The 55,253-nt window shown below is 69.9% G+C and carries 58 protein-coding genes and 4 pseudogenes (1 of these 62 running past the window's edge); 28 read left to right on the plus strand and 34 right to left on the minus strand.

What is annotated here, in order from left to right:
- Positions 1-421 (plus strand): TetR family transcriptional regulator (locus IE318_RS31395; RefSeq protein WP_229903853.1); only part of this gene is annotated, 421 nt, incomplete at its 5' end.
- Between the two features lie 226 nt (positions 422-647).
- On the plus strand, positions 648-1,277 hold the full coding sequence (locus tag IE318_RS31400; RefSeq protein WP_229903854.1) for a maleylpyruvate isomerase N-terminal domain-containing protein: 630 nt from the start codon (positions 648-650) through the stop codon (positions 1,275-1,277).
- Between the two features lie 65 nt (positions 1,278-1,342).
- Here IE318_RS31400 and IE318_RS31405 read toward each other — a convergent pair whose 3' ends face one another.
- On the minus strand, positions 1,343-1,609 hold the full coding sequence (locus IE318_RS31405) for a hypothetical protein (protein WP_189905792.1): 267 nt from the start codon (positions 1,607-1,609) through the stop codon (positions 1,343-1,345).
- Positions 1,610-1,808: 199 nt separating this feature from the next.
- Here IE318_RS31405 and IE318_RS31410 point away from each other — a divergent pair, with 199 nt between their 5' ends.
- The 4 genes from IE318_RS31410 (at position 1,809) to IE318_RS31425 (ending at position 5,450) form a co-directional block, all read left to right on the plus strand.
- Positions 1,809-2,348 carry a hypothetical protein gene (locus tag IE318_RS31410; RefSeq protein WP_189905794.1) on the plus strand — a complete coding sequence of 180 codons (540 nt, stop codon included), beginning with the start codon at positions 1,809-1,811 and terminating at the stop codon, positions 2,346-2,348.
- Positions 2,345-3,886 (plus strand): multicopper oxidase family protein, encoded by a 1,542-nt coding sequence (locus IE318_RS31415; protein WP_189905801.1) that lies wholly within the window; start codon positions 2,345-2,347, stop codon positions 3,884-3,886. Before IE318_RS31410 ends, IE318_RS31415 begins: the two co-directional genes overlap by 4 nt.
- A gap of 294 nt (positions 3,887-4,180) precedes the next feature.
- Positions 4,181-4,729: a DUF2071 domain-containing protein gene (locus IE318_RS31420; protein WP_229903855.1), complete on the plus strand. Its 549-nt coding sequence runs from the start codon at positions 4,181-4,183 to the stop codon at positions 4,727-4,729.
- Between the two features lie 43 nt (positions 4,730-4,772).
- Complete coding sequence (locus IE318_RS31425) at positions 4,773-5,450, plus strand: hypothetical protein (protein ID WP_189905803.1); 678 nt, start codon at positions 4,773-4,775, stop codon at positions 5,448-5,450.
- Positions 5,451-5,465: 15 nt separating this feature from the next.
- On the opposite strand, the pseudogene IE318_RS45400 reads toward IE318_RS31425, so the two are convergent.
- The 3 genes and pseudogenes from IE318_RS45400 to IE318_RS31435 all read right to left on the minus strand — a co-directional run.
- Positions 5,466-5,615: pseudogene (locus tag IE318_RS45400) on the minus strand (IS256 family transposase); the annotation flags it as partial.
- 260 nt (positions 5,616-5,875) lie between these two features.
- Positions 5,876-6,889, minus strand: coding sequence for an N-acetylglucosamine kinase (locus IE318_RS31430; RefSeq protein ID WP_189905805.1), 1,014 nt, complete (start codon positions 6,887-6,889; stop codon positions 5,876-5,878).
- A gap of 98 nt (positions 6,890-6,987) precedes the next feature.
- On the minus strand, positions 6,988-7,872 hold the full coding sequence (locus tag IE318_RS31435; protein ID WP_189905807.1) for a MurR/RpiR family transcriptional regulator: 885 nt from the start codon (positions 7,870-7,872) through the stop codon (positions 6,988-6,990).
- Between the two features lie 163 nt (positions 7,873-8,035).
- Here IE318_RS31435 and IE318_RS31440 point away from each other — a divergent pair, with 163 nt between their 5' ends.
- From IE318_RS31440 to IE318_RS31455, 4 genes are all read left to right on the plus strand, one after another.
- Complete coding sequence (locus tag IE318_RS31440) at positions 8,036-8,785, plus strand: sugar isomerase domain-containing protein (protein ID WP_189905809.1); 750 nt, start codon at positions 8,036-8,038, stop codon at positions 8,783-8,785.
- Positions 8,786-8,858: 73 nt separating this feature from the next.
- On the plus strand, positions 8,859-10,892 hold the full coding sequence (locus IE318_RS31445; protein WP_189905811.1) for a glycoside hydrolase family 20 protein: 2,034 nt from the start codon (positions 8,859-8,861) through the stop codon (positions 10,890-10,892).
- Positions 10,889-12,796, plus strand: coding sequence for an alpha-L-fucosidase (locus IE318_RS31450; protein WP_189905813.1), 1,908 nt, complete (start codon positions 10,889-10,891; stop codon positions 12,794-12,796). Before IE318_RS31445 ends, IE318_RS31450 begins: the two co-directional genes overlap by 4 nt.
- 334 nt (positions 12,797-13,130) lie before the next feature.
- Entirely contained in the window at positions 13,131-13,568 is a 438-nt protein-coding gene (locus IE318_RS31455) for a cupin domain-containing protein (protein ID WP_189905815.1), read from the plus strand.
- Positions 13,569-13,625: 57 nt separating this feature from the next.
- Here the strand turns inward: IE318_RS31455 and IE318_RS31460 are convergent.
- Positions 13,626-14,115, minus strand: a pseudogene (locus IE318_RS31460) (ATP-binding protein); the annotation flags it as partial.
- 311 nt (positions 14,116-14,426) lie between these two features.
- Between IE318_RS31460 and IE318_RS31465 the strand changes: the two are divergent.
- Entirely contained in the window at positions 14,427-15,344 is a 918-nt protein-coding gene (locus IE318_RS31465) for an NADP-dependent oxidoreductase (RefSeq protein WP_189905817.1), read from the plus strand.
- Here IE318_RS31465 and IE318_RS31470 read toward each other — a convergent pair.
- From IE318_RS31470 to IE318_RS31485, 4 genes are all read right to left on the minus strand, one after another.
- Complete coding sequence (locus tag IE318_RS31470) at positions 15,341-15,529, minus strand: hypothetical protein (protein ID WP_189905818.1); 189 nt, start codon at positions 15,527-15,529, stop codon at positions 15,341-15,343. The two genes, IE318_RS31465 and IE318_RS31470, sit on opposite strands and share 4 nt — an antisense overlap.
- A 312-nt stretch (positions 15,530-15,841) precedes the next feature.
- Positions 15,842-16,033, minus strand: a complete 192-nt coding sequence (locus IE318_RS31475; RefSeq protein WP_189905820.1) for a hypothetical protein — start codon at positions 16,031-16,033, stop codon at positions 15,842-15,844.
- Between the two features lie 54 nt (positions 16,034-16,087).
- On the minus strand, positions 16,088-16,543 hold the full coding sequence (locus IE318_RS31480; RefSeq protein ID WP_189905822.1) for a DUF6233 domain-containing protein: 456 nt from the start codon (positions 16,541-16,543) through the stop codon (positions 16,088-16,090).
- Positions 16,524-16,730, minus strand: a complete 207-nt coding sequence (locus IE318_RS31485; protein WP_037869176.1) for a DUF8825 domain-containing protein — start codon at positions 16,728-16,730, stop codon at positions 16,524-16,526. The genes IE318_RS31480 and IE318_RS31485 overlap by 20 nt, the downstream gene beginning before the upstream one ends.
- Positions 16,731-17,008: 278 nt before the next feature.
- Here IE318_RS31485 and IE318_RS31490 point away from each other — a divergent pair, with 278 nt between their 5' ends.
- The 3 genes from IE318_RS31490 to IE318_RS31500 all read left to right on the plus strand — a co-directional run bounded on the left by IE318_RS31490 (position 17,009) and on the right by IE318_RS31500 (position 18,991).
- Positions 17,009-17,632, plus strand: coding sequence for a pyridoxal-dependent decarboxylase (locus IE318_RS31490; RefSeq protein WP_268256761.1), 624 nt, complete (start codon positions 17,009-17,011; stop codon positions 17,630-17,632).
- The gene (locus IE318_RS31495) at positions 17,613-18,098 is read left to right on the plus strand and encodes a MarR family winged helix-turn-helix transcriptional regulator (RefSeq protein ID WP_229903856.1); all 486 of its coding nucleotides are present in this window, start codon (positions 17,613-17,615) and stop codon (positions 18,096-18,098) included. Before IE318_RS31490 ends, IE318_RS31495 begins: the two co-directional genes overlap by 20 nt.
- Before the next feature lie 146 nt (positions 18,099-18,244).
- Positions 18,245-18,991 (plus strand): phosphotransferase family protein, encoded by a 747-nt coding sequence (locus tag IE318_RS31500; RefSeq protein ID WP_189905825.1) that lies wholly within the window; start codon positions 18,245-18,247, stop codon positions 18,989-18,991.
- A gap of 142 nt (positions 18,992-19,133) precedes the next feature.
- On the opposite strand, the gene IE318_RS31505 is transcribed toward IE318_RS31500, so the two are convergent.
- Positions 19,134-19,487, minus strand: coding sequence for an antibiotic biosynthesis monooxygenase family protein (locus IE318_RS31505; protein ID WP_189905827.1), 354 nt, complete (start codon positions 19,485-19,487; stop codon positions 19,134-19,136).
- A gap of 210 nt (positions 19,488-19,697) precedes the next feature.
- On the opposite strand from IE318_RS31505, the gene IE318_RS31510 reads away from it, so the two are divergent.
- Positions 19,698-22,196, plus strand: a complete 2,499-nt coding sequence (locus tag IE318_RS31510; RefSeq protein ID WP_229903857.1) for a SpoIIE family protein phosphatase — start codon at positions 19,698-19,700, stop codon at positions 22,194-22,196.
- Between the two features lie 399 nt (positions 22,197-22,595).
- Here the strand turns inward: IE318_RS31510 and IE318_RS31515 are convergent, their stop codons facing one another.
- Together IE318_RS31515 and IE318_RS31520 are read right to left on the minus strand one after the other, a co-directional pair.
- Positions 22,596-23,069 (minus strand): GNAT family N-acetyltransferase, encoded by a 474-nt coding sequence (locus IE318_RS31515; RefSeq protein WP_189905829.1) that lies wholly within the window; start codon positions 23,067-23,069, stop codon positions 22,596-22,598.
- A gap of 48 nt (positions 23,070-23,117) precedes the next feature.
- Complete coding sequence (locus IE318_RS31520; protein WP_189905831.1) at positions 23,118-23,330, minus strand: ricin-type beta-trefoil lectin domain protein; 213 nt, start codon at positions 23,328-23,330, stop codon at positions 23,118-23,120.
- 94 nt (positions 23,331-23,424) lie between these two features.
- Here IE318_RS31520 and IE318_RS31525 point away from each other — a divergent pair, with 94 nt between their 5' ends.
- From IE318_RS31525 to IE318_RS31535, 3 genes are all read left to right on the plus strand, one after another.
- Positions 23,425-23,685 carry a restriction endonuclease gene (locus IE318_RS31525; protein WP_189905833.1) on the plus strand — a complete coding sequence of 87 codons (261 nt, stop codon included), beginning with the start codon at positions 23,425-23,427 and terminating at the stop codon, positions 23,683-23,685.
- 197 nt (positions 23,686-23,882) lie between these two features.
- Entirely contained in the window at positions 23,883-24,623 is a 741-nt protein-coding gene (locus IE318_RS31530; RefSeq protein WP_189905835.1) for an SDR family oxidoreductase, read from the plus strand.
- Between the two features lie 42 nt (positions 24,624-24,665).
- Positions 24,666-25,631 (plus strand): sigma-70 family RNA polymerase sigma factor, encoded by a 966-nt coding sequence (locus IE318_RS31535; RefSeq protein ID WP_189905837.1) that lies wholly within the window; start codon positions 24,666-24,668, stop codon positions 25,629-25,631.
- A gap of 221 nt (positions 25,632-25,852) precedes the next feature.
- Here the strand turns inward: IE318_RS31535 and IE318_RS31540 are convergent, their stop codons facing one another.
- From IE318_RS31540 to IE318_RS31560, 5 genes are read right to left on the minus strand one after another with little or no spacing between them, the layout of a single operon-like run.
- The gene (locus IE318_RS31540) at positions 25,853-26,281 is read right to left on the minus strand and encodes a hypothetical protein (protein ID WP_189905840.1); all 429 of its coding nucleotides are present in this window, start codon (positions 26,279-26,281) and stop codon (positions 25,853-25,855) included.
- A complete protein-coding gene (locus tag IE318_RS31545) occupies positions 26,278-27,024 on the minus strand; it encodes a class I SAM-dependent methyltransferase (RefSeq protein WP_229903859.1) in 747 nt (248 codons plus the stop codon). The genes IE318_RS31540 and IE318_RS31545 overlap by 4 nt, the downstream gene beginning before the upstream one ends.
- Positions 27,021-27,785, minus strand: coding sequence for a DUF2071 domain-containing protein (locus IE318_RS31550; protein WP_229903860.1), 765 nt, complete (start codon positions 27,783-27,785; stop codon positions 27,021-27,023). The genes IE318_RS31545 and IE318_RS31550 overlap by 4 nt, the downstream gene beginning before the upstream one ends.
- The gene (locus IE318_RS31555) at positions 27,782-28,705 is read right to left on the minus strand and encodes a BtaA family protein (RefSeq protein WP_189905842.1); all 924 of its coding nucleotides are present in this window, start codon (positions 28,703-28,705) and stop codon (positions 27,782-27,784) included. Before IE318_RS31555 ends, IE318_RS31550 begins: the two co-directional genes overlap by 4 nt.
- Complete coding sequence (locus IE318_RS31560; RefSeq protein ID WP_229903861.1) at positions 28,702-29,076, minus strand: DoxX-like family protein; 375 nt, start codon at positions 29,074-29,076, stop codon at positions 28,702-28,704. The genes IE318_RS31555 and IE318_RS31560 overlap by 4 nt, the downstream gene beginning before the upstream one ends.
- 511 nt (positions 29,077-29,587) lie before the next feature.
- Here IE318_RS31560 and IE318_RS31565 point away from each other — a divergent pair.
- A pseudogene (locus IE318_RS31565) lies at positions 29,588-30,429 on the plus strand (phosphotransferase).
- A gap of 71 nt (positions 30,430-30,500) precedes the next feature.
- Here IE318_RS31565 and IE318_RS45405 read toward each other — a convergent pair.
- Positions 30,501-30,641, minus strand: a pseudogene (locus tag IE318_RS45405) (integrase core domain-containing protein); the annotation flags it as partial.
- A gap of 255 nt (positions 30,642-30,896) precedes the next feature.
- Entirely contained in the window at positions 30,897-31,652 is a 756-nt protein-coding gene (locus tag IE318_RS31575; protein WP_189905844.1) for an SDR family NAD(P)-dependent oxidoreductase, read from the minus strand.
- Between the two features lie 129 nt (positions 31,653-31,781).
- Here IE318_RS31575 and IE318_RS31580 point away from each other — a divergent pair, with 129 nt between their 5' ends.
- A complete protein-coding gene (locus tag IE318_RS31580; RefSeq protein WP_030172042.1) occupies positions 31,782-32,216 on the plus strand; it encodes an Rrf2 family transcriptional regulator in 435 nt (144 codons plus the stop codon).
- A gap of 530 nt (positions 32,217-32,746) precedes the next feature.
- Here the strand turns inward: IE318_RS31580 and IE318_RS31585 are convergent.
- The 7 genes from IE318_RS31585 to IE318_RS31615 all read right to left on the minus strand — a co-directional run bounded on the left by IE318_RS31585 (position 32,747) and on the right by IE318_RS31615 (position 38,361).
- Positions 32,747-33,010: a GyrI-like domain-containing protein gene (locus IE318_RS31585; protein WP_229903862.1), complete on the minus strand. Its 264-nt coding sequence runs from the start codon at positions 33,008-33,010 to the stop codon at positions 32,747-32,749.
- A gap of 343 nt (positions 33,011-33,353) precedes the next feature.
- Positions 33,354-34,241, minus strand: coding sequence for an SDR family oxidoreductase (locus IE318_RS31590; protein WP_189905847.1), 888 nt, complete (start codon positions 34,239-34,241; stop codon positions 33,354-33,356).
- A gap of 471 nt (positions 34,242-34,712) precedes the next feature.
- Positions 34,713-35,096, minus strand: a complete 384-nt coding sequence (locus IE318_RS31595; protein ID WP_189905848.1) for an MmcQ/YjbR family DNA-binding protein — start codon at positions 35,094-35,096, stop codon at positions 34,713-34,715.
- 130 nt (positions 35,097-35,226) lie between these two features.
- Positions 35,227-36,144: an NADP-dependent oxidoreductase gene (locus IE318_RS31600; RefSeq protein ID WP_189905895.1), complete on the minus strand. Its 918-nt coding sequence runs from the start codon at positions 36,142-36,144 to the stop codon at positions 35,227-35,229.
- A 52-nt stretch (positions 36,145-36,196) separates the two neighbouring features.
- The gene (locus IE318_RS31605) at positions 36,197-36,844 is read right to left on the minus strand and encodes a nitroreductase family protein (protein ID WP_189905849.1); all 648 of its coding nucleotides are present in this window, start codon (positions 36,842-36,844) and stop codon (positions 36,197-36,199) included.
- A 62-nt stretch (positions 36,845-36,906) separates the two neighbouring features.
- A complete protein-coding gene (locus IE318_RS31610) occupies positions 36,907-37,701 on the minus strand; it encodes an isocitrate lyase/PEP mutase family protein (RefSeq protein ID WP_229903863.1) in 795 nt (264 codons plus the stop codon).
- 111 nt (positions 37,702-37,812) lie between these two features.
- Complete coding sequence (locus IE318_RS31615) at positions 37,813-38,361, minus strand: carboxymuconolactone decarboxylase family protein (protein WP_189905851.1); 549 nt, start codon at positions 38,359-38,361, stop codon at positions 37,813-37,815.
- 190 nt (positions 38,362-38,551) lie between these two features.
- Between IE318_RS31615 and IE318_RS31620 the strand changes: the two genes are divergently transcribed.
- Positions 38,552-39,205: a TetR/AcrR family transcriptional regulator gene (locus IE318_RS31620; RefSeq protein WP_189905852.1), complete on the plus strand. Its 654-nt coding sequence runs from the start codon at positions 38,552-38,554 to the stop codon at positions 39,203-39,205.
- A gap of 620 nt (positions 39,206-39,825) precedes the next feature.
- On the opposite strand, the gene IE318_RS31625 is transcribed toward IE318_RS31620, so the two are convergent.
- The 4 genes from IE318_RS31625 to IE318_RS31640 form a co-directional block, all read right to left on the minus strand.
- Positions 39,826-40,536 (minus strand): type 1 glutamine amidotransferase domain-containing protein, encoded by a 711-nt coding sequence (locus IE318_RS31625; protein ID WP_189905853.1) that lies wholly within the window; start codon positions 40,534-40,536, stop codon positions 39,826-39,828.
- Positions 40,537-40,599: 63 nt separating this feature from the next.
- Positions 40,600-42,186 carry a succinic semialdehyde dehydrogenase gene (locus IE318_RS31630; protein WP_189905855.1) on the minus strand — a complete coding sequence of 529 codons (1,587 nt, stop codon included), beginning with the start codon at positions 42,184-42,186 and terminating at the stop codon, positions 40,600-40,602.
- Between the two features lie 7 nt (positions 42,187-42,193).
- Complete coding sequence (locus IE318_RS31635; protein WP_189905857.1) at positions 42,194-43,120, minus strand: acetoacetate decarboxylase family protein; 927 nt, start codon at positions 43,118-43,120, stop codon at positions 42,194-42,196.
- A gap of 107 nt (positions 43,121-43,227) precedes the next feature.
- Positions 43,228-43,803, minus strand: a complete 576-nt coding sequence (locus tag IE318_RS31640) for a TetR/AcrR family transcriptional regulator (RefSeq protein ID WP_189905859.1) — start codon at positions 43,801-43,803, stop codon at positions 43,228-43,230.
- A 70-nt stretch (positions 43,804-43,873) separates the two neighbouring features.
- Here IE318_RS31640 and IE318_RS31645 point away from each other — a divergent pair, with 70 nt between their 5' ends.
- The 3 genes from IE318_RS31645 to IE318_RS31655 are packed head-to-tail and all read left to right on the plus strand — an operon-like array spanning position 43,874 to position 46,441.
- Positions 43,874-45,082, plus strand: a complete 1,209-nt coding sequence (locus tag IE318_RS31645) for a saccharopine dehydrogenase family protein (RefSeq protein ID WP_189905861.1) — start codon at positions 43,874-43,876, stop codon at positions 45,080-45,082.
- Positions 45,069-45,479 carry a hypothetical protein gene (locus tag IE318_RS31650; RefSeq protein WP_189905863.1) on the plus strand — a complete coding sequence of 137 codons (411 nt, stop codon included), beginning with the start codon at positions 45,069-45,071 and terminating at the stop codon, positions 45,477-45,479. Before IE318_RS31645 ends, IE318_RS31650 begins: the two co-directional genes overlap by 14 nt.
- A 41-nt stretch (positions 45,480-45,520) precedes the next feature.
- Positions 45,521-46,441 carry an NAD-dependent epimerase/dehydratase family protein gene (locus IE318_RS31655; protein WP_189905865.1) on the plus strand — a complete coding sequence of 307 codons (921 nt, stop codon included), beginning with the start codon at positions 45,521-45,523 and terminating at the stop codon, positions 46,439-46,441.
- Here the strand turns inward: IE318_RS31655 and IE318_RS45415 are convergent.
- From IE318_RS45415 to IE318_RS31670, 4 genes are all read right to left on the minus strand, one after another.
- Positions 46,405-46,986 (minus strand): GlxA family transcriptional regulator, encoded by a 582-nt coding sequence (locus IE318_RS45415; RefSeq protein ID WP_229903864.1) that lies wholly within the window; start codon positions 46,984-46,986, stop codon positions 46,405-46,407. The genes IE318_RS31655 and IE318_RS45415 overlap by 37 nt on opposite strands.
- Positions 46,973-47,485: a type 1 glutamine amidotransferase family protein gene (locus tag IE318_RS45420; RefSeq protein WP_229903865.1), complete on the minus strand. Its 513-nt coding sequence runs from the start codon at positions 47,483-47,485 to the stop codon at positions 46,973-46,975. Before IE318_RS45420 ends, IE318_RS45415 begins: the two co-directional genes overlap by 14 nt.
- 80 nt (positions 47,486-47,565) lie before the next feature.
- Positions 47,566-48,540, minus strand: coding sequence for an alpha/beta hydrolase (locus IE318_RS31665; RefSeq protein ID WP_189905867.1), 975 nt, complete (start codon positions 48,538-48,540; stop codon positions 47,566-47,568).
- 953 nt (positions 48,541-49,493) lie between these two features.
- Positions 49,494-51,557, minus strand: coding sequence for an alpha-galactosidase (locus IE318_RS31670; protein ID WP_189905869.1), 2,064 nt, complete (start codon positions 51,555-51,557; stop codon positions 49,494-49,496).
- 74 nt (positions 51,558-51,631) lie between these two features.
- Between IE318_RS31670 and IE318_RS31675 the strand changes: the two genes are divergently transcribed.
- The 4 genes in view from IE318_RS31675 to IE318_RS31690 are tightly spaced (at most 43 nt apart) and all read left to right on the plus strand, a layout consistent with a single transcriptional unit that may run on beyond the window.
- Positions 51,632-52,786 (plus strand): ROK family transcriptional regulator, encoded by a 1,155-nt coding sequence (locus IE318_RS31675; protein ID WP_189905871.1) that lies wholly within the window; start codon positions 51,632-51,634, stop codon positions 52,784-52,786.
- Positions 52,787-52,829: 43 nt separating this feature from the next.
- Complete coding sequence (locus tag IE318_RS31680; RefSeq protein WP_229903866.1) at positions 52,830-54,098, plus strand: ABC transporter substrate-binding protein; 1,269 nt, start codon at positions 52,830-52,832, stop codon at positions 54,096-54,098.
- Between the two features lie 4 nt (positions 54,099-54,102).
- Positions 54,103-55,080 (plus strand): carbohydrate ABC transporter permease, encoded by a 978-nt coding sequence (locus IE318_RS31685; RefSeq protein WP_189905873.1) that lies wholly within the window; start codon positions 54,103-54,105, stop codon positions 55,078-55,080.
- A 3-nt stretch (positions 55,081-55,083) separates the two neighbouring features.
- On the plus strand, positions 55,084-55,253 hold the 5' end (the start) of the coding sequence (locus IE318_RS31690; RefSeq protein WP_189905875.1) for a carbohydrate ABC transporter permease. The gene runs 670 nt beyond the window's last position; 170 of the gene's 840 nt are visible here — the first part of the coding sequence; the start codon lies at positions 55,084-55,086; its stop codon lies beyond the right edge, outside the window.

Raw genomic sequence — 55,253 nt, forward strand, 5'->3', positions numbered from 1 at the left:
ACTACTGGTCGCCGGTCAGGAGACGCTCAGCAGGCTGCTCGCCGACGGCATCACCGACGCGCCTGCGAGCGCCAGCCCGCTCCAGGCGGTGGCGGCCGGTCTCGAGCGCGCATCGAGCGCCATGGGTCCGGCGAACCGCGAACTCGGCCCCCGCCTCAAAGCGGCCGTGGCGGCCAGCACCGAACTTCAAGAGCGCGACGCCCTCAAGAGCGTCGGGCTCGCGGCCGCCATGACAGGCGCGCTCATCGCCCGCGGTGTCCCCGAGCCGACTGCGCATCTCGCGGGCGAGCTGGGAGTCCTCGCGTTCAAACGGGGCTACGCCCGGTGGTGCGAAAGCGATCGTGACGACGAGGAAGGGCTCGCGCCACATGCACTGGCAGCCTTGGAGGACCTACGCGCGGCAACTGCGTCACTGGGCTGATCGATCGCTCGGCCGTTGCCGGCCGGGCCCTGTCGGCGCCGTGACTGCAGCGCCCCGTGCCGCGTCACATGGCTCGACCTGCCGCACAGGCTCGGAAACACGGTGATGTCCGCCGCCGCGAACCGCCGACTCGGTCCGGTCACGTCCGGGAATTCATCGCCTCTGCCGCGAGGTTGACCGGGCAGACACCCACCGACGGCGACAGGGGAACCGCAAGGTGACGCAGGTGAGGGAGCTTTACCTGAGTGTGGCGGACACAGCGGCGCAGCTGTTGGCAGCGCCGGAGGTGGCAGACGGCTGGCGCCGGCCCTCCGCGCTGGCGAGGCTCAGCGTCCAGGGACTGGCGGGTCACCTGGCCGGGCAGGTCTTCTTCATCCCCACGGTGCTGGCAGAGCCGGTGCCTTCCGAGCCCGCCGTCTCGATCCACGAGTACTACGCGCGCGTCAGCTGGATCGGCTCAGACCTCGACACGCCGTTCAACCAGGCCATCCGATCCGGCGGCGAGGAAGAGGCTGCTGGCGGTCCGGCCGCGCTGGCCGCGCGGGTCGCCGCATGCGTCGAGGAACTGCGCGGCATCCTGCCCACCACGCCGGATCGCCTGGTACGCCGCCCGAGCTGGGGGCCGTGGTCGATCAGTCTCGATGACTTCATCACCAGCCGAATGCTGGAGCTCGTTGTCCACTCCGACGACCTTGCGCACAGCGTCGGGTTGCCGACGCCCGAATTCCCGCCCCCTGCCGTCGAGACGGTCGTGGACCTGCTGTCGCGGATCGCCTTGCGGCGGCACGGCGCGACCAATGTCCTGCGCGCACTGAGCCGCAGCGAACGCGCACCGGCTTCCATCTCGGCGCTCTAACGCAAGCATCGGAACCGGTCAATGGGCCACAAACCGCCCTTGGTGAAGCGTTTCCTGAGTGTTCTTCAGGTGAAGACGCGGACGAGCGGGGCGACGCCGCACTCGCCAAGTCCGCCGACACGGGCCCGGGTCAGGCCGAGGCCACAGCCCTCGACAAGGCCCCCGGTACGGCGACTTGGGCCGAGCTCGACGACGATCCTGGCAAGACGCCCACATGGCATGTCGACATCGTCGACGGCCACGGCACCGAGCCACGAGGTCACCGTCGACGCGCAGACCGGCAAGGTCACCACCGCGCACGCCGCCCAGGGCCACGCGGGCAGCAGGGACACGCGGGCAGCAGGGACACGGACGACGACCGCCGGCACGACTGACCTGCCAGACGGCAGCGCGACCGCTTCCGCTGCCGCGACCGGCCCGGCGGACGTCCGGGAGAGCGGGCGGCTCGGCCTCCTGCGTCCAGGTGTAGACGGGCATGAGAGGGCGGATTACGGTTGCGTGCTGATCATCCATTGCCGAGGGGGGACGTCCATGCAGCCGTCGTCGGCCGCCGCCGAGCCGGGCGGCTCGGACATACGCGAGTCGCCGGACCCGCGACCGCCCTCCGCGAGGGGCCGTGGTGCACTGCGCGCGGTGACGACGGTGCACGCCGCGGCCCTGTTCACCCAGGCCGTCCTCGCCGGGCGGTTCCTGTCCGGCGACTACGACATGCTCACCGCGCACGCGGTCAACGCCGATGTCATCGTCGCCGTCGGCCTCGTGCAGGTCGTGGTGGCGGTGGTGTACTGGCGCCGGGGCCGCGGTCCGGGCCGGCCGGCCGCGGTCAGCGCCATACTGCTCGTGGCCGAGGCAGAGCAGGCCGTCCTCGGCTACCAGCGGAGTCTGGGGGTGCACGTCCCGCTGGGCGTGACGCTCATCGCCGCCGGGCTGCTGCTCCTGGTCCAGGTGTGGCGCCCCCTGCCCCCCAACCCCGTCCCGGCCGCGCCCGGTGACGCCGGGTCAGTGGCCGGGAAGGTGCCGCCACCCGGCACGTCCCCGGAGGCGTCGCGGCCCGCGCAGGACGTCTCGTGAGACCGGCGATACCGCGCCGCCACTTCCTCGGCGCCCTGGGCGGCACGGCCGCCCTGGTGGCGGTGGGCACACAGATCCCGCGGCTGGCCGCCCGCGCCCAGACCGGGGAACTCCTGCGCAGCCGGCTGCCGCTGCCCGCCCCGTACCACGTGCCGCTGCCGATACCAGCGGTGCTGACCCCACGCCAGGACGCCACCACCGACTACTACGAGGTGACGCAGAAGGCCGCCACCCAGGAGATCCTGCCCGGCCACACCACCGCGATCTGGGGGTACGAAGGGACGTTCCCGGGGCCCACCCTCGTCTCCCGCAGCGGCCGGCGGACCGTCGTCCGCCACCACAACGCCCTTCCCGTGCCCGCCGTCGTGCACCTGCACGGCGGCCGCACCCCGTCGGCCAGCGACGGCTACCCCACCGATCTGATCGTGCCGGACGGATTCACCGGCCCGCTCCCGCACCACGACCACCGGGCAAACCTGGCCCACGGCTCACGCCTCTACGAGTACCCCCTCCAGCAGCGGGCCGCCACGCTCTGGTACCACGACCACCGCATGGACTTCACCGGCGCCTCCGTCTGGCGCGGACTGGCCGGATTCCATCTCGTACACGACGACGAAGAGGAGGCCCTGCCCCTGCCACGCGGGCACCGGGACATCCCCCTCATGATCACCGACCGGGCCTTCGACGCCGACGGCTCCTTCCGCTACCCCGCGACCGACCCGACCCTGCTGCACACCCCGGGCGTGCGGCCGGACTACGTCGAAGGGGTCCTGGGCGACGTGATCCTGGTCAACGGCGCGCCATGGCCCGTCCTGGAAGTCGACGCCGCCCGCTACCGGCTGCGCATCCTCAATGCCTCCAACGCCCGCCGCTACCAGCTCGAGCTGGACCCCCACCCCGCGGGGGGCGGCGCCCTCGTGCAGATCGGCTCCGACGGCGGCCTGCTGGCGGCCCCGAGAGCGCACGACGCGATCGTACTGGCGCCCGCGGAACGCTTCGACGTCGTCGTCGACTTCTCCCGCTACCGCGTCGGCGAGGAGGTCACCCTGACCAACCGGCTCGGCAGCGGCACCACCGCCGCGGTCATGCGCTTCCGGATCGCCCGGCGCGCCACCGATGACAGCACCGTGCCCGCACGGCTGTCGGACATCGAGCGCCTGGACCCTGCGCGCGCGACGGCGACCCGCACCTTCGCCTTCCGCGACCAGGGCGACGAGGGCTGGACGATCAACGGCCGCCCCTTCGACCCGATGCGGGCCGACGCCGCCCCCCGGCTGGACGCGCTGGAGGTCTGGCGGTTCACCAGCGACTTCCACCACCCGGTCCACCTGCACCTGGTGCACTTCCAGGTGCTCTCCCGCAACGGAGAGGCCCCCGGCCCCTACGACGCGGGCTGGAAGGACACCATCGACCTGAGCCCGGGCGAGGAGGCCGCGATCATCACCAGATTCACCGGCTACCGGGGGCGTTTCGTCTTCCACTGCCACAACCTGGAGCACGAGGACATGGCGATGATGGCCAACTTCGAAGTCGTCTAGCGCTCTCACCCGAACCGGTCTGCGCTCAACCTCTGCAGCGGCTGGCGAGTGTGCCGGGATGGCGCCTACGACCGAAGGCCGCTTTCCGCGGGGCACACGCGGAGGTGTACCTCGACGGACAGGACGTGACCGAGCAGAGCCCGCGGCGACCTGGACGATCGGGATGGACGGGCACGGCACCCGGTGCCGCAACCGCCGGTGCGATCCCCGGCGCGTACCGCGCGACACGGGCAGGCCACCGCAGGCGGCTCAGGGTTGCGTTTCCGTCGGCCGGGGGAGGGGGACTCGCCGTCCGTGGTGGCGTACGGAGCGGAGCAGCGGGTGCGGTTGCCGGCGCTGCGGGCGGGCTGGCCGACGCAGACGTTCGTCCACCGGTCCTTCCCACCGGAGACGATTCAGGCGCTGATGCCCGAGCAGCTGGTCGTGGACGAGTACGAGGACGCTGCCCGGGTCGGGCTCACGCCCTTCGTGATGGTGGACGTGCGCCTGCCCGGTGTACCGGCCGCAGTGCCCGGGCTCCCGGCGTTCGCGGAGACCAACCTGCGCACCCATGTCCGGCACGCCGACGGCCGGGACGGGCTGTGGTTCCTTTCCCTGGAGGTCGCCTGCCCGCTGATGCCGGCGGCGCGAGGGATCGGCGCGCCGTACCGCCCTGGCCTACTCGAGGTCAGCGAAGCGTGGCCACTGGCCGCTGCCATCGTGGAGGTGCTGGAGGAGACGCTGACTGCCTCCGCCGGGCTGCCGGCTCCTTCCGGAGGGCCTGTGGTGCACTTGTCGGAAGGAGTCGGGCATGTGCGGCTGGGAGCCTCGTGGCCCTGTGCGCCGACGGCCGCCTCTGCCTGAGGCCGGGGCCGCGGCGCGGGACCGCCGCGGTGGGACTTCGGGGGTGAGCCGGGTTTGCAGGTCGGCCGCACGGGGCCCGCTGCTGCGCTTCGAGGGCTGGATCGCGGGCCTGGGCACGTGCTCCGGAACGCGTGTCGTGCTCGGGCACTGGCAGCAGTCGCCGTTCGGCCCGTTCAGCGACGTGATGCTGGAACGGGCCGAGGGTGAGCGGCTGCTCCTGGCCCCCACACGGGAGACCGCGGAGTTCATCGGCGGAACCTACGTCTTCGACACCGTTCGGGTCGTCCCCGTGCGGGTCGGGGTCGTGGACGGTACCTGGACGGTCACCGCCGGCCCGCTCGAGCTGCGGTTCGTGACGGGCAGACGCGGGCTCCTGGGCATTTTGCTGCGGGCCGTGCCCGGCGCGCTCGCCCGCCGTCCGGCGTGGAGTGCGCTCATGGACTGGCCGGCCCGCATGCTGCTGCCCGGCGTGCGAACCCGGGGAAGCGCCGGTGCGGGCCGCCGCGAATGGTACGGCGCACGGGATCTGCAGCCGATCCGCGCGGTCTCGGCGTTCTTCGCCGGCGCCGACCTCGGTTCCGCGGCCCCCGTCGAACCGCCCGTCCGCTTCGGCTTCGGGTCGGTGCCCAGGAAACCCTCGCTCACCCGGGTCACGACGACGGTGGCGCTCGGACCGGGGGGAAGGATCGCGGAAGGATCGAGGAGCCGGTGCGGAAAGTGACTGCCGGTCCTGAGCCCCGTATCCGGCGCTGCTGAGGGCGTCGGGCTCCGCGGACATGAGCGCGTGGGCGAACGTCCGGACCGGCACGCGCAGCAGATCGGGACTCGCCGAGGCGAGGTTCTCTTCGGTGAGGGCGTGCAGGGGCACACTGTCTGGTGCGGTCATCGTGCTGATCTCCTTCGAGCTTCGACACCTCGAGGATCAGCCGGTGGCCGTTCCTGCGCTCCGGGCACTCAGACGCCGGGCCGAGCGCGCGGATCAGGTGGGGGCCTGTACAGCACTTCTCAGGACGCGACCCGAGGCGCCGGGGACACCTCGGGTGGTGGGGACCGCGAATCGTTCGGTGCAGCGCCCGATCGCGGATGTGGCCGAGCACTGGAGCGCGCAGTCGCCCGGCGGGGACGGGAAGGGGCGTCCGTGCCGGGTCAGCCCGTCCGTACGAGTGCCTTCCGGGCCAGGGCCACCGCTCCCGCGAGGCCGTCCGGCACGGGCACCGGGTGCAGACCTCGCGGGGCGAGCCGGCGTTTCAGGGGGCCGAGCAGCACTCCACCGGGACCGAGCAGGCCCCCGGTGGTCACGAGGATGTCCTCGGGGCCGGGTGAGAGCGAGTCCAGCGTCGCGACCAGTCGCTTCGCCGCGCCCGACAGCAGTCGCTGCGCGACCCGGTCGCCGTTCTCGGCCGCCCGCGCCACCAGCGGCGCGAGGGAGGCCAGTTCGAGGACGGGCCGCTCGTGGACCGCCTGCACGAGCCGGTCGCGCACGTCCTGTGCGGCGGCCGGCGTCGCGGGCGGCTTCGCGGCGGTCTCGCCGAGGTAGTGCGCGCGGACGGCCGCGGTCAGGAGGGTCGGCCTGCCGCGCCCGTCGAGGGCGGCGAGCGCGCTTCGTACCGCTCTGCGCCCGATCCAGAACCCGCTGCCGCTGTCGCCGAGCAGCCAGCCGTTGCCGTCGGCGGTGGCGAGGGTGATCCCGCCGGCGAGCCGGGCCGCCACGGCGCCGGTGCCCCCGATCAGGACCAGACCGTCGCAGGGGGTGCCGGGCGCACCGGCGAAAGCGATCTCGGCGTCGCTGGAGACGGTGGTGACGTCGGGCCGTATGCCCAGGTCCGTGAGGGCCGTGCGCAGCGCCGAGGTCGCGTTCGCGGCACCCGCGTCGCCGGGCAGCGCGGAACACCCCGCGAGCCCGGCGGCCACCGCCCGTACGCGGGGCCGCAGCGGGGGCGGTGCCGCGGCGGCGACCGCCTCGCGGAGGTGCGCGGTCAGGACGTCGATCGGAACGGAGAGGGCGTTGCCCGGTCCCGACACGCCGGTGTGCAGGGGCGGCCCGCCGTCCGCGGCCGCCCATGCCACCGCGGCGCGCGTGCGGGTGCCGCCCGCGTCGATGCCGATGACGACGGGCCGCGCCGCCGTGTCCGCCGCCCGCTCGTCCCCGCTCGTCGGCACGACGTTTCCCTCCCCGGGTACTCGCCGGATGACGTCCGCACAGGAGCGCGCCCGCCCGTCCTGGCCGATGCTCCCCGATCTTCTGCCCTCGCGCGGTGCTATTCGTGTTTGTAGGGGCGGACGGCCTCGCTCGTGGCGGCCATCGCCTCCGTGCTCTGGTCGTAGGTGCGCTGAGCGATGGCGATGTAGAGCAGGTCGAGGACCGCCATCTGCGCGTGCCTGCTCAGTACGGTGTGGTGGCCGGGACCGTCGTCCGGCACGGTCGTCGCGAGCACGAGGTCCACGCGGCGTGCCAGCGGTGAGTCGAGGTCCCCGACGACGGCGACGGTCGTGGCGCCGCGCGATGCGGCCTCCGCCGCCAGGTCCGTCACCTCCCGCGTGCGGCCGCTGTGGGACAGTGCGAGGAGCACGTCGTCCGGCCCGAGGAGCGCGGCCCCGGTGAGTGCCACCTGCGTGTCGCTCCACGACCAGGCAGGAACTCCGATCCGGTAGACGCGCTGCTGGAACTCGGCTCCCATGCTCCCGCTGCCGCCCGCCCCGCAGATCTCCACCCGGCGGGCCCGCGCGATCGCGGAGGCCGCCTGCTCCACGGCGTCCAGGTCGATCGCGGCCAGGGTCGCGCCCACCGCGTGCCGCACCCCGGCGGAGATCGCGGAGGCGACCAGGCGGATGTCGTCCTTCTCCGAGATGTCCCGGCCGATGTTGGCCTGCCAGGTCTCCTGCTCGGACCGGCCGGTGTCGGACGCGAGCGCGAGCCGAAGCGCCGAGTAGCCGGGCAGTGCGAGCGTGCGGCAGAAGCGGGTGATGCTCCCGGTGGACACCCCGCACGCGTCCGCCAGGTCGAGAATGGTCATCCGTGCGGCGGCCGCCGGGTCGTCGAGGATCAACGCGGCCGTCGTGCGCTGCGCTTCTGGCAGGTCCGGGAGCAGTGCGCGGATCCGGCCGACGATGCCGCCGTCGACGGCCCCAGCGGTGGTGTGCATGGCTCTGCCTCTCCCAACCTCACCTCTGCGGTGAAGAATTATTCTTCGCCCTGTCTCTCGGCGTACCCAATTATGGCTCCGCTCCATTGACTTGTCCCTCCCTTTGCGCGCAAAGTCATGCGGCGAAGAACAAAACTTCTTCATCGGATCCCAAGGAGCGGGTGTGCCGGACAGTCAAGAGTTCCTTGCCGCGGCCAAGGACGTCGTCGACCGAGTGGTCACCACACACACGGACGCCGTGCTCGCGGCGGCCGGTCTGATCGCGACCGCGCTCAAGGGCGACGGTGTGGTGCAGGCGTTCGGAACCGGGCATTCGGAGTCGCTGGCCACCGAGGTCGCCGGCCGCGCCGGCGGCCTCGTCCCCACCAACAAGATCGCGATCAGGGACCTCGTACTGTACGGCGGCGCGCCCGCAGACAGGCTCAGCGACCCCCTGCTGGAGCGGGACCCCGCGATCGCGCACCGACTGTACGAGCTCGCCGCCCCGCACCCCGAAGACGTGTTCGTGATCGCCTCCAACTCCGGCATCAACGGCTGCATCGTCGAGATGGCCCAACTGGTCAAGGAGCACGGCCACGCCCTGATCGCCGTCACCAGCCTCGAGCACACCTCCCGCGCCGCCCCGCGTCATCCCTCGGGGAAGCGGCTCAGCGACTTCGCGGACGTCGTCCTCGACAACGGCGCGCCCTTCGGCGACGCGCTGCTGCCGCTGCCCTCCGGCGGCTCCGTGTGCGCCGTCTCCACGATCACCGCGGCCTACCTGGCCCAGATGGTCAACGCCGAGGTGGTGCGTCTGCTGATCGAGGCGGGAGTCACCCCACCGGTGTACCTCTCGGCCAACGTGCCCGGCGGCGACGAGCACAACAAGGTGCTCGAGGACCGCTACGCGGGCCGGATCCGCCGCGGCGCCTGACCACGAGACGGGCACCGTCCGCCGAGCCAGTTCTGTCAAGTCCGCTCATTCCGCCTGTAATTGGAGCGTGCACATGAACAGCCGAGACGTCACAGGCCGACCGCGTCCGCCGGCGCGCAGATCACGGCTGAACCGCCTCGCACGGCCCGTCACCGCGGTCCTCGCGAGCGGTGGCCTGCTCGCCGCCGCCCTCGCGGGCGCGGGCGGCGCCGCCGCACAACCCGCGGCCCCGACCTCCCCCGCCACCGCCGCGGCGCCCCCCGCGCTCATCCCCTCCCTGCACAACTGGACACCGGGCGGGGGAACCCTGCGCCTCGACGCGCGGACGAGGATCGACACCGACGCCGCAGGCGAGCCCACCGCGCGGCAATTGGCCGACGAACTGCGCGACACCCTCGGCCGCCCGGTCCCCGTCGTCCACGGCGCGCCCCGACCCGGCGACATCGTGCTGCGCACCGACGGCACGCGCGGCGACCTCGGCTCCGAGGGCTACGCCCTCCGGATCGGCGACCAGGTGCGCATCACCGGCCGCACCGGCGCCGGCGTCTTCTACGGCACGCGCACCCTGCTGCAGATGCTCGCCGAGAACCCGGCCCTGCCCGGGGGCGCGACGACCGACGTGCCGTCCTCGGGCGAGCGCGCCGTCGGCGTGTGCGCCTGCTACACGTACAACACCGATGCCTGGATGACGCGCCTGATCAAGGACATGGCGTACCTCAAGCTCAACACGCTCCACCTCGAACTCAAGGTGAAGAGCAGCGAGTTCCCCGAGATCAACACGTTCTCGTACTACACGCCGCAGGAGGTGCGGCGTGTCGTCGCCACCGCGGCCCGCTACCACATCACGGTCGTCCCGGAGATCAACTCGCCCGGGCACATGGACCCCTACCTCACGCCGTACCCGGACCTCCAGCTCAAGGACACGAGCGGGAAGCCGGACCCGTCGCGGCTCGACATCACCGACCCCGACGCGTTCACCTTCTTCACCCACCTCGTGGACACGGACCTGAAGCTGTTCCCCGGGCCGTACTTCCACATGGGCGCGGACGAGTACATGATCCGCTCGGCCTACTCGAACTACCCGCAGCTGCAAGCGTACGCGCGCAGCAAGTTCGGTCCCGACGCAACCCCGCAGGACGCCTACGTCGACTTCGTGAACCGCGTCGACGCCTACGTCCGGTCCAAGGGCCGCACCCTGCGCATCTGGAACGACGGCCTGACCGGTGAGAACACCATCCCGCTCAACAAGGACATCGTCGTCGAGCACTGGCTGCCGGAGAAGGAGACCTCGCAGCAACTCCTCGACGCCGGCTACCGGGTGATGAACGCCACCGACGCCATGTACTACGTGCGCGGCAGCTACAAGCCGGACGCGAAGAAGCTGTACGACACCGACTGGTCGCCCGTCGACTTCGCCGACGGCACCGTCACCGGCCACCTGGAGAACCTCACCGGAGCCGAGTACAACATCTGGCCCGACAACTACGGCAAGGAGACCGAGAACCAGACGCAGCAGGGCGTGTTCCCTTCACTGAGGGTCTTCGCGCAGGCCGTCTGGGGAGGCCCCAGGCCCGCCCCGGACTACGCGTCCTTCAGCGAGCTCGCCGACACGCTCGGACACGCCCCCGGCTACGGCCCCGCATGGGTGCAGCCGTTGAAGGCCGGAGCGTACCGGCTGCGCGCCACCGGCGGCGCGCTGGGGGAGGGCACCTCACCGGCCGCACCCGGCACGCCCCTCACGGCCAAGGACGAAACGGCGGCCACCACGTGGGAGCTGCGGCCCACCGACGACGGCTACTACCAGCTCGTCGCCCAGGACAGTGGACTGTGCGCCGACGTCTCGCGCGGCACCGCAAACAACATGAAGGTGGTAGAGCAGGCGGGCGCGGCGGCGACCGCGGAGACCTGCACCACCGCCACTTCCCAGAAGTGGCAGCTCGAGCCCGTCCCCGGCGGCTACCGCGTGGTGGACGCCATCACCCAGCAGACCCTGGTCGCCGGCACGGACGGCTCCGTCGTCCAACAGCCGCGCGACGTGGCACGGCACGACGTATGGAGCATCACCCCGATCACCCAGGCCCCCGCACACTCCGGAAGTGACTCATGATCAGCCGCAGGGGACTGCTCATCGCCGGTACCGCGGTCGCCGCCGCGAGCGCCTCCGCCGCTGCGGCCGCCCCCGCAGCCGCTGCCGTACCGGCCGCTCCCGCGGACGCCGTGGCGGCTCGGGGCTCCGCCGGCGGCCGGGCGAGGCCGGTGTCGGTGGTTGCGGTCGACCCCGCCGACACCGCTCAGGAGATCATCGCCAAGGCCGCCGCGATCGTCCCCAGGCCGCCCCAAGTGGCCTGGCAGACCCGCGAGGTCACCGGCTTCACCCACTTCGGGATGAACACCTTCACCGACCGCGAGTGGGGCTCCGGCTGCGAGGACGAGGCCACGTTCGCGCCGTCCGAGGTCGACATCGACCAGTGGATGCAGGCCTACCGCGCCGCGGGCATGAAGCAGGTCATGCTCACCGCGAAGCACCACGACGGCTTCGTCGTCTACCCCACCCGCTACACCAACCACTCGGTCATCGCCTCCCCCTGGTGGTACCGGGGCGTCCCGGACGCCGAAGCACGGGCCGCCAGGGCACGGGCCGCCGCGGAGCGGGCCACGGACCCGTGGGCGTACTGGCGCACCCGCGACACCGGCAACGTCAACCCCGACTGCGACATCCTCGGCACCTACCTCCGTGCCGCCCGCAAGGCGGGGCTGAAGGTCGGCGTGTACCTGTCGCCGGCCGACGGCGCGGAACTGCCGCACGCCTGGCACGAGACGTTCGTCGCGGACATCGTCGCCAAGCACGACGCCGGCGGCTCCCTGACCATCGAGGAGCAGTCCACCTACGACGACCGGGACCGCAGCCCCGCCGGGATGGGCCGGTACGGCAGCGGCAGCCCGGTCACCGCACGGACGATCCCGACCCTCGTACCCGGCGACGACCGCACGGACGCCGTACGCTCCGGGCGGCTGCCCAGCTTCCGCGTCATGGCCGACGACTACAACGCGTACTACATGAACCAGCTGTACGAGCTGTTCACCCAGTACGGACCGATCGACGAACTCTGGCTCGACGGCGCCAATCCATGGAGGTCGAGCGGCGTCAGCGAGACCTACGACTTCACGTCCTGGTTCCGGCTCATCCACGCCCTGTCGCCCGACACCGTCACCTTCGCCGGGCCGCAGGGCACCCGCTGGGTGGGCAACGAGGGCGGCAACGCCCGGCTCACCGAGTGGAGCGTCACCCCGGCGACCGCCGACCCGGCCACCGCGCACGGCGAGACGCTGCTGCCCGGCGGGCCGCAGGCCGCCGACATCGGCTCCGACGCGGTGATCACCGGTCCGGGCGTGAAGTTCCTCCAGTGGTTCCCCGCCGAGGCGGACGTCTCGATCCGGCCGGGATGGTTCTGGCATCCGGACGAACACCCCAAGACCACAGAGCAGTTGGTCGACCTCTACCACTCGTCCGTGGGACGCAACGCGGTGCTGCTGCTGAACGTGCCGCCGAACACCTCCGGGCGCGTCGACGACGCGGACGTGGCATCCCTGACCGGTTTCGGCCAGGCGATCGAGGGCCTGTACCGGCGCAACCTGGTGCGCGGGGCACGCCCCACCCGCACTGCGGAGGCCCTGACCGACCCCCACCTGAGCTCCTCCTGGTCTCCTGCGGCAGGAGCCGGCACCGGAACGCTGGAGCTGACCCTCAGGAAGGCCACCGCCTTCGACCGGATCAGACTGGGCGAGGACATCACCCGCGGGCAGCACGTCCAGCAGTTCGCCGTCGACGCGTGGACGGGCACGGCCTGGACCACCGTCGCCACCGGCACCACCATCGGCTACGCGCGCATCCTCCTCCTGCCCGCACCCGTGACCGCGGACCGGATCAGGGTCCGCGTGATCCAGTCCCGTGCCACCCCCCACCTGTCCACCCTGGGCCTGTACCTGAAGGATCCGGCCGGAGGCCGGTGACCCCGGGGCACATCACCCCCGACCCCCGGCCGGCGACTCGCCGGCCGGGGGACTGCGGCCTCGCGCAGGTGCGTCGCGGCTCGGGCGGTGGCTCCCGGATTGTGGCCTCCGCCGCCGGGAGGCAGGGTGGTCTTGAGACCGTGTGGGAGAGGCGGAAGACACACGGCGCCTGTCACAGATACGGGCTGTGGTTTGTCCTCATCCCGAAGCGGGTTGTGCGAGCCGGGAACCGACGAACTTGGTCACCGCCGCACGAATGGGTCGACACAGCGGTCCAGAATGCGGTGGTCGGCGCAAGATCGACCATTCCGGGCAGCTTACGGAGGTGTCGCACATGTCAGCGAACAACCCAGAGCATGGGGCCACCCACGAGGTCTCGTTGCCGCCCGAAGTCACGTTGCTGCAGGAAGTCACTCCGCCCTTCTTTCCCGAAGGTGGTTCGGGAATGACCATCCTCGTCGAGTGGCCTCCCGATCACCCCGGGCTCCCTCCGCATCGCCACTCGGGCCCGTCGTTCGGCTACGTGATGGAGGGCGCGCTCCGGTTCGAGCTCGAGGGTGAGCCGGAGCGTGTGGTCGAGGCCGGTGGGACGTTCTGGGAGCCAGGCGGTGACGTGATCCACTACCAGGACGGCAATGCCCTGTCGGACGCACCGACCAAGTTCGTGGTGACCATGGTCTGCGCGCCGGGTCAGCCGATGCTCACGTTGGTCGACGAGGAGGAGCTGAAGGAACGGGCGCACCTGCGCGCCCCGCGTCCCTCTGAAGGCTGACTGGACGGGCGGTGTGAGAGGGCGGGTGCGGCAAGGTGCCTGCGCGGCAGTCGGCTGTCAGTGCATGCGGACGTCGGTGTCGAAGAGGGCCAACTCGTGGGAGTAGATCAGGGGTTGGACGATGAATGATCGCCCCGCGACCTTCTACGGGCCACGGCCGCGGTTGAGGTGGGGGATGGCGTCCACTTCGACGGAGGTCAGGCCCAGCAGGGAGGCTGCCGCGTGGAGCTGCTTGGTTTCTTGCCGGTAGATGATGCGGGTGGAACAGTCGGCGAGAAGGCCCTCGGCGAGCGCCCGGCCTTGTGATCCGGTGTCACCGGCGGTGAGCAGGTCCGACAGGCGGTGGATCACCATCAGGTTGGCGGTGCCAAGGCCGCGCCTCGGTTTCCACTGGGCCTGCATGCGCTGCAATAGGCCGACATGGCGCGTCAGACGCCATGCCTCGTCGTAGACGATCCACCGTCGGCCGCTGTGCGGGTCGGTGAGAGCGGACTCCATCCAGGCCGAGGCAGGTCATGGTGAGCACCAGGGCGGTGTCACCGCCCGTCCAAGGCGTGTAGGTGGAGCCCGGAGACGCGCGGGGCCAGGTCGGGAACGTCGCGGCTGTCACATTGCCCGTGGCTGCCGCCTGGCGGACCAACTCGCTGCCGGGGAACCCGCTGCCCCCAACGATCAGGACCGACATGACGCGACACGGCATGGGTTCGCGGCGTCTCCGGCCACGGCATCGCCGTCGGCAGTGCTCTTGGGAATACGGATCCGGGCTTGATCTTTGAATGCTGTGGCACGGTCGGTGTCGGCTCTGCGGCGCGCGGCCGGCCGAGCCTTGTCCGGACGAGAAAGTGCGGTGATCACGCGATGCGGGCGGTGCGGTTTCACGAGTACGGCGGGATCGATGTGCTGCGGGTGGAGGAGGTGGAGCGGCCGGTGCCCGGTCCTGGGCAGGTGCTGGTCGAGGTCCGCGCGGCCGGGATCCAGCCCGGCGAGGCGCACATCCGCACGGGCGCGCTGCACGAACGCTGGCCGGCGGCGTTTCCCTCCGGGCAGGGCAGTGATCTGGCCGGCGTCGTCGTGGAGGCCGGCGCGCATGTCCGGGGCTTCGCGGTGGGCGATGAGGTATTGGGCTTCACCCACAGGCGGGCCAGCCATGCGCAGTTCGTCGTGGTCGACGACGTGAATCTGGTCTCCCGTCCGGCGGGGTTGGCCTGGGACGTGGCGGGGGCGCTGTACGTGGCCGGCACGACCGCCTACGCCACCGTGTTCGCGGTGGACCCCGGCCCGGGCGACACGGTCGTCGTCTCCGGTGCGGCGGGCGGCGTCGGGTCGATTGCGGTGCAGCTCGCGCGGCGGCACGGCGCCACGGTGATCGGGCTGGCGAGCGAGCGGAACCACGCCTGGTTGCAGGATCGCGGTGTTCTCCCGGTCGAGTACGGGCCCGGTGTGGCCGAGCGGATCCGTCAGGCGTCCGGCGGCAGGGTCGACGCGTTCATCGACACCTTCGGCGACGGCTACGTGGCACTGGCAGCGGAGCTGGGCGTGCGGCCCGAGCGAATCAACACGATCCGCGACTGGCAGGCCGCGGCCGAGATCGGTGCGCGGACCTACGGAGAAGGTGCGGCGGCGTGTGCGGTCGTACTCGGCGAGCTGGCCCGGCTTGCCGCGCGCGGCCGGCTGGAGGTGCCGATCGCCCGCACCTACCCGCTGGAACAGGTGCGAGACGCCTTCCGCGAGCTGGAACAGCAGCACACCCACGGCAAGATCGTGCTCCGGCCCTAATCGTCCCCGGCGCTCTGCTGTGAGCGGGAATTCCGGCTCGCGCTGCGGGCCAGCTCGCTGCCGAGCAGCGTCGCCTTGGCCCCACCACGTGCCCAGCGAGGGGCATCGCCCCGGGCCGACCAGTAGACGCAGACGCAGCCGCCGATGACGAGCAGAAGAAAGACGAACAATATGAGCACGAGCATGCTCTACCCCTGATTCGTGTGATGGCCCGTGCCATCCTGTCAGGCGGACCTCATCTCCAGCAGACCTTTGTCGGCATCAGCGCAGCTCTGAGGCTTCTCCCGTGATCGGCCGGAGCGTCGTCCCTGACCTGGCTGCCGTGCAGGCATTGCTGTACCCGCCGCCTCGTTCGGAGGAGAAGCCTGCCGAATGGGACCGTGTGCCACACATTCGTCGTGGGCAGGACGGACCATCGAGTAGACGAAGTCCCCGCGAGCACATGGTCGCCGCGTTCGGGCAGGGAGCTGTGCCGGGCGCCGGGTGACGGCTGCCCATCAGCCGGAGGGTTCCTCGGCACCCTCAGCCGCGCGGCAGGCCCGGCACACGAGTTGGGCGTCGGGTCCGTAGCGGCGCGTCAGCCCCCGGCAGCGTGCGCAGTAGCCGACCTGGTCGGGGGTGCATCCCAGCAGCAGGGCGGCGGCTGCCCGGTCCATGGAAGGGTCGATGCGCTGCGGCATCTCGTCCATGTGACCGAATGTATGTCCGACCACTTGGGCGGGCAGCTCGACTCGTCAGGACGCTCACCCCAGGTCCATGCCCAGCTCGGTCTCGGGGCGGCAGAACTGGCACGGCTCGATGTTCGGGTCGGTGAGCGCAGCCCGTGCCTCATCCGACCGGATCCGGTGCGGCGGGCCCTCGATCATCACGCAGTCGGAGAGGTGGATGAAGGCGGGTTCAGGTCCGTGCGGGGTCCGCTTCTGCTGGACGACGTAACCGGTCTTCGCGGCCGGCGGGGCGAAGCCTGGAAGCGGGCCGCCGCCCTTCACCTTTCGGCTCGGCCGCCCATGCTGCCTTGGTTGCTCCGGCTGGGCGGGACCTTCGGCGCGGGCCAGGGCCGTCTTGACCTTGTCTCGCTGGAGGCGCAGGTAAGTGGCGATGGTCTCGGTCTTGGCCAGCTGCTCGTCCAGGTACGCCAGGATCTGCCGGAGCCGGGGCGGGTCGGGGGGCAGGGGCGGGTCAGTGGGTGGCTCGGACATGGCGTGCACCGTGCAGCGCCGCCCAGCCCGCCGACCGTCGGCCCTGCCAGTACGGGTGGAACATCACCTCCGACGACAGGCGGATCAGTCGCCTCCGGTGCGCGGTGCGCGGCCGTGCTGCGAGCCGCCGGTAGGTGGCGTGCCACTCCTCTTGTGCGCGAGCGAGGTCGTCGGGGATCGGACTCATGGCCGGATTCAATCACGTGTTCGATTTTCTGCGCCATTCACCCGCCCATGACGGCTGGGCAAGCGTGACTGAGTGCTTCAGTCGGCCAGTCCGGCGCCCAGCCTGCTGCTTGAGCTTCGGGCGGGGGAGTCGCGGAGTTCCCCAAGCAGGTGAAGCCGTGTCGTCCGGTCATGCACGCGGTGCGGGCCAGGAGCTCAGGGGTAGCGGACCGCGGTCGATGACGGTGCGGATGCAGAAGGTGCTGCGGGCGTCGCGAAGCGGACCGATGGCCAGGCGGTCTGTACTCGGCCGCGCTCGCCGAGTCCTACAACCGTGCCGTCAACCGGTACGGCGGCCTGGCCTCGGTCGCCCCGGCCCTCGCCGCGCTGGAGGAGAGCGTGATCCGCTGGATGGCCCGCGATGTGTGCGGCCTCCCGGAGGGCGGCGGTGGCCTGTCGACCAGCGGTGGCTCGATGGCCACCTTCTCCGCGACGGTCGCCGCCCGCCACAACAGGCTCGGCGAGGATCTCGCCGGCGGAACCGTCTACACCACCGCCTTCGCCCACCACTCCGTCGCCAAGGTTGCCCGCCTCGCCGGCATCCCCGCCGCGCACATACGTACGGTGCCGCACGCCCCGGACCTGCGGATGGACCACCACGCCGCTGCCGCGATGATCCGCGCCGACAGGGACGCCGGGCTGCGGCCGTTCCTGCTGGTGGCCACCGCCGGCACCACCGACACCGTCGACCCGCTGCCTGAGCTGGCCGACCTGGCCCGCCGCGAGGACGTGTGGCTCCATGTCGACGCGGCCTACGACAGTGGCGGCGGCCCCGGCGGGCGCAAGCCGCATTTGGTTTCAGGCGATACCGTATTGAATGAGTGGATGGCTGTACTGTGGCCTTGTGACCGACGACGTTCCTGACCGGAATACCGCCTCGCGTGCGACCGACCGCCCCGGGGATGCCTCGCCTTTCGCCCTCGGCCTGCTGCTGCGTCAGGCGCACTGGCGTGCGGCCGCGGTGATGGGGGAGGCGCTTCGGCCGCTCGGCATCGAGTTGCGGCATTTCGCGGTGCTGATCGTGCTGGTCAACCGCGGGCCCACCGTGCAGCGGGACTTGGCGACGGCGACGGGGTCGGACAAGGCGGGAATCATGCGCGTCGTGGACGACCTGGAGCGCAAGGGGCTGGCCGTACGCAGGAGCGTCCCGGGGGACCGGCGGGTGCGGGCAGTGGAGATCACGCCTCGGGGGCTCGAGCTTTTCGATGCGGCCCATGTGGCGGCGGAGCCGCTGGCCGAGCGTCTCGTTGCCGAACTGGGGCCCGGCGAGCCCGAGAAGCTGAAGGATCTGCTGACCCGGTTCGCCTATCGCGCGGACGACAACGAGTAAGGACTCCTGACAAAAGTGGTGGGCTTGACCTGGTCAGAGGTCGGTGTCGTGCACGAGGCCGCTGGGTGGCGGGACGCGGTCAGCCGCGTAATCGCACGCGATGAACCCGGCGACGTCGGCGAACATCCCCGGGATACTGGTCGCCCATGGATGAGGTCAAAGTCGTCGTCGCCCATTCCGAGCGCGCGACTCTGCGCGTCGGCGATGTGTTCCTGAAGGTGGACGCCGATCAGGCGCGCATCGATGTCGAGGTCGAGGCGATGTCCCTCGCGCCGGTCCCGACCCCGGAGGTCCTGTGGCGCAAGCCGTACGTGCTCGCGACCGCCGCACTCCCGGGGACGGCGCTTGGGCGCCTCGGCGGGCCGTCGACCGGCTCGCCGACGGCGTGGGCCGCGGCGGGCGCCGCCATCCGGAAGCTGCACGACGCGCCGCTGCCGTCCCGGCCGGGCCAGGCCGGCCGGAGCATCGTCGCGCTGGCGGCGGAACTCGACGACGAGTGCGAGTTGCTCGTGACGAACGGCGTCCTGCCCGCCGACCTGGTCACCCGCAACCGCCAGGTCGCCGAGGCCGCGCTCCGGCCGTGGACTCCGGCGTTCACGCACGGCGACCTGCAGATCGATCACGTCTTCGTCGACGGCGACGAGGTCACAGGCATCATCGACTGGTCCGAGGCGGGCCAGGGTGATGCCCTGTACGACCTCGCCACCTTCACGCTCGGACACGAGGAGCACCTCGACGACGTCATCGCCGGCTATGGCACCGACATCGACCTCGACGTGATCCACGCGTGGTGGTCGTTGCGAAGCCTGCTGATAGTTCGCTGGCTGATCGAGCACGGCTTCGACCCGTTCGCGCCGGGCTGTGAGGTCGACGTGCTGAGATCCCGGATGTGAGGCCGCGCGGGCCCGGCTGTCTGCAGCAGGGCCCGGCCGTGCAGACCCCTTCGTCACCGCGGCTCCGAGCGCTTCCGGGGATTGGCCCATGGCGCGACCAGTGCGGCGACGAACGGAATGCCACTGTCGGGCTCTGCGGGACCTACGCTCGCGTGAACCCGTGGCTCCGCTCCACTTTCGCCACATGCAGCGTGTAGCTCTGGTACCACTCGGCTCGCCCACGTTTCTGCGCCGCGCGGTGCTCGGCGTTGCTCCGCCACTCCGCGAGGGCCTCGGCGTCACGGAAGTACCCGACAGTGATGCCCAGCCCGCCAGGAGTCTGCGCGTGGTCCATCCCCAGGAACCCGGGGACGTCCTTCACCAGGTCTTCCATGCGTGCGTTGGTCTCGCTGTACCCGCTCTGGTCCTGGGTTCGCACCGTAGTGAAGACGGCCACGTAGTAGGGGGGTTCATACGCCTTAACGGGCGCGACAGGCGCTTCCGAATGATCGCTCATGGCGTCACCGTAAGGCGGGACGCGCCCAACGATCCAGCGTCTTTCCTGGACGGGATACACGCAGCGCCCTGGGCAGGGGCCGCCATCACACGTGCACAGCGGCGCCCGTACCTGCCGGTTCCGGCCGGCACCCGCCGCCACTGGGTGCTTCGTCCTGCGAGGCGAAGGTTTCTTCTTGGCCGCCACTGGCGGCCTGCGCACACTGGGTGTATGGGCCGGATGACCGTCGGCCAGTCGACGGAGCGCGAGGACATGCTCGCGGAGGCCGTCGCAGATGCCGTCCAAGGCTCGAGCGCGTATGCGGGGAGCGTCTTCCTGCGCTCGCGTGACCGTCGGTCCCTCGTGCTCGCGGCGACGTGCGGGGTGCCGCCCTCCCTGCTGGGTGGCTGGAGCCTCATCGCGGTGAACAGCCCCATCCCGGTCGCCGTGGCATACAAGTCCGGACGCACGGTCCACCTGGCAAACGCCGATGAGACGATGCGGAGGTACCCGCAACTGGCGGTGGCTCTGCCGTATGCCTTCGGCTCCTGCTCGGTGCCAGTGCAGGCACATGGGGAACGCTTCGGATCGCTGGCGATCGTGCGGCCGGCGGCACCGGGCAGCGCGGGGCTGACCAAGGCCGAGCGCCGCCACCTGCGGAGCGTCGCCGGCCGACTGGGTAACGGTCTGGCCGCGTTCTGTGACCGTACCGGCGATCCGGTGGAATGCGACCCGGGGACGCCTCCTGTGGAGGCCCCGGCTCCCTCGGCAGCAGCCCTACAGGTGGGTTTGTTCGACTGGGACCCCGGCTCCGGCACCTTCGGCGTGGACGATGCGTTCTGCGGGATCGTCGGTCTCGATCCCGATGCCTTCGACGGACGAGCCGAAACGGTCACTTCGTGCCTGCATCCCGGTGACCGAGGGGCTTTGCGGGCCTGTGCCCGGGAGGCGGGACTCGAGGGCCGGTTCGGCGCGCGTCGCGTGCGTGTCCGGGAGCGGGGTGAGGCCGGCGGGGAGTATCGCACGGTCGAGCTGTGGGGCCGCGCACTGCGAACCGGCGACCCGCGCCCCGGCACGCACCTGGTCGGCGCGGTCGTGGACGGCCGGGCCGGCAGTGCGGCCCTCGCAGCGGTCGAACGGCTGCGGAACGGGCTGTTCTCCCTGGCTCCGGACGGGCGGGTGACCTACGCCAACCACAGTGCCCTGCGACTGCTGGACGTGTCCGTCGACGAGATTCTGGGCCGGTGCCTGTGGGACGTGCTGCCGTGGCTGTCCGACCCCGGCGTCGAATACCGGCACCGGTCCGCGATGATTTCGCAGACGCCCTCGTCCTTCCTGGCGAGCCGACCGCCCGACCAGTGGCTCGCCTTCTCCCTCCACCCACGGGCGGACGGGGTGACCGGCTGGGTTGTGCCCGCCCCCAATGCCCCGTCGGCTCATGCGATGCGTGCTTCCCCGGCCACTGGAGTACCCGCGGCCCCACCGGCACGTCTGGGTGCCATGTATCACGTCCTGCAGCTGAGCAGCGCGCTGACCGAAGCAGTCACCACACGCCAGGTGTGCGAAGTCGTCTCCGACCAGCTCCTGCCGGCCTTCGGGGGTCAGCAGATGGCGATCTATGTGGTCCGCAGCGCAACGATGCACCTGCTCCATCACACCGGCCGCCACGAAGAATTCCTCGACTGGCTGGAGGGCGTTCCGCTGCACGCACGCCTGCCGGGAACGGAGACCCTCACGTCCGGTGCTCCACTCTTCATCGAGTCGCAGAAGGACCTCGCACGGGGCTACCCGGGAATCCCCATGGGCCGGGTGAGCTCCTGGGCGTACCTGCCGCTGATCGCCTCTGGCCGCCCGGTCGGCACCTGCGTCCTCGGCTTCGACGAGATCCACCATTTCACCGAGAAGGACCGCGGCGTCCTCACCGCACTTGCCGGGGTGATCGCCCAGGCCCTGGAACGAGCACGGCTGTACGACTCGGAGTTCGCCGTCGCGCACGGCCTGCAAAAGACGCTCCTGCCGCACCGGCTGCCGGCCGTCCCGGGTATCCGCACCGTCGCGCGCTATCTGCCGGCTACCAGCGGGATGGACATCGGTGGGGACTGGTACGACGTCATCCGCTCCGCCACCGGGATCTGTCTCGTCATCGGCGACGTGGAGGGGCACAGCATCGCTGCCGCGGCCACCATGGCCCAATTGCGCAGTGCCGTTCGGGCTTTCGCGGCTGCGGGCCATACGCCCGGCGAGATGATGGCCGGCGTCAACCGAACCCTGATCGACCTCGACTCCGATCTGCTGGCGAGCTGCTGCTGCATCCACCTCAAGCCCCATGGCGAGCACGCCTACGTCGTCACGGCCGGCCACCCGCCTCCGCTTATCCGCCGGCCCGACGGCACAACCGAGGCCCTTGGCCTGGATATCGGACCGGTCCTGGGAGTGGATCACGCGAGCGCCTACGCCCATACCCGCATCGCCCTCCCGCCAGGATCCGTTCTCGCCCTCTACACCGACGGGCTGGTGGAGGAACCCGGCACAGACATCGACGTGGGGATCGACCGCCTGCGAGCATCACTGGCCCACGCTCGTGCGGACTCACTGGACGAACTCGCCGACCGGATCCTGCACAACGCCCGCGGCTCCCCCTACCGGGCCGACGACATCGCCCTGCTGCTCACCGAGCATGGTGGCGACCAGGGCCCCCATCACCCTCGAGCCGGCTCGTGCGGACCGTGACGACAACTCCACGGCGGTGGGGTGACTCGGCGTTCCCTCCGCTCGGCACAGCCCAGCACCGCACACTGAAGATCAACGATCACGTGGTCCACCAACCCGCTGGACGGCTCAACCGCGGGGTCAAGCGCACCGACGTCGTCCCGGTCCTCCTCAACGACGACTCGCTCCTGCGACTGGTCACCGCCGCGCTCTTCGAACCGCACGACGAGCGGATCGCCTTCCCCCGCCGCTACCGACCTCGCACCAGGCGCGGTGGCCCATGGCCAAGAGGCCCTGCAGCGTCCCGGTCGCTGAGGTGCCGGGCGCGGGCGGCGAGGTCGAGAAACAGGGCGGTGGGGTTGGGGCGGACGCCTCCTCGCCGCTGCGGCGTGGGCCTTCGGCTCGTCTGGCCGGTACGGATCACTGAACGCTGTTCGGCGTCCAGCGAAGCGTCATGTCGGGCAGTTTCTCCATGTTGCGATCACCATCGCTGGTGTCGAGGACGGTGAAACCGTGGCTCTCGTAGAACGCGCGGGCTTCGGTGTTCTGCTGAAAGACATGCAGGCACACCCCGTCAGGGCTGTGCCGCCTGACCGCATCGAGCAGGAGCGTGCCGACTCCCTGCCGGCGCACGGCCGGGCGCAGATAGAGATGTTCGAGCATGTCACCGTCGAGGGCCGCATAGCCGATGATCTCCGCATCACGCACTGCGACCCAGATACGACATCGCCTGAGCAGGACGTCCTGGACCCATCTGGTCACCTGCTCGTGACTGCGCTTCTGCGGGGGCAGATAGGGCATGGACGCCGATCGAGAGGTCATGTGGATGCGCGCGATCACGGCTGCATCTGCTTCCTCCGCGAATCGGATCCGCGTCTTGCCGTCATCACTCACATCGGGAACCTACAAGCCCAGCAAAGACTCGATCCAGCGGTTAACCCTTCAGCCGATGGTAATGACACTCCACCGCTGCGAATCCCCGCCGGTGCAGACCGACAACTGCACCCGGTTGAACTTGTTCCTGGCCAGGCATGTGCCCGTCACCGAGTTCTTGATCTGCGCAACCAACCAGTTGTCCTTGGTCACCCGCCAGTAGGCCGCCGGATCGTCGGCCAGGCACGGCTTCATCGCGAGAAGCCCGTTCCGTGCCGTCAAGCAGAGCCCCGTGGTCGGCCGTCCCGGCCGCCGTTCTGGCGTATGGGGTGTGGCCGGGGGGCGGGCCGCCACCAGGCGGCGGACGAGGGCGGTGATGCCGGCCCGCCTGCGGATCACGCTCGACGAGTTCGATGCCGTGGACGACCGGCAGTTCGAGTACGCGCTGCGGGACCTGCTGATACGAGACGGCTTCGATGCCCGGCAGGTCGGCCGCGCCGGCGACCAGGGCGCCGGCGTCATCGCCGAGCACTCGCGCCTGGGCCGCCTGGTCGACCGGGACCGGCTCGGCCAGTGGGCCCACGACGGCGTCCCGCTGCACCACCTGCTGCGGTTGCCGGCCCGGAGGGGAGACTGATCGCGCTGGTCAGCTTGCTCGAGGGAGGATGATCCTCAAGCCCGGACCCTGGGTGACGTCGATCCTCCGGCCCGTGCCGAACCACCCACGCTCATGTGACGTAGATCACTGCCTCGGACGTGGGTAGCGGCGACGGTTTTTCCTTCCGCGGCGGGTCTTGATGCGGACCGAACCCGACGACCACTGTGGAGCGCCCGATGTCCGATTTCTTCCAGACCGCCGTTGTCACCGGAGCCGGCCGAGGCTTCGGTCGTGCGATCGCAGCCGTGCTCGTGGCCGCGGGGACCAGCGTCATCGGTATCGCCCGGCACGAGCAGGAGCTGCGCGCCGTACGCGACGAACTCGGCGAGGGCTTCACCGCCATCGCCGCCGATGCCACCGACGAAGCTCTCGCGCAGGACGTGATCCGCGCGCACCGGCCCGGACTGCTGGTCCTCAACGCCGGGGTCACGCCGCACATGGCGCCCGTGCACGAGCAGACCTGGGACACCTTCAGCCGCAACTGGCAGATCGACACCCGGCACGTGTTCACCTGGACGCGGGCGTCCCTCGTGGAGCCCCTGGCGCCGGGCAGCGTGGTCCTCTCGATGTCCAGCGGAGCTGTCCTGAACGGGTCTCCGCTCAGCGGCGGATACGCCAGCGCCAAGGCCGCCATCCGATACCTCAGCCGGTACGCGGCCGACGAGTCGGAGCGGGCCGGCCTCGGTATCCGGTTCCACGCGCTGCTTCCGGGGCTGACCCCGGCCGGCGGCGTCGGCTCGGTCGGAATCGCAGGCTACGCCGCGCGCCAGGGCGTCGACCGCGACACCTTCGTCGAGGGCCTGCACCCGATCCTCACCGCAGACCAGGTCGCCAAGGCCGTCCTGGACGTCGCCCAAAACCCCGACAGCGCCCCGGAGTACCAGGTCAGCGGCGCGGGACTGCTCCCGGTCAGCTGAGCCGCCGCCCACCGTGGACCGCACCGCCCCCTGGGAGAAGCCGTGATTGCCCCGGACACCGAGTTCGCCGCGCTGGCCGAGCCGTTCCGGCCGGAGCTGCTCGCGCACTGCTACCGGATGCTCGGCTCGATCCATGACGCCGAGGACCTGGTGCAGGAGACCTACCTGCGTGCGTGGCGCGCGTTCGACCGGTTCCAGGGCCGGTCCTCGGTGCGGCGCTGGCTCTACGCGATCGCCACCAGGGTCTGTCTGACGGCACTGGAAACACGCTCCCGGCGGCCGCTTCCGTCGGGCCTGGGCGCGCCTTCGGACGATCACCGGGTGGCCGTGGCTCCCCGCGAGCCGTCGGTGGCGTGGCTCCAGCCGGCCCCTGACGCACTGCTCGGCGGCGACGACCCGGCGGCGATCGCGGCCGGGAGGACGGGAGTGCGGCTCGCCTTCATCGCCGCGCTCCAGTTCCTGTCCGCCCGGCAGCGGGCCGTGCTGACGCTGCGCGACGTACTGGGATTCAAGGCCGCCGAGGTGGCCGAGATGCTGGACACGACGACCGCAGCCGTCGACAGCGCGCTGCGCCGTGCCCGGGCCCGCCTGACCGAGGCTGGACCGGTCGAGGACGACCTGGCCGAGCCGGACGACATGACCCGGCGCATTCTTCTCGACACTTACGTCGACGCATTCACCCGGGCCGACCCCGACGCACTGATCGATCTCCTGCGGGCTGACGTCGAGATGGAGATGCCACCGATCCCCACCTGGTTCACCGGGCAGCGGGCCGTCGCCGGATTCCTGACCGGCCGGATCCTTCGCAGGGACCTGTGGCGGATGGTGCCCACCCGCGCCAACGGACAGCTCGCCGCCGTCGTCTACCAGCGCACGGGCGACAGCCGGTACGAGGCGTACGGCGTCCAGGTCCTCACCCTGATCGGCACCGGCATCGCCCGCATCACGTCATTCAACGACCCGAGTCTGGTGCCGACGTTCGGCCTCACGCCCGCGCTATCGGCCTGAACCGGTGTGGTGGATCCGTGCGCCGCGGGCGTTTGGGCAGCTCCTGGGCGAAACGCTGCACGACAGCATGCGGCACATGGAACGTTGGCCGGGACCGGCGATCCGGACTGGACCGTCATCACCACCCTCGACAACCCCACTCCGCTCCAGTGGATCCGCCGCGAAGCGCACACCAAGAGATGCGCCGATCCGTCCGCGCCCGGCAGCTTGTAAACGAAGCACTACTGGCCTGCTGCGTGGACCGTCGCCACCGCGAACACGGCGGTCACCCACGTCCACAGCGCGGAGAGTGCGACGTGACCCGCCGTCCGCAGCCGATGACCCCGCCACAACCGCGGTGAGAAATAGGCGAACTCCATCACCCAGCGCAGGCCCCAGAACAGGGTCTGCCCGCACAGCAGAACGGTCGGCAGGGATCCGCCGGTCAGGAGCTCCCGGGCGAACGCCAGCGACAGTGCGCCGAGCAGCACGCAGGTGAGGCCGATGAAGAACAGATGCGCGTACGAAACCTGTCGGGTCAGCAGGCTGGTGTTGCCGAGGTCGTCCGGCCAGCCCAGGATGCGCGGCAGCACCACGTGCAGCAGCCCCATGCCGATCAGGGCCATACCGACCAGGCGCAACTGCCAGGTGAGAGCGAGGAGATGGGTCATGCCGGTCCCCTGGTGAAGGCGAGCGCGGTGACCAGGCGGGCGATGCGATGCTCGGCCGCCGGAAGCAGACCGGCGTGCGCGGCCAGCCGGAGCCACTCCGCGCGGGGGAGGAAATGCCAGGCACCCGGCCCGAAGACGGCCGTATTCGGGCCGTCCCTGAGGTGTTCCACCAGGACCAGGCGCCCGCCGTGGCGCAGCACCCGGGCGCATTCCTCGAACAACCGCTCCCTGTCTTTCACCTGCCGCAGTTCGTGGGCGGCGAAGATCAGGAATACGGCGTCCACCCCGGACCGGGGCACGGGAAGGGCATCCGGACGGCCGGGCAGGGCGTGCGGTGGCGGCGGCACCCGGCGCCGGGCCCGGCGCACCGAGCCCTCGGTCATCACGGCGGGGTCGTAAAGGTCGACGGTGATCTGCCGGGAGGCCGGCCAGCGGGCGGCCAGCGGGGCGCTCGCCTCGTCCAGGCCGGTGCCCACCACCAGGTGCTCGGACGGCGGCTGCGGCAGCAGCGTGTCCAACCAGTCGTAGTCGTACAGTTCGGAGCGGTCGTAGACGAGCCAGCTCGCGACCGTTGCGGAAGTGAGCAGACCGACAGCGGCTGCTGAGCCGGCGCGAGCCATGGTGCGCAGCGGGTACGGCAGACGGCCGGCCAGGGCGGCGCACACCCCCGCGGCGACCAGGCCGGCGGCGTACTGCGGCCAGTTGTAGGCGATCACGTCCCGCACGCCCGACCGGCGGGTCACCGCTCGCTCCCGCTCTCGGTCCGGCGCAGGCCGCGTTCCCAGCCGTACTCCAGGTCGGCGACGTGGAAGGCGTTGGCGAGGAGCGGCCGGGTGCCGGCGAACGGACCGTGGTCGAAGAAGGTCAGGCGGCGCACGTCGACCGAGACGGGCTGCGGGTCCCAGTGAGCACGGAATGCCTTGATCACGATCATCGACCGGGTCTGCGGTTCGTACTCGAAGGTGTAAGGGAGCGGGCCCGCGAAGCGCCGGGCGGCGCGAGCGTCGCTGAAAGGGCTGCCCGCGGGCAGCGGCGCCGGCGCGCTGCCGAGGTCCGCCCGCACGTGCAGGTCCGCCCGGCCGTCGGCGCTGTCCACGCGGAACTCCAGCGACTCGCCCTCGGCCCTGGCCCTGATCCGGGCCAGGCGGTAGTTGTAGCGGGTCAGCAGGTTGCCGCCCAGCATCATCAGCCTGCGGTCGGTGTCGCTGCGCAGGATGCGCAGTCCTCGCATGACGCGCCCGCCCGGAGTGCGGAAGCGGGTGAAGACGCGGTAACCGGTGAGCAGATAGTTCGCCCCGAAACGTGCGGGCAGGACCGCCGGCCGCAGGGCGCGGGTGTCCACCAGCGCGGCCGCCACGAACCCGTGGTCTCCGTATGTGTCCAGTTCCAGGCCCGGTGGGACCAGCGGGTGCAGCACCGCGGAAGGCAGCGCGTACGTCAACACCAGTGAGTGGGCGAAGCGTGCACGTATCGCCACAGGATGGCGCTGCAGCAGATGCCTCACGGCTCGATCCTCCGATCCGGGGCAGCGCCCCCGAGACACACGGCCCGTATCACACCCCACAACGCCGAGCGATCCTGTGCCGCCCAGCCGGGCCCGTCCGGACCCGGCTCACGGACGCTGCGCAGAACCACCACCCCGCCGGGCCGCACGGCGTGCCGTACGGCCGACCGCAGCCGACGGGCGAAACCGGCGCCCGGCCCGTCCAGAACGTTCGAGAGCGTCACCGCGTCATAGCCGCCGCGCGGCGCCTGCTCCAACGCGTCCACCACGTCGTCGCACACCAGCCGGACGCCCGGTGCCCACAGCGCCGGGGCGCCCGGCGGCTCCTCGCCCGCCAGCAGCCGCCACAACCACGGGTTGCGCGCATTGGGATGCCTGCAGACAGTCCGCTCGAGGCGCCGCAGCAGCACCTCGTCGAAACGCGTCGGTACGACACCGGCGAACGACGGACGCAGCGCGACCGCCAGGGCTCCGCCGGGGCGCAGCGCCACTCGCATCAGCCGGCGCAGACCCTCGGTGTCCAACTCCTCCCGCCAGCGGCGAGCTTGCTCCACCGGATCGTCCAGCGTCAGGAAGCCGTGCAGCTCTCTCTGCCGCCACGCGGGCAGCAGCCGCGCCGCGGCGCCCCGGCCCAGGCGCATGACCGCCTCCGCCGTGCCCTCCTGGACTCCGCCACCGACCAGCCGCTCCCGCGCGTATGTGAGCTGTACCGGGTTGACGTCGACGGCCGTCACCTCGTACCCCGCCGAATGCAGGGCTGCCGCTGTGTCCCCCGCCGAGGCGATGCACAGCACCCGAGCGCCCGGCGGCGGGAAGACCGCCAACTCGACACCCCAGTCCTCGTACATCCGCCCGAAGAGCAGGCGCGGACCGCCGAATCCGCCGACCAGCCGACCGCGCGCCCACGGTGTCCCGCTCACTCGGCCGCCGTCCAGGTCACCATCCAGATCAGCGCCAGGAAGGCCAGGTCCTGCGTCACCAGCCGTCCCGGCTCGTCGATCTGGCCCGAGCTGAAGAGCAGACCGCCCAGGTTGAACGCCACGACCAGCACGGTCTGCACGAGCGCGGCCGACCGCGCCCGCCGCCCGCTCAGCACCCATGCACCGATCGAGACCTCCGCCAGACCGATCCCGACGAGCACTCCCGTCACCGCCCACCCCGGCAGGAACGGCACGTCACCCACGATCGCCCGCTGGTCCGCCCGCCCCGGCCAGATCTTGCACCAGAACCCCTCGTAGAACCACACCAAGGCGATCGCCCACCGCGCCACCCGGACCCGCCACCTCGTCATCACGAGATGATCATGCCTGCCGCACCATCCAGGGCGAGCTCCGGCCCCGTCGTCCGGCGGCGCGGTGATCAGCTCGGTCCTCATCACGCGGCTGCCGTTGGGTGCATGGTTCAACAGTGCACTGTCATGAAGGGACCGACGGCCGCATCCCGATCGCTCTTCACGTCGACGGCACAGTGCCGAGAGCAGGGTGCCGAGGGTGGCGCGCTTCATGGCGTCGGTCCGGAAGGCGAACCTGTGCTCCGCGCCCGCGCGGCTGACCTGGAGTCCCTCGACTTCGCCCGGCCGGCCCTCCCGCAGGGCCTCGGTGATGCGGGCGATGAGGTTGTCGCGGATCTCGACGAGCCGTGCCCGTTGCGCCGGGTCCGGTCCCAGGAGTGACCATCTGGGACAAGCATTCGGTGCCCCCAGGTTCCAGGCCGATCGAAAGATGTTGCCCAGGCTCGCCGAGTTGGAGAAGGATCTCTTGCCGAGGCGCAGGAGGGCCCACTCAGTATTGGGGGAGGACGGTATGGAGCCACTGGAACTCCGGCGCGCGGTTGAGGCAGGACGGGCCACCGCTACGGAGCTGGGCCTCCAGGTCGACGATGTGGTCGTCATCCACAACTCGGACCGCGTCGCGCTGCGCCTGGTCCCTTGCGATGTTCTGGCTCGGGTCGCGCCTTCGGGACATCTGGCTGATTCCGAGTTCGAAGTGAAGGTTGCTCACCATCTCGCCGACGTCGACGCTCCGGTGGCTGAGCTCGACCCTCGGGTCCCTCCTCAAGTCCATGTGCGTGATGCCTTCGCCGTCTCGCTCTGGACCTACTACGAACCAGTGGGATCAGAGATCACGTCGGCCGACTACGCAGACGCGTTCATGCGGCACCATGCCGCCCTGCGCCGGATCGATCTGGACGCACCGCATTTCACCGATCGAGTCGCCGTGGCACTGAGAGAGGTGAACGACCGGGAGCGGTCCCCCGACCTGCCTGATTCTGAGCGGGAGTTCCTCAGCAGCACACTCAGTGGGCTGACCGCCGCGTTCAGCCGCGACCAAGGCGGCGACCAGCTGTTGCACGGCGAGCCGCATCCGGGCAACCTCCTGAACACAAGGAGAGGGCCGCTTTTCGTAGACCTCGCCACGTGCTGCCGTGGGCCGATCGAGTTCGACCTCGCCCATGCGCCCGAAGAAGTGGGAAGCTCTATGCGGGAGCTGACCGCGATCTGATTCACCGGTGCCGCGCCCTGAACTGGGCGATGTTCTCCGCCTGGCGCTGGCGCCGAGACGACCAAATGCCTGACCGGGACCAACGGAGGGTGGACGGGCTCAACCAGGTTCGTGCTGCACTTGATCGCTGCAGACTGGGCTGAAGTCACGGCAGGGTGCCTGCTGGGCCGGTCCCGATCCGCTGCACCAGTGTGCGGAATGCCGGCACGGCGCGGTTGTAGGTGTGCAGGAAGCTGTCCAGGGTTGCGGTGCGTTCGGTGTTGCTGGTGCGGGGGCGGATGTAGGCCCATTCATCGAGCACAGTGCGGTTGAAGCGTTCGACCTTGCCGTTGGTCTGCGGCCGGTAGATGCGGGTGAGTCTGCGGGTCGCACCGAGATCGGCAAGCGCCTGTCGCCAGGCGAAGCTCTTGCCCGCCGCCGTCGGGGTGCCCTTGCCGTCGCAGATCGGCTGGTGCTTGCTGCCCGTCTTCCGCCGGTCGACCGGCAACGGGCCGGTCGCGGCTCCCCCTCTTTCACGCGCACGTGGGAGCCGTCCGCGCCCGCGCGGGTCGTTGGCGGTGCGCGCCCCGAAGGCGCGATGTCCTTCGGGGCCCGCGACGGGGGTTCCGGTTCAGGCGTTGTAGCCACCGTGGGCGTCCAGCACCGCGCCCGTGACGTACGACGCGGCGGGGCTCGCCAGAAAGGCGATCGCCGCGGCGATTTCTTCGGGCTGACCCATGCGTTGCAGAGACAGCGAGCTGACCAGGGTCTTGAGGGTCTCGGGGTCCGGCCCTTCCATGCCGCCCTCCATCAATCCGGCCTCCACGACGTTGGCCGTGATGTTCCGGGGCCCGAGGTCCCGTGCGACCCCCATGGTGTACCTCTCGATCCCCGACTTGGTCGCCGAGTAGTCGGCAAGGCCCGGGGCACCGACCCGGGAGCCCAGTCCGGAACTCACCGTGATGATGCGGCCGCCCGCGCGCAGCACTCGGGCGGCGGCCCGGATGACGGCGATCACGCCGAGGTAGTTGGTGGCGTGCATCCGATCCAGTGCGGCGGTGTCGGCGTCCGGGTCGTCCACCGTGCGGCCCTGCTCCACCGAGATCGCCGCGTTGTTGACGAGGATGTCCAGGCCGCCGAAGTGCGCGACCACGTCGTCGATCAGTGCCGGCGCCCGACTCGTGTCCGCCTGGTCGGACTGGAAGGCGACGGCCTTCGCTCCCTTGCCGTGCACCTCGTCGACGACAGCCTGCGCCTGCTTCTCGGAGCCGACATAGGTGAAGGCGACGTCGGCGCCCTGCTCGGCCAGCAGTCGTACGGTCGCGGCTCCCAGTCCGCGCGACCCCCCGGTCACCAGGGCGACCTTGCCCGTGAGTGGCTTGCTCATTCTTCTCACCTCGTTGATCGGCTCTTCCCGACAGTCGCAACGCTAATTGTTACGACAGCTTGTCGCAACCTTTTCTGTTACGACTGTGTCCGTCGTAACATAAAGAGTTGCGGCCGAAAGGAGGGGTGCATGAGTGCCAACAGCAGGTTGACCATTGCCGCCCATGCGCTGGCCTGGATCGGTCTCTACCAGCGCCAGGGCCATGAGGTCGCCACCTCCGAGCAGATCGCGACCAGCGCGAACACCAACCCCGTGGTGATCAGGCGGCTGCTCGGCGAGCTGCGCAGGGCCGGGCTCGTGGAGTCCCGGCGGGGCGTGGGCGCGGGCTGGTCACTGGCGCGCGAGCTGGGGTCGATCACCCTGCTCGACGTGTACGAGGCAGTGGAACCCGGCCCGCTGTTCGCGATGCACCGCACCACCCCGGATCAGGGATGTGTGGTGGGTTACGGCATCCAGCCGGCGATGCAGGGCATCTACGAGGGCATCGAGGAGACCCTGAGACACGAGCTGGCCCGCGTCACGCTCGAGAACGTACTCCGGGACGTACTCGCGGCACCTCGCTAGCCGGGCAATCAGTCACGCCGAAGGCCGTTGCCGCATTGGACCGTGTCCTGCGAGCTCGTGACTTGATCTTGTTGAAGTGTCACGAGCTCCAATGATCGCCGCCGTCAGCAGCGCACACCCCTGTGCCGGCCAGGCGTCGGTGAGCGTGGACCAACTGCGGCGGCAGCCGCTGATCGTGGCCGCCGGGGAGGACGAGCCCGCGGTCACCGCCGGTCTGGCCGCCGTTGCCCCGCCGACCCCAGGAAGGGCAGCCTGCACAAGTCAAGCGAGTGATCGCGCAGCGCCGCGGCAGAGACCGCGGCGGCACGATCAAGGGGCCGGCGGGGCGCATCCCACGAAACCGCTTTCTGCCGCGGGCGCGGCAGGCTGTGTTTATGGGGGGTACAAGCTCGACCCCTCTTCCATGCGGCGCGGCGCCTTAGCGTTGAAGGCATGGAACGCCTCCCCGACCACCGCGCCGACCCAGGAGACAAGCTCTACCGGCGAACCAGATCATTGAACCCCGGACGTCGGCCAGAACTCCGCGAAGATCACAGCAGCGACGCTGTGATCCGCTGGGCCGACGGTCGAGCGCTGTCGGGGGCGAGCAGCCACGCCACCAGGGTGCGCCGGCGATCGGGCTGATCGGTGTCGCGCGGCCCGACGAGATAGACCTCCTCGACGAGGTCGTCGGAGCGCAGACCGTTTCGGGCGGCAAAGGAGCCCACGGCGGCGTAGGTGAGGTCGATGTCGTCGTGCGGACCGCAGTGGGTGGCGACGGCGGCTGCCCGCTGAGGCAGGTGGAGCTCCCGCACGGCGTCAGACGTCCCTGGCGGCGGGGGCGGCTCGGCCGGGAGATCTGCGATGCACGGCACCAGCCACCGCTCCCTGATCCGGCCTGATCGACGAGACACCCCCTATAGAGCCTCCCGCAGCCATCCACCAGCAGGAAAATACGGGGGAAGGGGCGGGGCTGGGGCAGAGGGGCGGGGGGAGCGGGAGCCGCGGGTGTCCGCGAAACACACCGCCCTCAACGGCCCGCTAGCCGACGATGTCAACGCCTTCGCCGAGCACCCGGACGAAGGCAGGGGAGGCCCGGTGTACGCGGACCGTCAGTAGTCACTCACCCTGTCCGGTCCCGGCGGCATCACGAGGATTTCAGCCCAGTGCGGGATAGTCGCCGGCAGCGAGGTCGTCGATCAGGCTCGGGTGGGTGGGCTGCCAGTCGAACCGTTCCCGGGTCAGTGCACTCGACGACGGCATGTCAAGGGCGAAAAGGCGACCGATGAGGCCGAAGCGCTCAGGCGGCGCAGACTCGACCGGCACCGCGAGGACACCGCCGATGGCCTCGGCCAGCGACCTCATGGTGTCGCCCTCGTCGGCTACCGCGTGCAGGACCGTGCCCGGCGCAGCGTCCTCGAGTGCGATGCGGAACAGCGCGGCGGCGTCAAGCCGGTTGACCGCCGGCCATCGCTGCGTGCCGTCGCCGACGTACGCTGACACGCCCGTTTTCTGCGCGGCGGCGATGAGCACCGAGCAGAAGCCGTATTGCGACCCGCGCTGGTGCACGGAGCGCGGCAGCCGCACGACAGAGGACCGGACGCCCTGGGCGGCCAGGGTCAGCACCATGTCGGAGGTGCGGCCGCGGCCACCGACCGGACCGTCGGTGGTGTTGGGGTCCTCCTCGGTGGAGGTGTGGCCTGGCATCATCGGCGTGAGACCGGCATGTACGAACGGCTTGCCACTGCCTGCTAGTGCGGCCGCAAGGGTTTGTACAGCGCGTGCTTCCTCGTCGATGCCCTGTTCCAGGTTGCTCCAGTCGTTGCTGAAGGCCAGGTTGATGACGCCGTCGGCCTGCGTGGCGCCGGTGCGGAGGCTGTCGAGGTCGGTGAGGTCGCCGCGCAGCGGCGTCCCGCCGACGGCGGCGACGGCCGTAGCCGCGGCATCGGAGCGGACGAGGCCGAGGACCTCGTGACCAGCGGCGATGAGTTCGGGAACGACAACTGAGCCGATGCTGCCGCTGGCGCCAGTGACGAACACGCGCATGGGAGACTCCAGATGATTGCTGCGACGCTGTGTCTCAGGACAAGAACTGGCGGTCCGGGCCTTTCGCGCCGCCCGCCGCGGGAAAATCCCCGACTGGGCGACCGCATCTCCTCAGCCCCAAATGCCACTTTATCAGCGCATACATGGCGTGCTGGGGACCGGACTCGCGCCAGCGACTCGTTGTGGCGGCGCTTCAGTCCTTCGCCGGGCAGGGTGCGAGGGGACGACCGTTGCGGTGATCGCCGGCCGGGCCGGGTCGGGGCGCTTCCCCCGGGAGCTACTTCGCCCAGTGGTGGGCAGCGAGGGTTTGCTTGGTAGGCCCGGGGGATCAATGGGTGTTCGTGTCGCGGGAGCGGCCTGTGCTCCGGTTCCGCCGTGAGGGTGACGGTGCGTTCGTCCGGGTCGTCCGTGACGATCGAGGCCTTGCCTGCCTCCTTGTGGAGCTTTTGCCGCTGATGGGCACGGTGAGGGTCAGGCGCGGCGGTTGTAGGTGGGCGCATCCACGGGTTGCTTGGACTTGGGAAGCCCGCCGACCACGAGACGGTAGGAGTCGGTCACGAGTTCCTTCACCAGCTTGTCGTCGATGGTGCCCCCGCCTTCCACTGTGATCCAGTGTCTCTTGTTCATGTGGTAGCCGGGGGTGATGCCTGCGTACTGCTCACGCAGGGCTGTGGCGTCGTCCGGGTCGGCTTTCAGGATCACGACGGGGCGTCCCGGCATGTCCGTCATGAGCATGAAGACCTTGCCGCCCACCTTGTGGAGCTCCCAGTCGGGGTCGAAACGATGTTCCTGGTCGGTGCCGGGCAGTTCCGCGGTGTGATCGCGCGCGACCTTCTGCAGTTCCTGTCCGTCCAAGGTGATCAACTCCTCTGTCGGCTGGAGTGCCTGGCGTGTGTCGGTTCGGGTGCCTGCGCCGGTCGGCGGCCCATGGCCGTGGCGTAGATCGGGACCATGAGCTGCCGGTCGGGCGGTGGCCGTCCACTGCCTACGGGAGGACGCGGATGACTGTCTTCCCGCGGCGTCGCGTTGTCGGGTTGAGGGCGCTGACGGCATCGTCGAGGGTCGCGACGTCACCGATGTTGGTCCGCAGCCGTCCGTCCCGCACCCGCTGCACGATCTCACCCAGTTCGGCACGATCGGCCTCGACGACGAAGTCCACCGCCAGGCCGTCGGTAGGCCGTGCTTCGACCGGGCCGACGATGGACACCAGCGTTCCTCCGGCCTTGATCAGGGCGGCGGACTGCCTTTGAACGTCGCCACCGATGACATCGAAGACCAGGTCGACGCTGCCGACGTCTTTCAGCGCGTCGTTCTCGAGGTCGACGAACTCGTGCGCGCCGAAGTCGAGCGCCTTCTCGCGGTCGGTGGCGCGTCCGGTGCCGATGACGTAGGCGCCGGCTTCACGTGCGAGCTGTGTCACCATCGTGCCGACTGCCCCCGCTGCGCCATGGGCAAGGACGGTCTGGCCGGCCTGGAGGCGGCCGTGCTGGAACAGCCCCTGCCACGCGGTCAGACCTGAGATGGGCAGGGACGCGCCTACCGTGAAGTCGACGTCGCCCGGCAGCGGTGCGAGGTTGCGTGCTTCGATCGCCACGTACTCCGCGAGGGTGCCGTCGCGGTGCCAGTCGGCGAGGCCGAACACCCGCTGCCCGATCGAGAGCCCGGTCGTGCCGTAGCCGAGGGCGGTGACCACTCCGGCCAGCTCGTGGCCGGGGATCGACGGTGTCTTGTCACGGCCGGCGCGATCGGCCCAGGTCGACGGCCACTCCATCTCTGTGGGGACGAAGCCCGACGCATGGATCTGAACGATGACGTCGTTGATCGCTGCGAGCGGCTCAGGTCGCTCCGTCAGCGTCATTCCGGCCGTTCCCGCGGCCTGGTCGGTGACCACAATGGCTTTCATCGAAATGCTTCTTCCTCGTGTGTGTGGTGGGTTTTGGTTTCCAGGTGGGTTTCTAGATGAAGGTGAACAACTGGTCGGCGTCAAAACGCGAGATCGGGGTGGTGTACACCCTCTCCGGGTCGGGGTAGCCGAGTGCCAGCAGCACCGTCGTGGTGTGTCCGCTCTCGCGGATCTTGAAGGCCTTGTCGACACTGGTCGGGTCGAACCCCTCGAGCGGCGTGGCCTCGACGCCGAGCTCGGCGGCCGCCATCATGGTCAGACCCACCGCCATGTAGGTCTGCTTCTCCATCCAGTGGTTCAGGTCCTTGTAGCCGTAGTTGCGCAGGTTGAGGAAGTCCCGGGTCATGGATTCCCACAGCCCCTGCTTGGACGGGTCAGGGAACCGGCCGTCGGCCCTCTCCTTTGCGAACACCGCCTCGAGGTGGGTGTCGGGCAGATCTGCCCGGGTGGTGAGGATGATGGTGTGCGACGCGTTCAGGATCTTCTCGGCGTTGTCCCGGAACCGTTCGCCCAGGTTGTCGGCGAGCCGCTCCTTGCCTTCGGGCGTGGCGAGGACGTAGAAGTGGTTGGGCTGTACATTCACCGATGACGGGGTGGAGCGCAGGAACTTCAGCAGCTGCTGAAGGGTTTCCTCCGGAATGGTCTTGCTGGGGTCGAAATACCTGGTGAGGTGCTTGTTCATGAGCTTGTCGAGGTTCATGTCGATCTGCCTTCTTCTTGCGACGAGTGAGTGGTGAGGAGCGGTGGTTCGCAGGGTTTGGGCTAGTTGGTGCCGCGGGCGAGTAGTTCGCTGATGCGGTCGAAGCTGATTCCTGTCGTCGCGGTGGTGAGGTCACCCGCGACGAGAGCCTTGGTGGCCTGCTGCAGTGCCTCCATCGCGTGGGTGTAGAGCGCTGGACCCACGCTGATGCGCTTGACCCCGGCCTTCTGCAGCTCAGCGACGGTCAGCACCTTGTCCGCCGGCGAGACGAGGACGTTGACGGGTGTCGGCGCGACGGCGGTGACGATCGCGACGAGTGCGTCGAGATCGGGTGGGTAGGGGGCGTAGAGCACATCCGCGCCGGCCTCGGCGAAGGCCGTCAGACGCCGGATGGTGTCGTCGAGATCGGGCCGCCCCTGGATGAAGTTGTCGGTGCGGCCGGTGACGACGATGCGCCCCTTGGCCGCCTCGACGGCGCTGCGTATGCGGTTGACTGCCTCGTCGAAGTCGCGGATCGGTTGATCGGGATTGCCCGAGGTGTCTTCGATCCCGATACCGGCCAGGCCGGACTCGACGGCGGCTTCCACGGTCGCCGCGACGTCTTCGGGCGTGTCGCCGTAGCCGTCCTCGAAGTCTCCGTTGACGGGCAGCCCGGTGAGCCGGCCGAGCAGTCGCGCATGCTCGAGATGCTCGCCACGGGTGACTTCGTGACGCCCGTCGGCCCGGCCGAGTGTGGCGGCGAGTGCCGCCGATGACGTCGCGATCGCCTCGAAGCCGGCATCGGCCAGCATCAGCGCCGAGAGGCCGTCCCATGCGTTCGGCATGACGAGGCCGCCGTCGCGGGTGTGCAGTGCCATGAACTTCTCATAGAGTTCGGAGCCCGGCATATCGAACCTTCCCGAGTGATCGTTTTGGTGCGGCGAGGGGTTTACCGGCTGTGTGCGCGGCCTCGACGGGGATCCCGGCGATCAGCCGGGCGTACCGGACGGGCTGACGGCGGGGATGTCGATGTCGGTCTGGTTGACGTTGTTGAGGAAGTTGGTCAGCAGGACCTGCACCGCCACCGTGACGATCGCCAGGATCTGCGGGTCGGTGTACCCGGCGCCTCGCACAGCCGCGAGGTCGGCGTCGCTCACCTGACCGCGGCTCTCCACCACCTGCTGAGCGAACCGGGCGACCGCGGCGCGCTTGGGATCGATCGAGCTCCCAGCCCGGGCCAGGTCGATGTCATCGCTCGACATGCCACCGAGTTCGGACGATACGTATGTGTGTATCGCCAGGCAGTAATCGCAGCCGTTGGCCTGCGAGACGGCGAGCGCGATGGTGTGCCGCGTCTTCGCGTCCAGAACCCGGCTCAAGGTGCCCTGCAGTGTCGTGACGACGTCGAGGACGGTCGGGTTCGACGCGAGGGTCGCGAACATGTTCGGGACGAAGCCGAACTGTGCGCCGATGTTGTCGAGGATGCCCTTCGTCCCGTCGGGGACCTCGTCAGGAGAGGGAACGTTCAGTCGTGACATGGCGCATCAACCTCCGGTGAGTGTGTAAGTGGTCAGCGTCGAGCCCAGGTCGGTTCTTACTGCTTCAGAGGCCCGGTCCCCGTTGTGACCGCGAACCCCTGTCGACATTTTTTGGGCTAGCCAGCCCACTTCTCGGAGTGAACACCACTCGAATCTGGGCTGTCAAGCCCAATCTGGGGTATCGTTAAGCATGACCACCACTACGGCAGCTCCGGCGCCTCACAAGCTCACGTCAAAGGGGCAGGCCACACGGGCCCGGATCCTGGAGCACGCCGCGGAGCTCATCTACACCAACGGCGTCCACGCGACGAACAACGAGCAGGTCCGCCGGGCCGCCGGCGTCAGTGGATCGCAGCTCAACCACTACTTCCCGACCAAGGAGAGTCTCGTCCTGGCCGTGATCGCCTGGCAGGCCGAGCGCGTCCTGACGTTCCACCGCGACGAGCGATTCGCCGGCTTCGACAGCCTCGACGCGCTCCGGGCGTGGGCGGATTTCTACGTCGGCTACGAGCGCGCCTACCAGGAGGGCTGCACCCTCGGCTCCCTGGCGAGCGAGATCATCAAGACGGACCTCGACGTTCACGACGAGCTCGCGAGTGCGTTCGACCAGTGGAGAGGGATCTTCCGCGACGGAATCGAGCGCATGCAGCAACTCGGCCGCATCAACGCTGAGGCAGATGCCACGCAACTGGCCAACCTGCTCCTTGCTGCCTTCCAGGGCGGCATGCTCCTCGCCCAGGTCGCGCGGGACATCGCTCCACTGAAAGACGCGTTGCAGACAGCCATCGACTACCTGAAGACCTTCGCGACGTCTCCCGACGCCGCCGTACGCCAAGCTCGGTAGCCGCTCCTTGCAGTGCGGGGGCGGCTGCGCGTGGCGTGCCGTTTGTGCTGTTCGTAGGCCGGTTGTAGGGTCTCCCGGCTCGCGGCATTGGGCGTCCTTGTTGACCAGCGGCTCCTCTTCAGGCTCAAGTTGAGTCCACTGGTGGCCTGTCTCACGACCGCGGCATTTCCTCGTTCGCTTCGTTGCGCTTGGCGCAGGTCGACCGGGCCCGTACTGATTTTGTGCGCGAGGTAGGTAATCCGTTGCTGACCATGGTTGCGTCGGAGAGCTTCGCAGGGTGACCGTCTCAGGCCCCCCGGCCGGCCGGTGGCGCTACCGGTCTGCTGGGGAGCACTGGCGGTCATGCGAGGCCGACGGTCGCGGACGGGTGGTTGACGCCCCGGCCGTTCTGTCGTCCCCGCTCGGCGAACGTCGGCTGGGGTGACGTCGTCAACTCGGAGGGAGCTGTGGCCCTAGCCTTCGGTTCGCGGCTGTCCGTGGCTTGAGCGGGGTTTTGACTTCGCGGGGCCGCAGTGTTTGGAGGTGGTCGAGGAGAATGCGGAAGTCGTTGGATGCACGACTCGGGCCCCGAGTTCGCGTGCTCGTTCAGCCCTGTTGTCACGGAAGGACCGCGTCTCGACTCAGCCTCGCTCCTTCGCCCCGTTGCCCTCGATAGCCTCGACGACCTTCTTCGCTGTGGCCTTGGCCGAGCCCGGATTCTGGCCGGTGACGAGGTTGCCGTCGGTCACGACGTAGGAAACGAACGGCAGTGCCGCCTTCTCGTAGAGCGCGCCGCGCTGCTTGGCTTGCTCCTCGGCGTTGTAGGGGACCAGCTTGTCGACGCGGGCGAGGACCTCCTCGGTCCAGGCGAACCCCGTCATCTTGCGGCCGGCGATGAGGTGAGAGCCGTCGGAGAGCCGGGTGTTGAGCAGGCCGCAGTAGCCATGGCAGACCGAGGAAACGACGCCGCCGCGCTCGTAGATCTCGCGGGTGATGCGCTGCAGGCCCTCGCTGTCGGGGAAGTCGTACATCACCGCGTGACCGCCGGTGAAGTAGATCGCGTCGTACTCTGATGGGTCGATCTGGTCAGGGCTCGCCGTGTTCTCGAGCAGCGCCATCTTCCCGGGGTTGGCGCGCCAAGCCTTGGCGGTCTTGTCGTAGTTCGGGAACTTCAGCGCACGCGGCTCGAGAGGCACCGCGCCGCCGACCGGGCTGACGAGCGTCTGCGCGTAGCCGTGCTCCTCGAAGACGTGCCAGGCGTGCGTGAGCTCGGAGAGCCACAGGCCAGTGGTGTGGGAAGGGTCGTCGTAGTGGCCGACGTTGGTGACGACGTTGAGGACGCGCTTGGTCATGGCTGATCTTCTTTCATGCGGACCGGGGTGGCGAGGTGGCGGGCCGTCATGGCCGGCGTTCGGTCAGCGGACGCCCAAGGCACGCAGCGTCTTGAACGCCCGGGTCAGGATCCGCGCCCACTGCTCGTACTTCACCCCGCGGGGCGGGGTGAAGCCCTGGAGGCGCTGGTGGGCGACGGTCTGGGCTTCGGTGTATTTGAGCAGCCCGTCGGCGCCGTGACGACGGCCGAGGCCCGAGTCGCCCATGCCGCCCATGGGGGCGTCGATACTGCCCCAGGCCGCGGCGAACGCCTCGTTGACGTTGACGGTGCCGGCGTGCAGCCGTCCCGCGACCTTACGCGCCTCGGCGCCGTTGCGGCCCCAGACGCTCCCGTTGAGGCCGTACGGCGTGGCGTTGGCCATCGCCACCGCCTCGTCGACGGACCGGTAGCGGTAGATCGACACTACGGGGCCGAACGTCTCGTGGTCGAACAGCGTCATGTTCGGGGTCACATCGGCCAGGATCGTCGGCTCGTAGAACAGGGGGCCGAGGTCGGGCCGGGCCTTGCCTCCGGCCAGTACGGTCGCGCCTTTCGCCACCGCGTCATCGACGTGCGAGCTGACGGTCTCGAGCTGCGAGGGGGTGGTCAGCGAGCCCATGTCCATCGAAAAGTCGTAGGCCGCGCCCAGGCGCATGGCCCGGGTGCGTTCGACGAACGCGGTGACGAACGCGTCGTGGATCTCATCGGCTACGTAAAGCCGCTCGATGGACACGCACAGCTGGCCGGCCGAGGGGAAGCAGGCGGCGACGGCGCCGGCGGCGGCCTTCTCGATGTCGGCGTCGGCGAGGACGACCATCGCGTTCTTGCCGCCGAGCTCCAGGGACGCGCCGATCAGCCGCTCGCCCGCGTCGCGGGCGATCCGGCGCCCGCTTGCGGTGGAGCCGGTGAACATCATGTAGTCTCCGCCGGCCATGAGCGCGTCTCCGATGGAGCTGCCACGGCCGACCACCATCTGCCAGACGTCGGTCGGCAGTCCGGCCTCGCGCATCAGGGCGAGCGCCCACAGGGCGGTCAGGGCGGTCTGGGTGTCGGGCTTCTGTACGACGGCGTTGCCGGCCATCAGGGCCGGGATGGCGTCGCCGGCGGCCATGCTGAGCGGGTAGTTCCAGGGCGAGACGACGGTGACGACGCCCTTGGGGTGGTGCAGCTCGGTTGTGTGGGTCAGCACCGGGATTGCGCCCTTGCGGCGCTTCGGTGAGAGCAGCCGCCGTGCGCTGCGCGCGTAGTAGCGGGCGGTGATCGCGATGTCGCTCACCTCGAGGAACGCGTCGCGACGGGTCTTGCCGCTCTCGGCCTGCATCAGGTCGAGGGCTTCCTCCTGCCGCTGGAGGACGAGGTCGTGGAAGCGCAGCATGATGCGCTTGCGGTCGGCCACCGTGGTGGCCGCCCAGGCGGCCTGGGCAGCGTGTGCCCGGGCGAAGGCATCCTCGACGTCGTCGGGAGTGGAGACCGGCAGGTCCGCGAGCGGTGCGCCGGTGTACGGCGAGGTCGTGGCGACCCGCTGGGCGCGGGCACCGGCGGCCACCAGGGTGGCCAGGCGGGCGACCCCGGCCGGCGTCAGCCAGGCCGGGAGGGCGGCCTCGGCGGGGGCGGTGTCCGTGGTGGTCATCGCGGTCTCAGCTCCGGTCCTGGATGGAGGTGGGCACGGGCATGTGCAGCGCCAGCTGGCCTTCGGTGGTGACGTCGAGCTGGATCGTCCGGATCGGCTTCAGCGAGCGCAGGTCGTCGCTCATCCGGCCCTCACCGAGCTGCAGGTCCAGGCCGCGGGGGAACCGCGTGGTGCCCGAGGAGAGCATGTTGATCTGGCTGGTCGTGGAGTGCCAGGCGCCGTCGATCGTGGTGTAGGAGGTCAGGGTCGAGACGTGTGCGCCGGTGGGCCGTGCGGTCTGCTTCGGGGTGGACGCCGACATGGCGAGGTCAAGGCCGCCCTGGTCGTTGGCGACCCTGACGGAGGTGCGCTCGGTGTCGATGTCGACGTCGAGCTCGGTGACCCACTTGGGAAACCCGTAGCCGTCGTGGCCGCGCACCTGCGCGATCTCGGTGTTGACCGGCAGCGAGAGTACATAAGAGTGCAGGGAGTCGTTCTTGAGTCCGGTGACCAGGTCGAGCAGGCCCAGCCCACCGTGCCGCGCCGGCTTCACGGCGACGCCGACCGCGGCCTCGGTATAGAAGTCGATGTCGCACACGTCGTACCGGAAGGCCATCACGGAGACGATGCCGAGCCCCGGGGCGATCTCGAGCGGGTCCAGCTCGCGGGGCAGGCGGGTCCGGATCGCCTTGGTCGGCGCGAGCATCGTGAGCCGGGTCGTGGAGATGCGGTAGTAGAAGTTCGGCGTCAGCGTGGGTCCGATGCGGGAGTCCACGCGGCTCTTCGGCATCCGGCGGAAGAAGTCGACACTGCTGACCCGCGGGTCCCGCTCCACCTCGTCGAGGTCGGTGTCCATGCGGAACCGGTCATAGAGGCCGCCTTCCGGGACGGTGACGAGACGCCCCCCGAGATCGACCTCTACGGTCCGGTCGGTCGGCTTGGTGGTCGATGCCATGGACGCTCTCCTCCAATGTAAGCGGCGTTAACACCGAGCGTGACACCGGAATGTGAGCACCGTCAACAATGGAGGATGTGAGGCGCGCGACGGGCGGACGGTGCGCGTCAGGAGCCCACCGACGTGATCGCGAGGAAGGCGCTGCGCACCCGGTCGGCGACCTCCTCGCCCGACGCGGCCTGCAGCTTGCCGTCGAGGTACAGGCAGGCCAGCCCGTGGGCCAGCCCCCAGCCGGCCGAGGCCAGGGCCGAGGCGTCCGCGTCGGGGAAGACGTGGTCGAGCGCGTCGGCCAGCAGGTCGTGAAGGGCATCGGCGGCCTTGACCCGCTCGTCGTCGGCGTCGTCGCACGGCTTGCCGAACATCACGCGGAACAGAGCCGGGCGCCGCAGCGCGAAGGCGACATAGGCGACGGCGAACTCGGCCAGGTCCGGGAGCGAGGCGGGCAGGCCGCGCCCGCCGCCCAGGTCGGCCAGCAGCTCCCGGAAACCCTCGACGGCCAGCGCGGACTCCAGGGCGTCGCGGTCCTTGAAGTGGCGATACGGCGCGGTCGGCGACACGCCGGCCCGGCGTGCGACGGCGCGCAGCGAGAAGGGCTCGCCGGCCTCCAGCATCTCCATCGCGGTCGACAGCAGTGCCGCCCGCAGATCGCCGTGATGGTAGCCGCTCTTCTCTGAAGTTGACACTGCTTACTTCGCCCTCCTACGCTTTGTGAGCACTGTAAACATAGCGCACGTCCGGAGAAACCGAGCCCCGATGTCCCCACGCACGCATTCGCGCCCCTTCGACGTCGTACTCCTCGGCGCCACCGGCTTCACCGGCGCTCTGGCCGCCGAGTACCTCGCTGCCCATCTCCCTCCCGGAGCCAGGCTCGCCCTGGCCGGACGCAACCAGGCCAAGCTGGATGCCGTTCGCGACCGTCTCCTCCGGATCAACCAGCAGCTGGACGACATTGCGCTGCTCCACGCCGACTCCTCGGATGAGCAGTCCCTGGCCCGCGTCGCCGAGTCCACGCGGGTCGTGATCACCACGGTCGGCCCCTACCTGGAGTACGGCGAACCACTGGTCGCGGCCTGCGCTGCGGCCGGCACGGACTACGTCGACCTCACCGGCGAGCCCGAGTTCGTCGACCGGATGTACGTCGAGCACCACGCGACCGCCGAGCGGACCGGTGCTCGCATCGTCCACGCCTGCGGCTTCGACTCGATCCCGCACGACCTCGGTGTGCTCTTCACCGTCCAGCAGCTCCCGGCCGGGGTGCCGGTGACCCTGCGGGGAGTGGTCCGCACCAACGCCACCATCTCCGGCGGCACGCTGCACTCCGGTCTCGGCCAGCTGTCGCGACCGCGCGCAATGCTGCAGGCCGCGGCCGGACGCCGCCGTCTCGAGCCGCGACCGCGCGGACGACAGGTCCGCACCCGCATCGGCCGCCCCCGTCGCGACCGCACGCTCGGGACCTGGCTGATCCCGCTGCCCACAATCGACCCCGACGTCGTACGACGCTCCGCGCTCGCTCGCCCGGACTACGGGCCCGACTTCACCTACTCCCACTACGCCGGGGCCCGACGCGTCGCGACCGTCGCCGGCGCACTTGCCGGCTCCGCCGTAGCCCTGGCAGCCGTGCAGGTCCCGCTCCTGCGCCGCGCCATCGGCCGTCGCATCCCCCAAGGCGAGGGGCCGTCGGCGGAGCGGCGCGATCGCACGTGGTTCACCGTCGACATCATCGGCGAGGGCGGCGGTCAGACCGTGCACACCCAGGTCAGCGGTGCAGACCCCGGCTACACCGAGACAGCCAAGATGCTGGCCGAGTCGGCGTTGTGCCTCGCCTTCGACGACAACCCGCCCACCGCCGGCCAGGTCACCACCGCCACCGCGATGGGAGAGAACTTGCTGCGCCGGCTCGGCGACGCCGGCATTTCCTTCACCGTGATCACCTCGCAGACGGCGACCCATGTCGGACGTTGAGAAGGGCGGCACCAGCACGCCGATCGTTCTCATATCGCCGGCGATGACAGCGGTGTTCGGCTACCTCCCCAAGCCGGCGTTCGGCGGCCCCGGGGCGCGCACCCTGATGCGGGAATGGGCCCGCATGGTGCTCACCGGCCGACCGCCGTACGCGGTCGACCGGCCGATCACCACACCGGCCCTCGTCATCAGCCTGGGCAACGACACGTTGTCGCCGGTCGCGGCAGTCGACGACCTGGCTCATCGCCTCTTCTCGTCCATCTCGGTGACACGCTGGCACTGCACCAGCGACCAGGCGCCCCCGGGCTCGACCAACGACCACATCGGCTGGGTCCGCACCCCGGCCACGGTGGTCGACCGCATCGTCACGTGGTGGCACGACACTCCTCGCAGTTGAGCTGCCGTCGCCACCCGCACCATCCACCTCAAGGAGACCCCATGCAGACCGTTCTCGGCGCCGGCGGACCGATCGCCGACGAGCTCGTGAACGAGCTCCACCGCAACCACACCAAGGACATCCGCCTCGTCAGCCGCAAGCCGTCGAGGGTGAACGACACTGATGAGCTCATGGCCGCAGACCTCACCGACGCCGACGCCACCAGCCGTGCCGTCGCGGGCAGCGACATCGCCTACCTCACCGTCGGCCTGCCCCTGGACTCGGAGCTGTGGGAGCGACAGTTCCCCGTCATGATGCGCAACGTCATCGACGCCTGCGCCGAACACGGCACGAAGCTCGTCTTCTTCGACAACACCTACATGTATCCCGGAACGCCGACGCCCCAGACCGAGTCGACAGCATTCGCACCAGGCGGACGCAAGGGACGGGTCCGCGGACAGATCGCCACCATGCTGCTCGAAGCCATGCGGGCCGGACGAGTCGAAGCCCTGATCGGCCGCGCGCCCGAGTTCTACGGCCCCGGCCGCACGAAGAGCTACACGAACTCGTTGGTGTTCGACCGGATCAAGGCGGACAAGCGGCCGTTCGTCCCGGTCGAGGCCCATGCCAAGCGTTCCCTGATCTGGACCCCCGACGCGAGCCGCGCTCTCGCCCTGCTCGGCAACACGCCGGATGCCTACGGCCAGACGTGGCACCTGCCGGTCGACCCGGACCGGCAGACCTACGCCCAGCTCATCGAGATCGCCGGCGAGGTCACCGGCCGCAGAATCGGCTACACAGTGCTGCCGATGCTCGCCTTCCGCCTCGGGCGCCGCTTCGTCAAGCCGCTCGACGAGATGTACGAGCTGCTCGCCCGCTACCGCGATGACAACATCTTCGACAGCTCGAAGTTCGCGGCCCGCTTTCCCGAATTTCAGGTCACGAGCTACCGGGAGGGAGTGGAGCGGATCCTCGCCGGCTGACCCATCGACAGGTCCTCCTGTCGGCTGCCTCGTGCCGCGATGCCGAACCGGCTCCGGTACTCCGACGGCGTGACTCCCGTGGCGCGCTGGAAGAGCCGACGGAAGTTCGACACGTCCGGGTAGCCGACGCTGCGGGAGATCTGGGCGACCGGCTCGTTGGTCAGCTCCAGCAGCTCGCGTGCCTTCGCGATGCACGCCGCCTGGATGTATTCCGTCACCGTCACGCCCGTAGCCTCCTTGAACCGTCGCTGGAAGGTGCGCGGGTGCATGGCTGCTGTCGGCGCGAGGTGCTCGACGGAGTGGGGCTCGTGGAGGCAGGCGTGCAGTCGGGCCTGCACCTCGCGGATGTCGGTGTCGCCGTGCTGGAGTCGGGGCGTGAACACCGGGTAGAGGGACTGCCGCCGGCGCGGCGGGTCGGCGAGGACAAAACGTGCCGTGTGCAGCATCACGCTGGGACCGAGCATCCGGTCGACGAGGGTGAGGCCCAGGTCGACCCACGCCAGGATTCCCGCGGCCGTCATGATGTCGACGTCATCGATCACCATGCGTGAGGCGTCCACCCGGACCTTCGGGTGTCGGCGCGCCAGTTCCTCGGCGCGCCCAGTGGGTCGTGGCATCCCGGAAGTCGAGCAGGTGGGTCTCGGCGAGGACGAAGACGCCGGCGCACACGGCACAGAGAGTGGTGCCCTCGGACCGGAGTCCGACGAGCCAGTCGGTGAGCTCGCCGACCGACGTCATCAGCTCGGGTACGACGAGGCTCGGCGGGATGATGACGTGGCTGAGCCGGTGCGCGAGCTCAGGATGGGTGTCCGAGGTGCAAACCATGACCGGCCCGTCGTCGGTGGCGGACACCGCCCAGGTGCTGACCCGGATCACGCTCGGAGGGCCGGCCGACTCCACGGCGTACTCGCTGGCGACACGGAAGATGTCCCTAAGGCCATGGATCGCCGACACCTGGCAGTCGTCGTACTCCAGCAGGCCGACCTCACCGACGACCCGCGCTCCGGTCTCGTCGACGTGTGGACCTGTCGCGCTCGGGCTCATCGTGTCTCCTCGAAGTCCGTGGTCGGCGCAGCGATGGGCGGCAGACCTGTCGAGTCTGCCGCCCAAGTTCCTGGCTGCGGTCACTCCTGGTGGAGAGCCTCTCGCAGCGCGTCGACGGACAGCTTCCGTGCGACGTTGGTGGCCGGGGTGTCCCGCAGGCTGTCCAACAGCATGAAGTCGTGGACTGTCCCGCTGACGCGGACGGCCGTCACCTCGACGCCGGCCTCACGGAGCTTGTTGGCGTAGAGCTCGCCCCCGTCCCGCAGGACGTCCGCCTCCGCCGTGATGACGAGGGCGGGCGGCAGCCCCTTGAGGTCCTCGAGGGTCGCCCGCAGCGGCGAGGCGTACTTCTCCTCGCGCTTGGTCTCGTCAGTCGTGTACGCGTCCCAGAACCACCTCATCCCGTCGCGGGTGAGGTAGTAGTGCTCCGCGAACTGGTGGTAGGACTGCGTGTCGAAGTCCGGCCCGGTCACGGGGTAGAGCAGGATCTGTGCCTTGAGCGCGAGCCCGCCGCGGTCCTTGTTCATCTGCGCGAAGACCGCGGACATGCATCCGCCGACCGACTCGCCGGCGACGGCGACGCGGGAGGTGTCGAGGCCGTGGTCGGCGCCGTTCTCCTGCAACCACTGGCCGACGGCGTAGTTCTGCTCGACCTGCGTGGGGTACCCCTTCTCGGGCGCCCAGTCGTAGACCGGGAAGACGCCAGCGGCACCGGCCCCGATGGTGAGCTCGCGGAAGAGGCGGTCGTGGGTCTTGTCGTCGCCGAAGACCCACCCAGCGCCGTGGATGTAGAAGACCACGGGCAGCGGGCCCGTGGCGCCCTTGGGCTTGATGATGCGGGTGCGGACGGTGCCCCACTCGCCGGCGTCGACGTCGACCCATTCCTCGTCGACGTCCGGGCGCTCGACGCCCTCGCCGCTCTGCAGGTCGCTGAGGATCTTGCGCCCCTGCTCGGGCGGAAGCTCGTAGATCCGCGGGTGTGGGTCGGTGTCGTCGGCGAGCTTCTTGGCCTCGGGCTCAAGGTACGGCGTGGTGGGGGCTGGAAGGTCAGTCATCGCTGGTCCTTTCCTCGAATGCCGGTCGCTTGCCTCATCGACGCTACGGACGGTCCGCATCCAGGCCGAGTGCCGCGAACGACTCTCTTCGAGGTGATGGCGACACCCTTTCTGAGGTGCGGTCTGATGAAAAAACGGACGAGCCGGGAACAGGAGCCCCGGAGTGCGGCCCGACGGGGGCTCTACCCCTCAGCAAGCCCCAGTCGCAGCGCAAAGCGGCTCCGCCCATGGGTGCTGCTCGTGAATGGACATGGCGCACTTCCGGCGGAAGGCTCCTCGTCCCTACAGGATCCGCCTCGCCGGCGTTGATCGCAGTCGGTGATGCGGGTGGGAGTGTTATGCCGCATGCGCACTGAGCAGGACCGGCAGGGCCGGCGCTGGGTCTTCTGCAAGCCATCCTCTGTTCACAGTCGGCGCCGGAAGCTTCCTGGTGGGCGGATCGATGCCGTGCACCGAGGGCTCGAAGTCAGCACACAACAGCCGCGCGAGCTCCAGCCGAGACTCGTAGATCACATGGCTTCGTGTCGTGTACGACCAGTACGTGCCGGGGTAATGCCTCTGCCCCTTGCGCCAGTGAAAGGTACGCCGCGTCTGCTTCGATCCGCAGCGCGAGTGCCTGCTGCCGTGAGCTGCCGATGCCCCGACGAACGGACCCAGAGGTTCGTAGGGCGCCCTACTCGGTCGCATGCCGTCGTTCCCTCCGCAGGGCGGCCAGGCCGAGGTTCACCAGGCCACCGGGGACGCCGTATCGATCTGGCTGATCTTGGACTCGGCGCCGGCCAGGCTGACGCGGAGCCCTTCAATCTCGCCGAGCACCGGACTCAGCTCGCCCGCCAGTTCGCTGCGTTGGGCCCCTTCGAGCGCCGGTAGATCTGTTCGACGTCCACCGGCGCACCCAGGACCTCTTCGGCCGAGACGGGACGACCTGGCCGACGGGGGGATGGGCTATCGCCTCAGCACCGCGTCAGCCGCACCACCGTGCTCGGCAGATCCCCCTTCGGCAGCAGCAGCGGAAGGCCGTGCGTGAGCAGGGTCGCCGCGTGGTGCTCCGCGCCGGTCGCGTCGTCGACGTAGACCTCGTCGGGGGAGAGGCCGGCCAGGCGCAGGTTGCGCCGCTCGCCGCGGGCGATCACCACGACCCGGTCGCCCGCCCGGTACTGCACGGCGTCGTCGAGGCGGTACTGCTCGCCGAACTGCACCACCGGGCGGATCTCCTTGTAGAGGTCCACCAGGGCGCGGGCCTCGGCGAGTTCGGTTTCCGACCAGCGGGAGACGTCGCCGCCGATACCGAGGGCGCCGGCCATCGCGATGTGGAAGCGGTAGGCGAGGGGAGTGGTGCGGCCGGTGTGCGGGTTGGGGCTGTCGGTGACCCACGCGGACATGGTACGGGCCGGGTAGATCTGGCTGTAGCCGTGCTGGATCGCGGTGCGGTCGACGGCGTCCGTGTTGTCGGAGATCCACATCTGCTCCGTGCGGGCCAGCATCCCCAGGTCGGCGCGGCCGCCGCCCCCCGCGCAGCCCTCGATGCGCAGGCGCGGATGGGCGGCGCGCAGCCGGTCGATGACCGTATACACGCCATGCGTGTGGTCGGTCCACAGGCGTTCGGCGTCTTTGTGGCCCGGCCAACCGGCCTCTGTGAAGGCCCGGTTCATGTCCCACTTCAGGTAGTCGATCGCGTACGTGGCCACCAGCCGGTCGAGCCACTTGAAGGCCCACTCGGTGACGTCGGTACGGGCGAAGTTGAGGACGAGCTGGTTGCGCAGTTCGGTGCGGCGGCGGTGCGGCATGTGCAGCACCCAGTCGGGGTGGGCGCGATAGAGGTCGCTGCCCGGGTTGGTCATCTCCGGCTCCACCCAAAGGCCGAAGCGCATGCCGCGGCCGCGGATCTCCTCGACCAGCGGGCCGAGGCCGTCGGGGAAGCGTTCCGGGTTGGGGTGCCAGTCGCCGAGCCCCGCGGTGTCGCTGGTGCGCTCGCCGAACCAGCCGTCGTCGACCACGAACAGCTCGACACCCAGGCCGGCCGCGCGCTCGGCGAGTTTGCGCTGGCCCTCCAGAGTGACGTCCCAGCCGGTCGCTTCCCAGCTGTTGTAGACGACGGGGCGCACGTCGTCGGGGCGCGGCAGGACATGCGCGGTCACGTAACGGTGCCAGCCGCGGCTCGTGCCCCCGAAGCCGCCGGTGCTGAACTGCCCGGCGAAAGTCGGAGTTCGATGGCTCTCGCCCGGCTGAAGGCGCCACGTCAGACCGTCGTGCCCAGCGCCGCCTGTGACCGTGAACGGGCCGCCCGTGTGGTCCCGCTGTGCGCTGATCCGCCAACTCCCGGACCAGGCGAGGGCCATGCTCCACACGGCCCCCCGCTCCTCGTTCGCGTCGCCCGCGTCCACCATCAACCACGGGTTGCCGAAGTGTCCGGACACGCCGCGTCGGCTCGTGAACACGGTTTCGGCGTACGGGGCTTCGGTGCGCCGCAGCTGCGTCTCGCCCGACCACTCGCCGACGGTGTGGCTCAGACGCACGCCCCCGGCGGCCGGGACCGACCAGGCGGCCGCGTCGCAGCGCAGGATCTCGATCGGTGCCTCGTCGTCCGGACCCAAGTGCCGCAGCGTGAGGGAGCGTTCGATGACGTCGCAGTCTTCGTGGACCGTGTAGTGCAGGGTGCAGCCCAGCGGGTAGTGCCGGTCGCGCAGCCGTAGGTGCAGCGCGTTCCCGTTCCCGGCGATCTCGTGGCTCACGTAGGCCCACTCGACTCCGCGTGCCCCGTTCGCGTACCGGACCAGGAGCGACGGAACGCCGAAGCGTGCGCCGCCCTCGACTGCCAGCTCTTCACCGCCTGTCGAGGCGAAGCTGCTCGTGACGCCGTCGTACGTGGGGAGCGTGCGGACCTGCTCAAGGGTGAGCGGCTCTCCCCAGTGCACATGGCGTGGCGAGTCGTCGTCGGCGAGACGCAGCGCGTACGCGGTGGCAGGAGTGGTGAGCAGGAACGTGCGACTGGACGCGTCGAAGGACACCTGTGACATGGGGCAGGAGCCTAGGTCCGAACTCCCTGAATTTAAATATTGACGAAGGAAATTATTCCCCCTACGTTTCAGCCATGTTGCTGAACCGAGCGCAGCTGCTCACGTCTCCGGCGGCCAACACGGTGTTCACGACCGTGCTGACGCGCGGGCCGGTGAACCGTCCCGAGATCGCCCGGATCACCGGTCTCTCGTCCGCCGCCGTCACCAAGGCGGTCAAGCCGATGATCGAGGCCGGGTACCTGGAGGAGATGCCGCAGCAGGAGCGGACCGCCGAGGGGGCGGGCCGGCCCGCGCACCCGCTGTCCGTCCGCGCCGACCGGGAGTTCTTCGTCGGGGTGAAGGTCACCGCCGACGAACTCATCGGAGTCGTCACGGACTTGAGGGCCGAGGTGCGGGCCGCGCATCGGATCCCGCTGTCCGGGCGCGGTGTCGAACAGGTCGTCGGGGGCATCGCGGAGCTGGTGCGGCAGGTGGCCGGCGAGTACGCCGCGCACACGCACCACATCGGCGTCTCCGTCTCCGGTGACGTCGACCGACCCGGCGGCGTTGTGCGTTACTCCCCGTTCCTCGGCTGGCGTGACGTCCCGCTGGTTCGGCTCGTCGCCGACGTGACCGGGGCGACTGTCACCGTGGAGAACGACGTGAAGGCGCTGACCATCGCCGAGCAGTGGTTCGGCGAGGGGGTGGGCGCAGATTCCTTCGCCCTCGCCACCGTCGGTGTCGGCATCGGCTGCGCACTCGTCGTCAACGGGCGTCTGGTGCCTGGTGGTTACGGGGTGGCGGGCGAGATCGGGCACATCCCCGTCGCCGCCGGGGACGGTCCGGACTGCCACTGCGGAGGGCGCGGCTGCGTCGAGGCGATCGCCTCCGAGGAGGCCATCGTCGCCCGTGCCCGGGAAGCCGCGGGCGACCCCGCGCTCGACATGGCCGGAGCCATCGACCGCGCGCACGGCGGAGACGCCGCCGTGCGCGCCGTGTTCGCCGAGGCGGGCCAGGCCATCGGCCTCGGCCTCGCCGCCATGGTCAACCTCGTCGGGCCCGAGCGGGTCGTCGTCTCCGGCGAGGGCCTGGCCGCGTACGACCTCTTCGAGGAGCAGATCCGCGCCGCCTTCACCCGCCAGGCCTTCGGTGCCGCCGCCCGCTGTCCGCTCGTGGTGCGCCCGCTGCCCTGGGAGGAGTGGGCGCGCGGCGCCGCCGCCGTCAGCATCCAGTCCCTCTTCGCCGCCTGAGCCTTACCCACCTGCGAGCCGCTGTCCCCGGAAGGACCCTGCCATGTCTGCTCGTTCCGCCCTGTCCCGCCGGGGATTCCTCGGCACGTCCCTGCTCTTCGTCGCCGGTTCCGCCGTCGCCTGCTCCAGCAATCCGCAGGGCACGGCCGCCGCGAAGGGAGCCAAGGTCACCCTCACCCAGTGGTACCACCAGTACGGGGAGGAGGGGACGCAGGCCGCCGTCAAGCGGTACGCCGAGGAGTACACCAAGGCCAACCCGGACGTCGCCGTCAATGTCGTCTGGGGCGCGGACACCTCCCAGTACGAGACCAAGCTGAACGCCGCGCTGCTGGGCGCCGACGCCCCCGACATCTTCGAACTCGGCGACTTCCGCGCGGAGATGGCCCGCAAGGGACAGCTCGAACCCCTCGACGACATCTACGGCTCCGCCAAGGACGGCTTCAACCAGGCCGACCTCGACTACCTCACTGTCGACGGCAAGCTCTACGGCATGAAGACCATCGACGACGTGATGGTCCTCTACTACCGCAAGTCGCTGCTGAAGAAGGCGGGCGTCACCCCGCCCACCACCTTCGCCGAACTCGTCGACACGGCGAAGGAGCTGACGACCGGCGGGGTCAAGGGCCTCTTCATCGGCAACGACGGAATCGGCGACAGCCCCTATCTGCTCGCCTGGTCGCAGGGCAAGGACCTGATCGACGGGGACAAGGTCGTCTACGCCGACGCCGCCAAGTCCATCGGCGGCCTGCGCGACCTGCACTCCGACAAGTCGGTCCTGCTCGGCTTCACCACCGACTGGTACGACGCCGGCGCCTTCACCCAGAGCGCCGCCGCCATGCAGTGGTGCGGCCTGTGGGCGCTGCCCACCATCGAGAAGGCCCTCGGTGACGACTTCGGGGTCGCGCCCTGGCCGGCGTACGACAAGAACGGCCGGCCGGTCGCCCGTCTCGGCGGCTGGACGCAGGCCGTGAACGCCAAGAGCAAGCACAAGGACGAGGCCAAGAAGTACCTCCAGTGGCTGTGGATCAAGCAGACGGACATCCAGATCGACTGGGCCGTCAAGTACGGCTTCCACGTGCCGCCGCAGACCGAAGTCGCCGCCAGGACTCCTGAGCTGAGCAAGGGAGCGGCGAAGGACGCCGTCGCCATCGGCACGAAGAACGGCGTCTCCTTCCCGGCCGAGTGGACCCAGGCCATGCAGGCCGGCTTCATCGCCGCGGCCGCCGACATAGCCAAGGGCGCGGCGCCGGAGAAGACGCTGGAGAAGGCCCAGGCCAAGGCCCAGTCCGACCTCGACAAGCAGATGGGCTGAGGCCGTGACCGTCACCGGCACCCGGCCCCTGGACAAGACCCGTCCGGCGCCCGTCACGGCGACGCGGCGCAGACGGCTGACCGAGCGGCAGTCCAAGGCCTTCGCGTTCGTGGTCCTGACCGCGCCGATGCTCATCGGCCTCGGCGTCTTCCGCTACGTCGCGATCGGCTGGAGCTTCCTGCTCAGCTTCAGCGAGGCCCGCCGCACCATCTCGCTCGGCAACTGGGTCGGCTTCGACAACTACCGGCAGCTCTTGAGCGACGAGCGGTTCCGCGACTCGCTCACGATGATCGTGCTGTTCACCGCGCTCATCGTGCCCGTCACCTTCGCCGCGTCCCTCGGCCTCGCCGTCCTCGTCAACCGCGTCAAGCGCGGCCGCGCCTTCTTCCGCACCGCGTTCCTGCTGCCGGCCGCCGTCAGCTACGTAGCGGCCGCCATGATCTGGAAGATGGCCCTGTTCAGCGGCGTGCCGTCCGGACTCGCCAACACCCTCGGCGCACTCTTCGGAGTGGACCCCACCCCCTGGATCCAGACCACGAGCCCGCCCCTGTACTGGATCGTCCTCGTCACGCTGCGCCTGTGGCTCCAGGTCGGCCTGTACATGATCCTGTTCATCGCCGGACTCCAGGCCATTCCGCCGCACCTGTACGAGGCCGCGGCCCTGGACGGCGCGGGCCCCTGGCGCACCTTCCGCAGCGTCACCTTCCCCATGCTGCGCAGCACCTCCGTCGCGATCCTCCTGCTGATGCTCATCGCCGCGCTCCAGGCCTTCGACGAGTTCTACGCGATCTTCTCCACCGGCGCCTCGCTCGGCAGCGAGCCCGTGCGCACCCCGCTCATGCACCTCTACGGCGTCGCGCTCCAGGACCAGGACTACGGCGTCGGCTCGGCCGGCGCCTTCCTGCTCACCCTCCTGATCGTGCTGGTCACCCTGCTCCAGGGCCGGATCCTCGGATTCTCCCGAGCCGGCGACAAGGACTGAACCATGAACCGATACCGAGGCACCGTCGCCGCATCCATCGCCACCTATGTGGTGCTCTGTCTGCTGGCCGTCGTCTTCCTCATCCCGTTCTACGTCCTGCTGCGCAACGCCTTCATGACGACGCCGGAGGTCACCGCCACCGACTGGCACTGGCTGCCCTCCGCGCTGAACTG

The organism is Streptomyces spiralis, assembly GCF_014654675.1.
Classification (GTDB): Bacteria; Actinomycetota; Actinomycetes; order Streptomycetales; family Streptomycetaceae; genus Streptomyces; species Streptomyces spiralis.

Excerpts from the sequence above, each read along its gene's own strand:
- IE318_RS31410 (WP_189905794.1), top strand. The coding sequence starts at position 1,809 with ATGCAGCCGTCGTCGGCCGCCGCCGAGCCGGGCGGCTCGGACATACGC.
- IE318_RS31435 (WP_189905807.1), bottom strand. The coding sequence starts at position 7,872 with ATGCACACCACCGCTGGGGCCGTCGACGGCGGCATCGTCGGCCGGATC.
- IE318_RS31445 (WP_189905811.1), top strand. The coding sequence starts at position 8,859 with ATGAACAGCCGAGACGTCACAGGCCGACCGCGTCCGCCGGCGCGCAGA.
- IE318_RS31450 (WP_189905813.1), top strand. The coding sequence starts at position 10,889 with ATGATCAGCCGCAGGGGACTGCTCATCGCCGGTACCGCGGTCGCCGCC.
- IE318_RS31455 (WP_189905815.1), top strand. The coding sequence starts at position 13,131 with ATGTCAGCGAACAACCCAGAGCATGGGGCCACCCACGAGGTCTCGTTG.
- IE318_RS31465 (WP_189905817.1), top strand. The coding sequence starts at position 14,427 with ATGCGGGCGGTGCGGTTTCACGAGTACGGCGGGATCGATGTGCTGCGG.
- IE318_RS31470 (WP_189905818.1), bottom strand. The coding sequence starts at position 15,529 with ATGCTCGTGCTCATATTGTTCGTCTTTCTTCTGCTCGTCATCGGCGGC.
- IE318_RS31475 (WP_189905820.1), bottom strand. The coding sequence starts at position 16,033 with ATGGACGAGATGCCGCAGCGCATCGACCCTTCCATGGACCGGGCAGCC.
- IE318_RS31480 (WP_189905822.1), bottom strand. The coding sequence starts at position 16,543 with ATGTCCGAGCCACCCACTGACCCGCCCCTGCCCCCCGACCCGCCCCGG.
- IE318_RS31485 (WP_037869176.1), bottom strand. The coding sequence starts at position 16,730 with ATGAGTCCGATCCCCGACGACCTCGCTCGCGCACAAGAGGAGTGGCAC.
- IE318_RS31500 (WP_189905825.1), top strand. The coding sequence starts at position 18,245 with ATGGATGAGGTCAAAGTCGTCGTCGCCCATTCCGAGCGCGCGACTCTG.
- IE318_RS31505 (WP_189905827.1), bottom strand. The coding sequence starts at position 19,487 with ATGAGCGATCATTCGGAAGCGCCTGTCGCGCCCGTTAAGGCGTATGAA.
- IE318_RS31510 (WP_229903857.1), top strand. The coding sequence starts at position 19,698 with ATGGGCCGGATGACCGTCGGCCAGTCGACGGAGCGCGAGGACATGCTC.
- IE318_RS31525 (WP_189905833.1), top strand. The coding sequence starts at position 23,425 with ATGCCGGCCCGCCTGCGGATCACGCTCGACGAGTTCGATGCCGTGGAC.
- IE318_RS31530 (WP_189905835.1), top strand. The coding sequence starts at position 23,883 with ATGTCCGATTTCTTCCAGACCGCCGTTGTCACCGGAGCCGGCCGAGGC.
- IE318_RS31540 (WP_189905840.1), bottom strand. The coding sequence starts at position 26,281 with ATGACCCATCTCCTCGCTCTCACCTGGCAGTTGCGCCTGGTCGGTATG.
- IE318_RS31560 (WP_229903861.1), bottom strand. The coding sequence starts at position 29,076 with ATGACGAGGTGGCGGGTCCGGGTGGCGCGGTGGGCGATCGCCTTGGTG.
- IE318_RS31575 (WP_189905844.1), bottom strand. The coding sequence starts at position 31,652 with ATGAGCAAGCCACTCACGGGCAAGGTCGCCCTGGTGACCGGGGGGTCG.
- IE318_RS31580 (WP_030172042.1), top strand. The coding sequence starts at position 31,782 with ATGAGTGCCAACAGCAGGTTGACCATTGCCGCCCATGCGCTGGCCTGG.
- IE318_RS31590 (WP_189905847.1), bottom strand. The coding sequence starts at position 34,241 with ATGCGCGTGTTCGTCACTGGCGCCAGCGGCAGCATCGGCTCAGTTGTC.
- IE318_RS31600 (WP_189905895.1), bottom strand. The coding sequence starts at position 36,144 with ATGAAAGCCATTGTGGTCACCGACCAGGCCGCGGGAACGGCCGGAATG.
- IE318_RS31605 (WP_189905849.1), bottom strand. The coding sequence starts at position 36,844 with ATGAACCTCGACAAGCTCATGAACAAGCACCTCACCAGGTATTTCGAC.
- IE318_RS31610 (WP_229903863.1), bottom strand. The coding sequence starts at position 37,701 with ATGGCACTGCACACCCGCGACGGCGGCCTCGTCATGCCGAACGCATGG.
- IE318_RS31615 (WP_189905851.1), bottom strand. The coding sequence starts at position 38,361 with ATGTCACGACTGAACGTTCCCTCTCCTGACGAGGTCCCCGACGGGACG.
- IE318_RS31620 (WP_189905852.1), top strand. The coding sequence starts at position 38,552 with ATGACCACCACTACGGCAGCTCCGGCGCCTCACAAGCTCACGTCAAAG.
- IE318_RS31625 (WP_189905853.1), bottom strand. The coding sequence starts at position 40,536 with ATGACCAAGCGCGTCCTCAACGTCGTCACCAACGTCGGCCACTACGAC.
- IE318_RS31630 (WP_189905855.1), bottom strand. The coding sequence starts at position 42,186 with ATGACCACCACGGACACCGCCCCCGCCGAGGCCGCCCTCCCGGCCTGG.
- IE318_RS31635 (WP_189905857.1), bottom strand. The coding sequence starts at position 43,120 with ATGGCATCGACCACCAAGCCGACCGACCGGACCGTAGAGGTCGATCTC.
- IE318_RS31645 (WP_189905861.1), top strand. The coding sequence starts at position 43,874 with ATGTCCCCACGCACGCATTCGCGCCCCTTCGACGTCGTACTCCTCGGC.
- IE318_RS31650 (WP_189905863.1), top strand. The coding sequence starts at position 45,069 with ATGTCGGACGTTGAGAAGGGCGGCACCAGCACGCCGATCGTTCTCATA.
- IE318_RS31655 (WP_189905865.1), top strand. The coding sequence starts at position 45,521 with ATGCAGACCGTTCTCGGCGCCGGCGGACCGATCGCCGACGAGCTCGTG.
- IE318_RS45415 (WP_229903864.1), bottom strand. The coding sequence starts at position 46,986 with ATGGTGATCGATGACGTCGACATCATGACGGCCGCGGGAATCCTGGCG.
- IE318_RS45420 (WP_229903865.1), bottom strand. The coding sequence starts at position 47,485 with ATGAGCCCGAGCGCGACAGGTCCACACGTCGACGAGACCGGAGCGCGG.
- IE318_RS31665 (WP_189905867.1), bottom strand. The coding sequence starts at position 48,540 with ATGACTGACCTTCCAGCCCCCACCACGCCGTACCTTGAGCCCGAGGCC.
- IE318_RS31670 (WP_189905869.1), bottom strand. The coding sequence starts at position 51,557 with ATGTCACAGGTGTCCTTCGACGCGTCCAGTCGCACGTTCCTGCTCACC.
- IE318_RS31675 (WP_189905871.1), top strand. The coding sequence starts at position 51,632 with ATGTTGCTGAACCGAGCGCAGCTGCTCACGTCTCCGGCGGCCAACACG.
- IE318_RS31680 (WP_229903866.1), top strand. The coding sequence starts at position 52,830 with ATGTCTGCTCGTTCCGCCCTGTCCCGCCGGGGATTCCTCGGCACGTCC.